Raw genomic sequence first — 57,671 nt, 5'->3', positions numbered from 1 at the left:
TTTCCTTTACCATCTATAAATAAATTTCCACATTTTTCACATTGATAAACACTCTTATTCGCTTTATAAAGCAAATCATACATTGTATTTATAGACTTATCTAATACCTTTGGGTTATTTACAACTTGGTTCATTAACTGTTCTATGCTTTCTAAAAGGTCATCAAAATCTTGATCAGCAATAAGGTGTGCTTTATACGGAATAAAATCTGTTGTATCTGAAATACGATTACCACATTTACAATAAAAATGCATGTTTGCCTCCTTTTTATTCTGTAATCCAAATATTTAATGCATATGACTTAATCATTAAATCCTTGTCTTTTCTAAAGTCCATGAGTAAGTCAATACATTCTTTCTTCCAGCTTACCTTTTGAACCATGGCTTCAAGCATTATTAGTGACACCCACCTTACACTTGTTTTCTCTACTTCTCTACCTCTTTTAAGTGTTGCTAGTAAATTTTCTTCCTTCCAATATCCCTCAGATACTCTTAGTTCTTGTACCACTTGATCTTTAAACTCGCTTAAATAGCAAGGTACTTCCTCCAAACATTGACCTATATAATGTATGGCCTCAAATACCTCTTCATGATTTTCCCAATTAATTGCTGCTAAACATACTTGTGCGCTACTATATCTTAAAGTCTTTTCACTTTCCAGTACATTAAGGCATGACTTAAATAATTGACTTAATCTTATTCTTATATTTTTTGGCAATCTAATCAGTTCCACAATTAGTGCCATAAGCCTTTGCCTATGTGGTAAATCTCTTTGCAATGTTGGTCGCATTGATTCCTCTAATGGCTTAATAAGCTGTTCTAAAATCTTAACAACCTCTTCATTTACCTTTCCTTCATCATTAATAGCGATAAGTGCCTGTATTGCTTCTTTCCAACCTAAAGTTTCTTCTACGTTTAAAATGGTTTCACTTAGTACACGTGCTACCTCTTTTTCATTCCCTATTGCCCAAGTACCTATACTAGCATAAGTCTCTTTAACAATTTGCGATGTTCCATTCTTAGCTACTGTCATTAATAGTTTTAAATAACGCTTTTTATATGCCATAGGCATTCTATATGTTGATTGACTAATAAGGCTTCTTTGTATGTCATCACTTTTTATGGTAGCTATTTGCTCTAATAAATGCCACGCCCTTTCTTCTTCTAGCCTCCCCCTAGCGGCATGCCCTATGGCCATAATCACATCTTTATGACAATTTTCTTTTGTAAATTCCTTTTCTAGCAAGTTGATATTTTCCTTGTTTTTATACACGCCTAATAAACGTACCACTTCTTTTCTTACTGTAATCTTTTGCTTGGTTTTTTGTAAAATCTCTTCAAGGACTTGTTGTGTGCGAGTAGGTGTCATCTTCTTTAAACATTTCGATAATGCAAACATAGCTACCTTGGCATAGTCATTATCTAAGTAGTGAAGCAAAATAGGTACAGCCTCTTCCGGATTTTCAATATTAGAAAGTGCCTGAAGTGCAGCTTCTACTATAATAGCATTTTGGTCATCTAATACATTTATAAAAGTTTGTGGTGACACATCTGGTAACTTCGCTATCTTTTTAATACTATTAGCACGTTCATATTGCCCATATGCTTTATTATAAATTATCTTTTCTAGAAGCTTACTAAAGCTTTGTTGTTGTTGTGGTAACCATCGTATAAACTCATTATGTGCTGGAATAAGATAGATGGTCTTACCTGATAAGAACTGCCCTTGTATAATCCTCCCTGCTAAAAATGGTGTTAACCATTCTTGGCGACGATGATGTACATGAGAAAATACCATTTCATTGTTAATAACTGATAAATCCCTATCAAGTAATTGCTTAACACGTGTATCTCGGGTTTTCATATCTTCTAACCAGTATCCGATTGCTCTATTGGCCACATGCTCTGATTTAGCCATTGTGGTTTCATAAAGTAACTCTTGTAATTCATTAATTGCATATCCCCTTTTACCACATACACCTGCTAAAAGTAGTACCATTCCATATTTTTCTTTCCTAATTTCTTGTTTAAGTGTAGGACAAAGTGCCTCAAAAACAATTTTCTCTATTCCCTTTGGCATGTCTTCCACCAAAGAAATCAAATGAAAATCTCTTGCTACTTCTGCTAAATGTGTGATAGCTTTTCTCCCAAACTCAAAACAAGCATTTCCCTTCTCCTGTATATTGCTCTTTAAAAGGTTGATTGCCAAAATGGCAACCCCTGCTTGCATGCCCCTTGTTGAGTCCCTTGCTTCTATTATATTATTAATAATACATTCAAGGTCCTTTAGATGATCTTCTTTGAAAAGACTTCCTTTACAAACTCCCAACGCTGTGATCATCTTATCCTTTACAGGCGCTTGGTCATTTTTAAACCGTGTTGCTAAAAAGTTTAATGTTTGGTCCATCCCTCTATTTGACCTAACTGTACATCTTATCAAAGCTACAATTGCATCTCCCCGTTCCTCTGCATTTGATGTAGTCGTAGCCTCTATCAATGCATCCCTTGCTTGTTCTATGGGCAAAAAAGAAGTCATACGTATTCTATCTTCTCTACTCTCTTTTATACTACTTAATTCTAGCATTCGCTTTGCCTCTTGATGACGAAGTGTATAAGGGAGTTCCTTTAGAATTACTTCTGGAATGACCTTATCTTTTCTATCTTCTATAGGATAAATCGCTTCAAAAACTTCTGCTCTCATAGAAGGTGCTAAGGCATGAAATATATCCTTTAATTGATACATATCAGTTGTAAAAAGCTTGGCTAATACTATCCATTGTTCCTTAGTAAAATATTCTTTTTTTAGAAATATCCTCTTTGGAATCCCATATTCAAGTAGACTTTGCCTACACTCCTTATGACATAGTATTTCAAAAACTTTTTGAGTATCAGCAACCACTAAAACGCCCATCCATCGTTTCAATACTTGGCATAATACTGAAAGTGGTCCATACTGAATGACATATTCTAAAATTTCATTTGGAAAGCGGGTACAAAGCCCTTCCATTGCTTCATAAAAGTCATGCCATATATTTATTCGTTCTCTTAAGGCAGCTGTTTGAAGCTTCTTACCAAAAGTACTTAAAACAATTTTAGGATAACGGTTTACATACTTTTTCCAATTGATAATTGAATCACTTAAAATATCTCCCCACTTTGTAAACATCTCTTCTTTACATCCAGGTAGAAGAATTTCTGCCTCTCGCATTCCATATATAGTGTATATCTCTTCTATAAGTGCTTCCACAATTTCTATTCGCTTCCATTGGACAAGTTTATAGAATAATCTCCTGCGCCCTTCAAAGGATAAGCGTAAAACTTCACTTCTAACTTCTTCATAGTTACCTATGCGCGCAAGGATGCTAATAGACTTGTACTGTACACTAATAGCCGGGAATGCTAATCCTAATTTAACAAGCTTCATATCTTGTAAGATAGACGCTCCAATTAATCCTAACATTGCCTCATACACCGTACTTGTAAAGAATTGTTCTAAAAAGTTACTATATTCCTTGTTATCCCTATGCTCTACACTTAGTAATGCCATTTTCTTATTACGTTCCGGATAACTCAAACTCTGTAATTCTTCTAAAAGTGCACCCTTATTAAATTTCTCTTTTTTAAACCACATCTATACTCCCCCATCTATCTGTTCAATATTTAAACAACTTCCATAATATTTAGACTCCATTACATTTCTTATATCTTTGTTTATGCTTATCTTTCCATTTACTTAATCTACCTAATACAACCTCATTACGCCACTTTACAGATAATATTCCTCCTACTAGAGCAGCTACTAATTCAAGCTTTGTCTTTGTTTCATTATAGAATCTACAATTTATAGGGATGTTAGCCCTATTCGTTCTATTAGTCCTTAACTAATGGTTGACATTGAGTACAATAATAAATAGACCCACCAAGATAAGTTTCTTTTAAAATTTCTCCCCCACATTTTGGGCAACCTAGCCCCATAGTATTCTTTGACATCCTTACCTTATAGCTACCTTTTTCTCCAAAAATGTTTTTCTCTGTATCACGCCCACCATTTTGAACCATTTCATTTAAAACAGTAATGATTTTTTCTAATAACCTGTCTTTATCCGCTTCACTAAAGGTACTAATCTTGCGTTTAGGATGAATACCTGCTTCAAATAGAATATCTTGCGATACACCATTACCAACTCCAGGAAAGCGCTGCTGGGTAGCAAGAAAAGCTTTTGCACTTAAATTAGGCTTACTTTCCATAAATGTTTTATGATAATGCTCTGTAAATACTTTGGAAAATGGTGATATAGCTTGTTTACTTTTTAAATAGTATTCATTGTCGTAGCTTCCATCATGAAGGAAAATTCCCCCATACATAGCCACTGTAAATACCAATACCAAATCATCCTCTAACTCAATAAGTAATTGAAAGTTTTTCGTTTTTTCGTTAGAGGGCACTAGCCTTACATTAACACCATCATTCAAGCATAGCTTATAGCCATTAGAAAAAGTTATTTCTACAAATATTCCAAAGCCCTCTACCGATATCACTTCGCTACCTTTAATGGCTGCATTATATTCTGTTGGTTCCCCATTATACCAACAAAACTTATGTACTTTAGATGGCGGCAAAACTTTACTGATTTTCTTTCCAACAATATGATTCTTAAGTTGCTTTGAAACAGTCAACACCTCTGGCAATTCTAACATGACGGTTCACTCCCTTTTATACCTATTTAAATACACTCACACTAATTGTTTGACTTTTTAAATAATTATATCATTTCTTAGATGTTTAGTTAAACTTTTTTAATAATTATTTAGTCACATAAATTGAAATTTGTCTTGGCGTTTATGAGAAGTACGTCTGAGAGAAAATGAGTGGGTATGGGTGCCTTACGTTGTTCCGGTTCACATTTTTTGAAGCACTAAGTTCACTTATTTAGATGAACGGCAGAACTCACTTCGTTCAAACAGCTGCCTAAAACCCATCTAAAATGTTCACTAAGTGCTTCTAAAAAATGCTCCCAAGTCACTACTCCAGGCACCCATACCCACTCATTTTCACAAACGTTGTTGACCTCATAAACATCCAAGACAGTGAAGCAGCGTGGAAAGAAGGCGTAACGACAGTTAAAAAATACTCAGAACCAGGGCAGACGCCCATAGTAATAATGTATCAAGCTTCCCATAAGTCTGTTTTGCCAAGAAGTAGCTCTGTAAGGAAGCTAGGGAGCCTTACAAGCATTATTGATCTCTTAAGCGTTCAACCCCCTAAGTGAAAAGTGCAGAAAAAAGATAATAACAAGTTTTGTTTTTTCTTGAAAACACTTAATGGAGGCCACTTTACGCGTTATTGCTAGTAGAACTGAGAGAGGGTGGCTGCCTGACGGGGTGACTTCGGAGTATTTTTAGTAGGCACTTAGCGAACGTTTTGGATGGTACTTAGCCCACGTGTTTGAGCGTAGCGAGTTTGTGGGCGTTCATCCAAAAAAGTGAGCTTAGTGCCTACTGAAAATACGGAGCGGAACCACGGCAGGTAGCCACCCTCTCTCAGTTCCGCCCAAATAGCCTAGTAAATTCCCCGACAAATTTCAATTTATCGTAGTTATAAATAGCCAAAAAAAACAGCTTACCAAGTACTATTTGTACTTGGTAAGCTGTTTTTTTGTTCCAGACTCTTGAAATGAACTTTCACAACTATATAAGTAGGCCTTAATCAAGGCGCAAGATGGCTCCTCAGCATGTATGCGTTATAGCTTAGTGCCTACTAAGATTCATTATGAAAGCCAAACCAATGAGTGAGGAGCTCCTTAAAGTCTTGGCCGGTGCACCCTATGCTAGGAAGCTAAGACCTTAAGACTCTGGTTTTTAAAACTTTGTTTGGTAATCCTAAGTATAAAAACATTTAAAACAACTTATAAGTGGCCCTTCCTTGCAGCGCACCAGTGAACATCTTCCTTAAGTCCAGAGGTACCTATAACAATAGATTGAGACTTGGCTGACCCGGTCAGTTCCTCAGGTTGAAGCTGTGGTAATTATGCCGTGGGAAGTTATTTATTTTGTTTTTACACTTATGTATATGTGGCCAAGAATCCGAATCCCTAATAAAAAGTTATAATGTTACTAATTTACTTTAATTTGTGTCCATACACTATCATACATTTGCCTTACATCAAGTGAAAAAGGCTCATATATTTCACTTAAGTCCATCATTTCTTTTGTCATATAAGCATTTGGATTGTTTTTTATATATTCTGCTTGTTCTAATCTGGCTTCTTTGTTTGGTGTGGTATAGCCAATTTCATCAGCTATTCTTAATGCGCTTTCTTTATCACTAACAAAATTAATGAATTTTTCAGCGCCTTCTACATTTGTTGCATTAGCTGGAATGCACAGACTATCAATCCAGAAATTTACCCCTTCTTTAGGTATGGTATAAACTAGATTTGGATATTCGTCTTGAAGATTGAGTCCTTCACCAGACCAAATCATATTGATAGCTGTTTCCCCGCTGGCTATCATTGTGGTTCCATTATCAACGCCGTATATTGGGTCTACTAATTCTCTTTGCTCTAATAAAAGCTCTTTAGCTGCTTCAAGTTCCTCTGGATTATCTGAGTTCATGGAATATCCTAGTTTCTTTAAGGCCACGCCTATAGTATCTCTATAGGTGTCAAACATGAAGACTTTATCTCTATACTTCTCATCCCATAGTATATCCCAGCTATCTACTTGCTCTGATACTTGATTCTTATCATAAATGATTCCTATGGTTCCAAACATATAAGGTACCGAATATTGATTACCTGGATCCATGCTTAAGTTTAAATATTCTTCATCCATCTGAGCTATATTAGTAATATTATCCTTGTTAAGCTTTTGAAGTAGCCCTTCTTCAATCATCCTTGGCATTAACGCGTCTGATACTAATATGACATCATATTTAACATCGCTACCAGCAATCTTTAGATACATTGTCTCCATATCATCAAAATTGTCCATTTTCACCTTTATGCCATATTCTCTCTCAAATTCCTTTAATGTTTCATTGTCTATATTAGCTCCGTAATTAAAAAAGTTAATTGTATCAGAACTCTTTCCACTGCATCCTGTCAATAACATCCCTGCTACAAGTATAGAGCCTGCCAAACTTAATAATTTCTTTAACTTCTTCATATTAACCATTAATCCTTTCATTATACCTACTAATTAAAATATATTGTCTCTATGGTACTTTATACTATAGTCTCACTATTATTATACACCATACTCAACTCTTGAATAATAATTATTATTCGATAAACTAACTTTTTACAAACAACGAGTTGCTTTGGTTGGTGATAGTGCTGGTGGTAATCTAGCTACTGTTTTGTGCCTAATGGCTAGCGACAAGGTGTACAGTTCCTTTGTGCTCAGGTACTTATCTATCCATGGGTTGATAGAAATATGGAATGTGGCAGTATGAAAAAATTTACCGTTCTCTATTCCTCCACTAAAGACTATGAGCATATGGAATACTTTTCTCCAGTGGGAGCTCTCTCCCTGGCAGGACTGTCCTCTGCTTATGTGGAGACAGCAGAATTTGACTGTTTACTGGACAGTGGACTCCTCTACGCCCAGCTTCTAAAGGAGTCCGGTATAGAAGTTGAACTCCACGAAACTATAGCCACCATGCACGGCTATGACATCGCCGTTAACAGCAATCTGGTAAAAAATCTGATGGATAAACGTGTGGCATTTTTGAAAAAGGTGTTATTTCCCCAAATAATTTTAAACACTATAAAACAAAGCCGTCAGGGTGAGAGTGGGCTCGCCTGACGGCTTTGCTATTTAGTTCGATTAGTCCAGCGCTTTTCTACAGTTTCACCTTGTCAACTTGAAGTTGCAACATGATACAGCCATGCCTTATTAAGCGACGGTTTTCTAATCTTTTAATCGTCTTATAAATTGAATAGTTTTTCCCACTATTAACTTTTTACTCTGTGATTGCCCACACTCTTGCTGGCAGGCCACTTGCTCCTTCAAATCTTGGATAAGAAACAATAATTACTGCACCAGCTGGTGCCACTTGATCTAGGTTCTTTAATAATTCTACCTGTAATTTCTCCTGTTGTAATACATAACGCTCACATATCAAATCTCCTGCCTTTTCAGCTACTGCTGAAGAATCTGTATCTAAGGTCTCATGCCCATTTGCTGCTGCTCTTCTGACTTCATAAATATATTCAATTGCTTCTATTGACCAGCCTGGGAAATTCTCGCTGCCATCCTCTTTAGTGCCAGAAAATGCATCCATATCTGGCCATTTTTTATACCAGTCTGTTCTTAATGCCACTAACGCTCCTTCAGGAATTTCTCCATACTCTGCTTCATACTTTTTGATATCTTCTACTGTAACAGCATATCTATCATCCTTTTCGACCTGCGGTGTGATATCAATAACACACAGTGGAAATATTAAATCATTCACCCCATACTTTTCTGACAAATCTTTTCCTTTAATAAAGTGTCCCGGAAAATCAATGTGTGTACCAAATTGGCCTGGAAATTTAAAAGTCTGAATGAGACACTCAAGCATTGGGTTCCCCCATTCAAAACAGGTTTTAGCTAATTCAACTGAACCGTTTGGGATACCACTCCAATATGGACTATCATTATTCATGGAGTGAGATAACTCTACCCATTTGTATTTTTTTGCTTGTTCTAATGCCTTCCATAATTTATACATTTATTTCATCTCCCCCATCTTTTTACTATTTAAAATGCTATGTATTTGTTCTTTCATCTAATAAGCTTATTGCTTATTGGCTATAGTATAGCAATGAATTAAAGTCTTGTATAATACATGTAAAAAATAGCTGATTATAGTCTCCAGCTATCTAAGCACTGTATTATAGCCAAAATATCTGCAACCGTAAGAAATTGCAATTGCAGATGTTTATGTTCTTAAAGATATTTATATTATTAAATTTAATCTTGAAGGTAATCTAAAAGGTTTTAAAGTTAGTTTTGAAACCAAAAAAGAGCACTCCATCCGACCAATAATAGGTATGCCTCTCTCTTCTATAATTACTTTAATGTACTTTTCCAATAGCCCTAAAATAAAATTAGCACCCACTACGTGCTAATCACGCACAAACGTCTCACTTTCGAAATGCTTAGTAGTTACCAGCTATTAAGCATTTCCTTTTATAAATATAATAAAAATATTCCCTTAAAAATAAACCCTAGATTTTAGAAAACTATAAATTAAGTATGATCAAACTCTCCATCGATATATAAATCTACAGTAATGGTTGTAAAAATTAACACACAGTATCTTTGCATACCACTTCTCTCTAATCGTTCCACATACTGACTAGGTAAAATTTTTCTCTTCGTTTCATCATCTTCTTGGATCTCTATATTTCCCTTTAAACAAACACTATCATCTTCAGTATGTAACTCTACACAACATTTATTATTTATATTCAATAAACGTACCTTGTTTGAATCCCGTTTAGTAATAAAAATAATTTTATTTAGATCTTCTGACACCACTTTCTCCATTGCATAGATTTTAGGATAACCATATTCATCTATAGCGGATAATGCTAGTGTATTACTACTGTTTATCAACTGTATTGCCTTTTCATAACTATTTCTTATTTCCATATTTCCCTTCCTAATTTTTGAAAATATATTATTTTTTCTTTATACTAAAATCCTGTTTTTCTATTATTCATTTATGGTACGGTTCACCTCACCTAGATAATGGGCGGTTTTTATTTCTTTATAGAACTACTTCAATATTCATCTGCCAACAGTTCTATATATTTTATACTACTAATTTTGATTTTGAAAAACAAAATATGCTCCTAATATTTCTTTTTCTTCTTTATCAAGTAATAGCATTATTTCATTAATTTTGAACTCCCTTACATAGATGAGCTTTCCTGCAACATTCTAGATTCCTCTACTTATTCCTACTGCAATAAGATATCACAATAACGAATTGATCAGTTTTGATACCACAAATATATTTTTCAATGTTGGTGCAGCCAAAATAAATATCATCATTTTATCCTCATACTTATGCTGGAATAAAAATGCTATTACAAAACCACTTGAATATTTATACTTCAAGTGGTTTTATTAGCTTATTTATATGCACTTAATGAATCCTAAATTCATCTAAGATTACTGCTGCTTTCTCATTATTTACTTCAATTAATGATTCCAAAATTCTTTCAAAAGCACTCGTTAATTCTTCATCTTTTTTTATTTTATCTCCATAGTATGTAAAAGCTTTTAATATTAACACATCTACTATCCACTTTGCTTCAGATATAATTTCCCCAAAATTCTTACCATCCTTTATTGCCTCATAAAAACTTACATCAACTGATAATAATATTTCTGGCAATAGTTCTTCCATATGAAGCTGATATATTGTGTATAGTAATTCTTTTATATGATATTTCCCATACTTACTAAACTGTCCATTCAAGAATTTTTTATCTCTGTAGGAATATTGTGTTTTTAGCTTACTCCAATCACTTTGATAAAATCTATCTATAGAAAATGTAAGAGACTTGTATAATTCCTTACGAACATATTCAACTTCAATTTTATCAACCTTCATACTGATGTATTTAATTTTCTTTTCGATATTAGTTCGCTTATTTTGATCAGAATATCCATCAAAGTAGGTACATAAAAATAACTGGAATATATCTTGATAAAACTCTATTGTATCATGTGTAAACTTTGAAAAATCCATATCATCAAATAATGAATCTACTACTTTTTCAGTATTACCATCAGCTAAAACTATTTCACGTTGATATAAACTGACAACTTCTCGTTCTTGAAAAATATTAATAATCTTATCTGCATTATAAGTTATCTTATGATAATTCCATATATCAATCATACATAGAACTATTTTTCTCATCACTAACGAAAATTGAGGATTATCGAAGCCAAGTCCACAATTTGAAATATAACAAAGTGTACCTATATCGTAATCATCAGTATTAAATATACCTATACTAAGCTCTTTGGCAGAAAATAAATATGTATCTATGATTTCATCCCTTTTGCTATCATAAATACTCCCACCTTCTTCTTTTATGTACTTTTCATTAAGCCAAATGTGCTTCAAATTAGGTTTAAATTCAAATTTTTCTACTTTGTTTGAGGTTTGTAAATATGCTGCATTATATTTTATATGATTCATCTCATCTTCTGCTAGCTTAATGATTGTATTAAAATAAGCTTTTGCTAACTCTTTATCTGCATTCAAATATTTCTTTACCATATCTGCAATTTGATTAATCAATCCATGGTGTCCACCATGAAGAAGGCACTCAAGCATTAATATTTTAAGTCTATTTCTAACTTCATCAGATATATTAGATTTAAGTTGCTCAATAAGTATAGGAGTTAGCTTTACATCCGCCAAAAATGATCCATTAGAAAAGTATCTTTCAATTCCTTCAATCCATACTATACATAAAGAATCTCTTCGTTCTTTTTTCAGTGATTTATCACTTAATACAATTGCAATAAGGTAAATCAAATTATTCTCTAATTGAATTCTATGTATTTCATCTTTAGCAATCATTCTAAGTATATCGTCTATTACTTTATTAATATAAGTATAATCTATAATTTTTCCTGATGAATCTTTTACACATTTAGCAAATAAATCATTTAATTCTTGAATAATAGAAGCTTCTTCTTTATTCTCTTTATTCTTTTGAACTATTCTTTCTGCTTCACCTGTAACTACTGGTTCAATAGCATATAAATTATCTTCTACATGCTTAATAGTAACATTTCTCATATCCATCTTCTGTACTTGGAGATAATCAAGGGCATTCTCACTATCATTATTCGTTAAAGAGTAAAGATAATCACAAACTTCATTGCACTTTACTTTAATATTTTCTCCAAAGTCTAAATGTGTTTTTGCCACATATTTCTGCAAACTAAAATTACATTTTTTGTCTAATAGATATCTTTTCTCTAATTCTGGTACTCCCATGATCTGAAGTATTTGCTTTTGTAATAATTCTTTTGTTGGGTTAGGTATATATAACTCATATCTTTCAATATCCACATATAAAATTTCAAAACTAGTGGCCAAATCTAATGCATAACCTGGTAATTCTTTTTGAAAATGTAATCCAATACCTTCAATTATTGAAAGCAATGCAATATTATTTGACTTTGTGTATAATTCATTTTTTACATAATCAGTATACCTCTGAATTAATTCCTGCTCATTTTTATATACCTCAATACTATTTATAATGGCATCTTTCAATAGATAAATAATATCACCCACTAGTAATGGCACATTATTCTCTTCAATACCAGCTAACCACATATTAGGGTTACCCAAATATTTTTTACTTTGCTTTTTACCTATAAAATATACTTCTACTTCTTCTACACATTGAGGTTCATTTTTAGCATATGTACTCATAACTTCATTAACAAACCCAATTGCCCACTTAAGTCCAACAATAAAATTACATCTGAACAAATTATATAAGAAGATATTTGATGATATATCTCTTTGTAAGGATTTATATTCATCAGCACTTTCACTTAAGCCATATAACTCATACTCCTTCAAATCATTATCTATATAGAATGGATTATTTCTTCGTTGTACTTCTCCCTTGAGCCATAAGGTATTAGCCAATATACATAATTCATTAGCCAAATTATTTACTAAAACCGGATAGGCATTTTGTACTGTCCATTCAATTATATCATTTGACCATCTATATCCTTCATGATTTCCTTCTTCGTGATATTCCACCACTTTATTGAAAAATTCTTTTAGCCACTCAACTGAGGCCTCCGCCATAGGATAGATAATCTCAAGAAATGGTGCAATTTCTTCTTTGGCTGAATAATACCATCCACTTTCTTTTTTATTCATTACTTCTTCTAGATAACACTCCATCATTCTACATGCTGCCACTGTTACATTCTTATCTCTATGAGACACTTTAGAATAATCACTACATAGCTTAATTATATCTCCTCTATTTACTGAATTTGATATATATGAATTATTTTTCTCCAGCAAAATAATTAAGCTTTCTCTAGCCCTTCCTATCGGCTTTAGCACCATATTAATTGCTCCTATACTATTCAGTAGTAATTTTGCTTCAAATGCATAAAGATTCGTTATTTGAATAAACATTTCTAACTGATTATTGCTAATCAATTCCTCACTATATCCTTCGAAAAACACATCACAATACTTCGATTTAACAATTCCAATTTCAGTTTGCTTTTTCCATTCAATCGGTAATTCCCTTTCAAAAATAAGTGCATAAATAAACTTATCTCTTGTCTTTTGAAGAAATAATTTATTAGAAATCCATATCTGATAACGTCTGTATACACACCTTCCAAGACTATTTATTTTTTCATAAAATTTCTGATAATTACCTCTACAATCCTCAAATTGCTTATCAAAATAATGTTCAAAAGAAATATCCTCAAAAATATCATACTTTAACCTAATGTACTCACCGTTTGGAACAACAACTCCCTCTGAAATCAAAGCAGAAAGAATATCTTGATCTATTTCGTCCTTATGTATACCTACTAAAAAATCTTTCGCTCTTTTAAATACTATTAGATTTACAGCTTCCATTATTGCATCACTTGTAACTCCATATTGTCTGGCCTTATTTTTTAAACAAATAATATTATTCCAAATTATTTGTCGTAATGTATTTTCATCACTAATATCTTCAGTATTAATATGATTACTCAAAACTAAATTAATATAAAAGGGTGATTTTAGTAAATCAGCATAAGACTTTTGATTAATCATTTCTTGAATTATAGGATACTTCTTAGCAATATCTTTAAGCTCCTCAACTGAAATATCATCTATATCATATGTTTTAATCTCGTATCGTGTTTGTAATTTTATAAATGCATTTTTATCAGTTGTTCTACAAGAAGTTATTATATATACATTTTTATACTTTCCAGCCACATTATATAGCCCTTGAAGTAATTCAATTTTTTCAGCAGTACAATCAGCAATAAATTCAAGTGCATCAATAAAAATTACTATTTTCTCACCAGATAACCAATTTAATGCCTCCTCAAGATTACAGTTCCATATATCATTGATATTATTCTCTTTGATAAATCTTTCTGCACGTGCAAATAAAACATATGTTTCATTCTTTACAATGTTTTTGCATAAAACTGATTTACCACAACCAGCATTGCCTTGTATAGAAATAAAACGGCAATCATCTTTTTTTATTTCTTCAATAAAGCTTGAACGGTCAATTATATATTCTCCATTAATACTATCTTCAATATTATCTAGACCTATATTTTTACTCATTTCTATTGCAGTTTTAAATTTATTTATATTGTCATTTTCTTCCTTACTAGTTAATTGATCCAACTTTGTTGCGATCTTTTGACACTTATTTTGCATGTCATTATGAATTATTTTTTCGCCAGGTGACATTAATGAACGGTTATATTCATTATACTTACACAGTATGTCACGAATATATTCTTTAATCTTATCCTTTTCAAGTTTTCCTAAGCATAATATCTTATTTTCTTTAAAATAAAGATCTACTATTTCCTCAATCTCTTCTGGAGAAAATAGATGTTCCTCATATTTTTCTTTAACCTTACATTTAAACTCATCCAAAGCTCTTTGCACAATCGGATCATTTGAGTTCCACTCTGTTAATTGTATTTTTCTTTTTGCCCTTTTCACTTTTATAAATGGTAACCAACCACGACCTGCTTCCTCAAAAGTTACTAAAGTACCAAGCAAACCAACTATCGTTATCAAATCCATATCTATCTCCTATCATGCTATCAAATAATGCAACAATTTATCATTTAATATCTAATATTCAAAAAATATAAAATATACATTTTAATATCATTATATACCATATTTATCTTTTAAATATATTTACCTCATTAAAAAATAAACTTTTTATCTTCCTATAAATATAAATTCGTAGTCATACAACTTATTAGTAAAATTTTTAACTAAAAAAAGAGGCGATTAATACTCCTCTTTCCAAAATCTAGCTATATATTCTATAAACCGTATCGCAACGCAATTTGCTACATCTCATGTTATTCAAGGCCTACGCCTATTTATCTGATTTATTTATGGTATGGTTCACTATTATTAATTCTAAACTCTGACTATCAAATAAACATTCACACCTACTTCTCAGACATATTATTCATTTTCACCACTATCTGCTATTCGTATTAAACGGTAGCCCACACCGATATGTGTCTGTATATACTTAGGCTCCGATGGGTCTTTCTCTATTTTCTTTCTTAGAGTAGCCATAAAGACTCTTAAAGACTGTGTATCCCTATCAACTAGAACATTCACCCATATTTTATCCAGTATATAATTATGAGTAAGTACTTTCCCCACATTTTTAGCCAGTAAACAAAGTAAGCGGTACTCCATAGGCGTCAAGTGAACTTCTTCCTCGTCAACATATACTGTATTGGCACTATAATCTATTTTTAGTCCTCCATTAACGAAAACAGGCTCTTCTTTAGCGCTACTATTATCATAATTCATCTTTCTAAAGGCTACTCTTATTCTTGCTAGAAGCTCATCTATACTAAAAGGTTTAGTGAGGTAATCATCTGCGCCAGCATCTAATGCTTTAATTTTGTCTTTGTCTTCACTTCTTGCACTTACTACTATGATGGGATTATTACTCCAACTTCTTACCTTCGTAATGATTTCAACCCCATCCATATCTGGAAGACCTAAATCTAAGATAATAATGTCTGGTTGATATGAAACTGCTTCTAAAATAGCTTTTTGCCCTGTGTCTGCTACATGAAATCCATATCCTTGTGTTTCTAAGGTAGTTGTTATTAAATTACGAATAGCTTTATCGTCCTCCACTACCAAAATGCTCTTCTTCACTTTGATTCACTTCCTTACATTGTAATCTAAATCCAAAAATCGTTCCTTTAGGCGTATTATCTTTAATATAAATACTTCCTCCATGAGCTGCAACTATAGATTTGCATAAGGCTAGGCCTAAACCTAAGCCTCTTCTGCCATCACCTTCTTTATTGCCTGCTGTATAAAACATATCAAATATTCTTTTCTTATCTTCATCTGTAACGCCAATACCTGTATCGGCTACTTCTATAGCCACCTCATTTTTCTCACGTTTTGCAGAGACTATAATCGTAGAACCTTCTTCTGCATATTTAATAGCATTATCTAAGAAATTGACAATCACTTGAATAATAAGCCTTGCATCTACTTCCACCATTAAAATTTCCTCATCACATTGCATCTTAATAGAATGTGTACGCTTAATTCTCTTAGCATGTTGAATAGCTTCTGCTAGAAGCTCCTCTACTAACTCTAGTTGAAGTCTCAGCTGCATGGTGCCATTTTCTACTCGTGTAATAGATAATAAATTTTCTACTAGATTAATAAGCCAAATAGAATCCTCGTAAATGCTTTCACAGGCTTGGCGCTTGAAAGCCTCACTTAACTTTTCTTCTTGGCTTAGTAAAATGCTTGCATTGCCCGAAATACTCGTTAAAGGCGTTCTTAAATCATGCGATATAGAACGTAGTAGGTTAGCTCTTAGCTTTTCTTGCTCTGCTTCAAACTCTACCTCTTTATTAAGTCTATCTAAACGATATTTTTCTATTGCAAAAGCCACTTCATTGAGCATAGCAACAAGTATATTATACTCAAAGGTTTCTATCTCTTCTCCATCACCTAATACAATTCCAACTACCGCGAAGACTTCTTTACCATTACCAATGGGTAAATATAATGCTTCCGCTCCTGGCAAAGTATTTGTAGATGTTCCTGCTGGCATACCATTTTTATAAGTCCACTCCGCTACAGCCCTTTCATCCTCATCTATATATTTTTGATAATCTATATTTATTTTTGCATCACAGGGAAACCACTTAGGTTCTCCTAACTGCTTATGATCCTCTACGTATAGGGTAAGAGGTTTATTGACCAGTTTAATAATTTGCTCTGCTGTTTTTTCTACGATGCTAGAAATATCTTTGGCTCTTTGTAATCGCCTACTTGTATCTAACAAAATTTGTGTACGATAAGCTTGGCTAGCTGCCTCCTTAGCTTGTCTTTTAACTCTAATAGCCATTGAACTACTCATAATGGCTGCTATGAGCATGATGAGAAAAGTCACAGGATATCCTGGATCATAAGACTCTAAACTAAACCTTGGATTGGTGAAAAAGAAGTTAAACGTAATGACTGAAACCACAGAGGCTACTACACTATAAGTACGCCCTTTGGTTACCATAGCACTTACTAATACTCCTAAAATAAATACCATAATAATATTGGATTCTCTCATCCCTATCTTTTCGAAAAGTATTCCTAACAAAATACAAGCCACTAAAACAAGTAATGTTTTTATCATATCCACATAGTTTAACTTTTCTTTTCCCATCATAAAGCTTTTCTTATACTTATTTTTATAAAAGCTAGGGGCATCTGGAATAATATAAACATCTATATAGGGAGCTAGATGAATAAGCTTATCTACTAAGCTATTTTTTCTTGTAAAAATAGACTTCTTAGTATTGGTTCTTCCTACCACGATTTTTGAAATACCACTTGCCTTAGCGTATTCTATAATATGCTTTGCAATATCTTCACCAAAGGTGGTTACAATATGCGCTCCGAATTCCTTTGCTAAAGTAATATTTTCTTTTAAACAGCGCTTAGCTTTATCATCCATTTCTTTTAAACTAGGTGTTTGTACAAGTAATGCTGTTAAAGGCGCTCTAAAGGCATTGGCCATTCTAGCCGCAGTTCTAATAACCTTGGCATTAGAAGGAGAAGCTGATAAACATACTAAAATATGTTCGCCAGTTATATATTGTATGCCGCTTTTTGCTTCTTTTATCAGTTCTACATCACGATTAACCCTATCAGCTGTACGTCTTAACGCAATCTCCCTTAAAGCAATCAAGTTCTCTTTTACAAAGAAGTGCTCCATGGCATGGCTCACTTTATTTTGCTGATAAATCTTTCCATCTTTTAAACGCTTAATGAGTTCCTCAGGCTCAATATCTACTAACTCTACTTGATCAGCTTTATTAAATACCTGATCAGGAATACGCTCCTTCACAATAACCCCTGTAATAGAAGCCACGATATCATTTAAACTTTCTATATGCTGAACATTAACAGTGGTATAAACATCTATGCCTGCTTTTAAAAGCTCTTCAATATCTGAATAACGTTTCTTATGACGACAACCTTCGGCATTGGTATGGGCTAGTTCATCCACCAAAACAAGTTTAGGATGCCTTATAAGTACAGCATCCAAATCTAATTCTTTAAGGGTTATTCCCCTATATTCAATTTCTAAAGGCTTAATCACTTCAAGTCCTTCTATAAGCGCTAGAGTCTCCGGCCTTGCATGTGGTTCTATATAACCTATGACTACTTCTTCCCCTGCCTTATTCATGGCATGAGCTGCATCCAACATAGCATAGGTCTTCCCCACTCCTGCTGCATACCCAAAGAAAATCTTTAACTTGCCTCTACCTGTTTCTTCCTGATGTAGATTAATCTGCTTTAATAACTTCTCTGGATTCGGTCTTTCTTCCATGACTTTATCTCCCTCTAATTCCTTTTTCTATTAATAAAAACGATGTCATACTTGGAAAAATACGGAGCGGAACTCCGTAAGTTAACCACTCCGTTCATCTTTAAGTTATGTTTATAAAATACCATCTAATGCTAGATTAACCTGTAATACATTAACGACATCTTCCCCTAGTACTCCTAAAAACTTATGAGTTGTGTATTTATTAATGATTTCTTCTACCTTTTCTTCTGATACGCCTCTCGCTTTGGCTACCCTATTTATCTGATACTGAGCTGCTGCTATAGAAATATGAGGGTCTAATCCACTACCTGATATCGTTACTAAATCTACTGGAACTGGTGTATCTCCTTGGTCTGGATGTGCTACTTTTATCTTTTGTACTCTCTCACTTATAAGCGCCTCATAGGCTTTGCTTGCTGGGCTAAGATTAGAAGGTACTGCATACATTAGTGCTTTTCCATCCTTGCTAGTAAAAGTTCCTGTATCAACGCTCATTACTCTTCCCCACAAGTACTCATTCCCTGTAAACTGCTGGGCTAATAACACACTGCCATATTTTGTTCCATTTACTTCGATTATACTCCCGTTAGCTTGTTTATTAAAGCACACTTGTGCCATTCCTGTCATTCCTAAGGAGTAAATACCTCCACACATCACTGTTAAGACTATAAAAAATGCTATTGCTTTTGGCAAAACACCTTTAAATATTTTCATATAAGTCCTCTCCTTTAATCTATTAAAAATGTAAGACACTCGGCTATACCATATCCACTATAAACAACAATGCAAACAATTATAAATAAAGTGATTACACTGGCCTTACCTTATACAATCCCAATGGCCACAATAATGATATCAATGAGTTTTACCGCTATGAATGGTGTAATAATACCCCCTAGTCCATAAATGAGTAAATTCCTAGATAGCAATTTCTTCGCTGGTACTTCTCTGTATTTAACACCTTTAAGTGCCAAAGGAATAAGCGCTACAATAATAAGAGCATTGTAGATGATTGCTGAGAATATAGCACTTTCTGCGCTATGCAGTCCCATAATATTTAAGGCAGCAAGCCCTGGATAAAGTCCCATAAATAAAGCTGGTATAATAGCAAAATATTTCGCTATGTCGTTAGCGATGCTAAATGTGGTTAAGCTTCCACGAGTCATTAAAAGCTGTTTACCAATGCGAACAATATCAATAAGCTTTGTAGGGGAAGAATCTAAATCTACCATGTTCCCCGCTTCTTTAGCCGCTTGTGTTCCTGTATTCATAGCCACTGCTACATCAGCTTGTGCCAGGGCTGGTGCATCATTAGTTCCATCACCTGTCATAGCCACTAAGTGTCCTTCGCTTTGGAACTTTCTAATCATTGCAAGCTTAGCTTCTGGTGTAGCTTCAGCTAGGAAATCATCTACGCCAGCTTCAGCTGCAATGGCTGCTGCTGTTAATGGATTATCACCAGTAATCATAATGGTTTTAATCCCCATCTTACGAAGGTCTGCAAATCTTTCTTTAACACCCTTTTTAACAATGTCCTTTAAGTTAATAACGCCTAATACTTTCCCATTTTTTGCGACCACAAGAGGCGTTCCTCCAGCTTTTGCAATACGCTTAACCACTTCATCACAGGTGTTTGTATAAGTACCGCCTAAGTGAAGCACATATGCTTTAATAGCATCTGCTGCGCCTTTACGAACTTCATTACATTCATAGTCAATACCGCTCATCCTTGTTTTGGCAGTAAAAGGGACAAAAATGCCCTTTAATTCATTCATATTACGTCCACGTATGCCAAACTTTTCTTTGGCAAGTACCACAATACTTCTTCCTTCTGGTGTTTCATCAGCTAATGAAGCAAGCTGAGCTGCATCTGCTAATTCTTCTACAGGCACACCATCTACTGGAATAAACTCACAAGCTTCTCTATTTCCAAGTGTAATAGTCCCTGTTTTATCTAGCATTAAGATATCTACATCACCTGCTGCTTCAATAGCTCTACCACTCATAGCTAAGACATTCGCCTCATTTAATCTGCTCATACCTGCAATGCCAATAGCTGAAAGTAAGGCGCCAATAGTTGTAGGTGCAAGACATACAAGAAGAGCTACTAAAGCTGTTACTGAGGTAGGATTACTAATACCCACTTGGTTAGCAGAAAACAAAGAATAAGAATATAAGGCAATCGTTACAAGTAAGAAAATAACCGTTAAAGCTACTAATAAAATCTGAAGTGCAATTTCATTGGGTGTTTTCTTTCTAGAAGCACCTTCTACCATGGCAATCATTTTATCTAGGAAGCTTTCACCCGCCTCACTTGTGACTTCAATTACTAACCAGTCTGATGTAACTGTAGTCCCACCTGTTACAGCGCTGCGATCGCCACCACTTTCTCTAATAACTGGAGCAGATTCGCCTGTTATAGCACTTTCATCTACAGAAGCCACCCCTTCTACTACCTCACCATCTGCGGGAATTTGCTCTCCTGCTTTAACAATGACTAAGTCTCCTTTTTTAAGATTGGCAGATGAGATTTCTACCACTTGTGTTTTTTGTGAGATAGAAGGGATTTTATAAGCTTTGACTTCCTTCTTAGCTGCCCTAAGGGCATCTGCTTGTGCTTTCCCTCTACCTTCTGCAATGGCCTCTGCAAAGTTAGCAAATAATACAGTAAACCAAAGTACAGCTGTAATACCTAATATAAAACCTGGCTGTGCATCTCTTAAACCAAATAGCGCAACTACGAATAATGCTGTTGTTAATAGAGATGAAACATAAACCAGAAACATAACAGGATTTTCTAGCTGCTTTTTAGGATTCATCTTAATGAAGGAGTCTTTAATGGCCCTTCCTAGCATTTCTTTATCTGTTAAAGAACTTTTTGTCTTTTCTTTCATTTTATTCATCCTCCCTTAAACAATCATTTCGAAGAACTCTGCTATTGGTCCAAGTGCTAAGGCTGGGAAGAAGCTTAATGCGCCAATAAGAAGTACAACGAAAATCAAAATACCAATGAACATGGCATCATGTGTAGGAAGTGTTCCTGCACTAGCTGCTACTTTTTTCTTAGTTACCATACTACCTGCAATAGCTAAGGTAGCAAGCATTGGTACAAATCTTGCAAATAACATAACAAGCCCAATAGTTACATTTAAGAAAGGGGTATTTGCCCCAAAGCCTGCAAAAGCTGAGCCATTATTACCGCCAGCAGATGAGTAAGCATAAAGTACTTCTGAAAAACCATGAGCACCGTTATTATTTAAGCTGTCAGAGACAGATGGTACTAAGGTTGCAATACCACTTCCCACTAATATAGCAATAGGTGTTGCAAGGCACACAAGAACTGCCATTCTCATTTCATAAGGTTCTATCTTCTTACCTAAATACTCCGGTGTTCTACCCACCATTAAACCTGCTATAAATACAGCTAAAATAATGAAACCAATCATCCCATATAAACCACAACCGACTCCTCCAAAAATAACCTCTCCAAGCTGCATTTGAAGCATCGTAATCATACCACCTATTGGTGTATAGCTATCATGCATAGAGTTAACAGAACCATTAGAAGCGGCTGTTGTAAAGGAAGCCCAAGTCGCTGAACTTGCTATACCAAAACGACTTTCCTTACCTTCCATATTCCCCCCAGCTTGATTAGTGCTAGATAAATCTACCGCACCACTTTGTGCCAGCTGAGGTGTTGCTTGTTGTTCACTAAAACCTATAATGCCAAGGCCTATAACTAACAGGATAAACATAGCTATAAAGATGGCCTTGCCCTGCTTTTTATCTTTGATATTCCTTCCAAACGTAAAGCAAAGTGCTACTGGAATCAATAAGAGAGAAATCATTTCTATAAGATTAGATAATGCTGTTGGATTTTCTAATGGATGTGCGGAGTTAACACCGAAGAAGCCACCACCATTTGTTCCAAGTTGTTTAATCGCTATTTGACTTGCTGCTGGTCCCATGGGTATTACTTGCTCTGTAACAACTGTTCCATCCTGTAAGGTAATGGGTTCTACTAAGCTTACTGTTTCATAAGGTTCAAAGCTTTGAACAACCCCTTGTGATACAAGTGCAATAGTTACTACCATTCCTAATGGCATTAAGATATAAAGAATCGTTCTTGTCATATCTACCCAAAAGCTACCAATGCCTTTCTTTTCTACTCTTCTAAGACCTCTAATAAGTGCAAATAGAACAGCAATACCAGTTGCTGCTGAAACGAAATTTTGAACGGTTAGTCCCATCATTTGTGAAAAATAACTTAAAGCACTTTCTCCCGAATAAGCTTGCCAATTAGTATTAGTAACGAAACTTGCTGCGGTGTTAAAAGCTAAGTGCCATGAATGACCTGGGATTCCCTCTGGATTTAAGGGAAGCATTTTTTGAAGTAACAAGCAAAAGAATAATACGATTAAGCCTACTAGATTAAAAGCTATAGCACTTAAGGCATATTTTTTTGAGTGCATTTCTTCCTTTTCATCGATTTTTAATAGTTTATAAATACCTCTTTCACAAGGTAACAGTATTTTTGAAAGCCATACCTTCTCTCCATCCATTACCTTGCCTATATATTTGCCTAAAGGTATCCCTAGGGCCACTATAATTGCTAAGTAAATGATATATTGCAATGCTGTAGACATTATCGTTCATCCCCTTTAAAAAATATCGTTGTTAAATAAATAAGGAACATTACCCCTACTAAACCAATTAAACTTGTAACAACTTGCATCACTGTCACTCCCTTCTTAATTCCCTTTTAATCTAACACACAGAAAATGAGTATAGTATTAGGGTTATATAGATAAACATAAAGATTGCATAAAGATGAATCGTTTTTTCCAAAACTAGATTCAAACTTTATGCAATCTTTATACGGTCTTTATTCATTTATTTTTTCCTTAATACTAAACTTATTATTATGGAACAAGGCTTTTCATTATATTCTTTTAAGGAAATGTAATCAGTAGCTTAATCACTTATGATTTGATATAACTTGCTTGACGAGTTCAGGATTTACTAGTAATTTAAGTCCTGTATAAGCAAGAAGCTGTGTGCCTTCCTCTATTTTACCAATACCTTCTTCACTGCCACATACCTGCAAGAAGACTTCTGAATGAAGTGGTGCTTCCTCATCAGTAATTTTAAAAATAGGATGTAGAAGCGGGATAACCTGTGACACATTCCCTGCATCAGTTGAAGGAAAGGTTCGGTCATCTGTCCACTCTATTCCTAACTCCTCTAAAGTTTCCTTATAAACTAAGTCTAGCTTTTCATTAGGAATAATGTTATCTACCTTATTTTGAAAGAGCCCCATTTTATAGGTGCACCCTGTTGCCAGTGCCGCTCCTTCTGCTATTTTCTCTACTTTTTTATAAACTTCATTTACTTTTTGTCTTGTTGCTCCTCTTAAATAAAATCTCCCTCTCGTATAATCAGGAACCGTATTAGGTGCTGTCCCTCCATCTAAAATAATGCCATGTATCTTCACATCAGAGGTTAAATGCTGCCTTAGGGCATTAATGCCATTATAGGTGAGAATCAGTGCATCAAGGGCATTAATTCCTTGTTCAGGTGCGGCCCCTGCATGAGCAGCTTTTCCAAAGAATTCAATATCAACTGGATCAAGTGCCAGTGATTTTGGTGTTAGTGTATTAACTCTTCCTGGATGTAATTCTAAAGCAATATCCACATCTTTAAAATAACCCTTTACCACAAAGCTTTCTTTAGCACTACCGTTTTCTCCTCCTTCTTCTCCAGGTGTACCGTAAACCCTTATCTCTCCGCCTAATTCCTCTAACTGCTTACTAAGGGCAATGGCGCTAAATGTACTTATTGTACCAATGAGATTGTGCCCGCAGCCATGTCCAAGACCTGCTAAAGCATCATATTCAGCTAAAAATGCTAACGTTGGTCCCGCTTTCTCAGATTTTTTAACAGCCGTAAAACCTGTAGGATGTCCAGCTACATCTCTAGTTACTACAAAACCATGTTCTTCTAATTTCTCAGACAAAATGCCACTGGCAAAATACTCATGGTTAGATGTTTCTGGGCGAGCAAATATTTCTTTTGCAATGGTCTTATACGCTTCTTGATGCTCATTAATATATTGAAACAAACTATTCTTTTTGCTATTCATAAGCTTCTCCTCCTATTAAAATACAGGGCTGTTACAAAACGAATGCTTTCTTTCATTCTATTTTGTAGCAGCCCTATTTCTCTAAATTGCCACTCATCTATTAATTAAACTAATCACTATTTAGATTCTACCATACTGGGATATAAGCACCACTATAAATTTCTTCAATTGCCTTTTTGGTTTCATCTGTATGGTAGACTTCCATTATCTTCTTAAATACCTCTTTGTCTTTATCCTCTGTTCTTACTGCAATGACATTAAAATATTGCTGTGCATTTTCTTGCTCTGGATCTTCTCTATAAATGTAATCATAGATGCCTGCATCTGTTGCTGCACCACCATTAATAGCTGCAAAGTCTACATCTGCCAAAGAACGTGGGATTTGTACAGATTCCATTGAAACAAATTCAAGCTTCTTTGGATTCTCTGCAATATTCTTTGTAGTTGGTGTCACTTTGTCTGTCCCATCTAAAGTAATAAGCCCTGCTGACTCTAAAAGAAGTAATGCTCTTCCGCCATTAGTAGCATCATTTGGAATAGCCACAGTTGCCCCATCTTTAACTTCATCTAAGCTTTTGATTTTGTTTGAATATAAGCCAAGAGGTGCAATAAATGTATAGCCGATTGAAGATAAGTCTAAGCTATGTTCTTTGATGAAATTTTCAAAATAAAGTTCATGTTGGAAAGCATTAAGGTCAATTTCACCGTCTGCTAAAGCAAGATTAGGTTTAATATAATCAGAAAAGCTCACTGGTTCAAGTTCAATATTATACTCTGCCAGCCTTTCATTGATATTATCCCACAAGCGAAAATCTGTACCATTTACCCCAATCTTAAGAACTGTTTTTTCCCCACTATCTGTTTTTTCTGTCTGAGTAGTATTACTTGCCTCATTGCTTGCTGGTTTTCCTGCCCCACATGCTGAAACTCCTAATGCTAATACACCTGTTAATATAATAGATAATAATTTCTTTTTATTCATTGTCATCTCTCCCTATCCTTTTTATAATTTATTATTAATGAGCCAATTTTTTATAGATGAAATCTCCCACTCCCTGAATCAAATAAACTAGGAGTAAAATAATAATAATGGTAACGATCATAATGTCTGTCTTAAAGTACTGATAACCATATCTAATAGCAAAATCGCCAAGTCCGCCTCCACCAACAGTTCCAGTGATAGCTGAATAACCAATTAAGCTAATAAGTGAAACAGTAATGGCTAAGATAATATCTTTTCTACCTTCTACTAAAATTACTTTCGTAATAATCTTCCATGTTGAAAATCCCATAGCCTCATAAGCTTCAATAATACCTCTATCTACCTTAAGAAGTGCCATTTCTACTTGTCTTGCTATAAAAGGAAAGCTGGCAACTACCAGTGGCACAATAGCACCTTTAACACCAATGGTTGTTCCTACAATCATTCTAGTAAGTCCTGGGATAGCTGCTATAAGTACAACAAACGGTATAGACCTTAATGTATTTACAATCTTAGAAACAATGGAATAAACTAATTTGTTGTCACAAATATGGTCCTTTGAAAAAACAAGTAGCATGACCCCTACTGGAATGCCTATGAGTGAAGCAAATAGACCTGATACAGAAATCATGATCATTGTTTCATTAAAAGCCTTTCCTAGCTCTGCTGAGTATTCAATTACATTAGGTATTAATTGCTGTAGCATGTTTAATCACCTCCACTTTTGTATTCAATGTTCTATAGTAATCAAGCGCTTTTTGTATCTGCCAATCATCACCTCTAAGCTCAACTATAAGGCTCCCTACAATGCCTGTATAAAGATGCTCAATATTCCCAAATAAGATATTAACTTGAATATCAAAGTCTCGTTCTAACTTTGAAAGTATAGGTTCATGAGCTACTTCACCATAAAAGTTAAATTTGCATACCATACCTGTAAACTGTGTTAAATCTTCTTCGTTAATGATGGTTCCTGAAGAATGGGCAACAAAGTCTTTGGCTACCTGACTTTGAGGACTAGTAAAAACTTCTACAATATCTCCACTTTCAATCACTTCGCCCTTCTCCATAATGGCAATGCGGTTACAAATGCTTTTTACTACTTCCATCTGATGCGTAATGATTACAATGGTAATATTCAGCTTATATCTAATTTCCTTTAGAAGCTGAAGAATAGATTTGGTTGTGGTAGGGTCTAGAGCGGAAGTAGCTTCGTCACATAGCAGAATCTTTGGATCACTGCTTAGTGCCCTTGCAATAGCTACTCTTTGCTTTTGCCCACCACTCAGCTGATTAGGATAAGCATATTTTTTATCTGTTAGATCTACTAACTCTAGTAAGTTGTTGACCTTTTCTTCAATTTCTTTTTTATTCCACTTTAAATTTTTAAGAGGCGCTGCAATATTGTCATAAACATTAATACTGTTCATTAAATTAAAGCCTTGAAAAATCATCCCGATATTACTACGCACTCTAGACAATTCTTTTTTATTCATTTGAGTAAGTATGGCGCCGTCTACCTCTACTTCTCCTTCATCAGGCCTCTCTAGTAAATTAATGATGCGAATGAGCGTACTTTTCCCTGCCCCACTATAGCCAATTACTCCGAAAATATCGCCTTGTTCTATCTCTAAATTAATATCCTTTAGTGCTTCAACCTTTGTACCCTTTGTATGAAAGGTCTTATGTATATGACTTAATTTAATCATATTTTTTCCTCCCCTCTTCCTAGTTTTTTTCTAGAATACCTGCATTGTCTTCTGGCATTAACCTCAAAAATAGTCTTTTTAAATGAGCAATTTCTTTGAGCTGTTTCTTTGTAAACACATAAGGAAGTTGTCCTTTTTCTATGTTGTTTATCAGTTTAATGAAATCTAATAATTTAATTTCCTTATATTTTCCCTTTTCATATTGCTTAAAGATATAATAAGGAAATACCTTTAAATCGCTTATCACCGTTACTTCTTTTTCCTTATGGATTCCTTTAGTCAATTCAATCTTTATTAGAATCCCAAGTAAAGCATTCAACGTATTAAAATCTCCTACCAGGTTGCCTAACGAATAAGCAATCAGTCCTGTTTTCCTAACTCCTTGTATTGGATCTATGAAGCTATACTTTTCAATAGGCTGCACGACATGAGCATGATTGCCTATAATAATATCTACGCCGCATTCCTCTAATACCCGATGTCCCATATCGATGATGTTTTGAATAGGGTAGGATTCAAATTCTAAGCTCCAATGGAGACAGGCAACTACAATGTCAGCATTCTTTTCCCTAGCAATTTGTACATGTTCCTTCACTAAATCTAGCTTTTCTCCCGGGTTATTCAGCTTGACATGGTTTACTAAATATGGCTTTCCCTCTGGCACTTGATCACCGTTCAGAGTAAAGGTATAAGCTAAGTATGCTACCCTTACCCCATGCTTTTCTATGATGGGAATGTCTCTTTGTTCCTCTATACTTCTAGCTGTCCCAACCTGTTTACAGCCTTTTTTATCAATCAATTCTAAGGTTTCAATAAGCCCTGATTCTCCTTGATTTAAACAGTGATTATTAGCTGTAGAGAAAAAATTAATCCCTCTTCCACCATGTAAATATCTTTCAAACATACCTAGTGTTCCATTAAGCTCTGGCGTACTATTAACACTTCTTGGTGCATTCTGAACTGGTTTAGAAGAAGCTATAGGCGTTTCCAAATTAGCGTAAATGCTGTCTACTCCATCAAAGTAAAAGTCTTCTACCTCATCCCAGAAATGCTCGGTTGTCTCTGGTGTTAACTGGTCTCCTGAAAGTAAGTCTCCACCCGCTGTTAAAGTAAATTTCCCTGTTATCTCAAATGCCTCTGGTAATGAAAATGTAAGGTCTTGCTTTTTAAAATAATCCTCAATTTGACTACCTTTCTCTGCTCTTTCAATCTGCTTTATGTAATACTTATATTTCCACCAATCAAACTCCCCTGGCTGCAAATTACTAAAGTCCCCCTGCACATTTTGGGAATATCTATAAGTATCGCCTTTGATTACTCCTAATAAGCGATATTTTAATTTTTCAGCTGCTAGCGACATTTACTCCACCTCCCTGTTGTTTTAGAAACTCCTTCATCTGTAGAAGATCGTTCTAACCTATATATGTTTTACTATATAAAATACAAAAGCTACTTTCTTATTGATAAGAAAGTAGCTCAAATAAAGCAGAACTCACCTTCTTATCTTCTCAAACTCAAAGTTTTAATTACTCTACGTTTGTAGGAATTAGCACCGTGTACACTTATGGAATGTCCGGTTGCTGGGCATCATAGGGCCTATCCCTCAGCCTCTCTCGATAAGAAACAGTTTTTTATTTCTGTGTTTTTATTTCTTAGTGTTTTAATATGTTTTGTAGTATATATTCTTCGTCGAATATTGTCAATAAAATTGCTTATATTTAAAATATAGTTTTTTCCTATAGCTAGATATTGATTTTTCAAGCTTTTGAACCTCATGTATTGATTTTACTTGGTTTTTACAACTATGAATTTCCACATTTTTAATTCCTAGTATTTTAGTAATAGATTGTTTCTGACACTATAAGTTACTTTTTGAATGAAGGTTTGAAAGCATATTTTATAAATACAAAATTTTTATGAAAATATTAAAAAAATACTTGACAATGACATTTAAGAAGCCTATATTATAAGTGTAATTAGCACTCGACCAATGAGAGTGCTAACAAAACTATAAAAAGGTTTCTTAAAGGAGGAGTTTATATGTTTGGATTAACACCATTCAATCGTCAAGCAGTTCAAAGGAGCAACAACGGATTTGTAGACTTTTATCATGTAATGGATGACTTTTTTAACAATGATCTTCTCAACTTAAGGGATTTTAAGTATGACACCTTTAAGGTAGATATTAAAGAAGATGCTAATGGCTATGCTATTGAAGCAGAGATGCCAGGCGTAAAAAAAGAAGACATTGCCATCGACTATCAGAACGATCAACTGATTATAGCCGTACAACGAAAAGAAGAAATGAATGATGAAAAAGATCAATATATCCATCGAGAACGTCGCATTGCTTCTATGCAGCGTGCGATTAGCTTAAAAGATGTTAAAGTAGAAGGCATTACAGCTAAACTAGAAGAGGGTATATTAAAGATAAATATTCCAAAAGAAGAAGTACCCAAAGCAAAACGATTAATTGAAATCCAATAAAAGTTAAGACTTAGAGGACTACTGCACCAAATTGCAGCAGTCTATTTTTATTGTATAGGAAAGCAGGACTTTCCTATACAATAAAAATAGAGAGCTAGATAGCTCTCTATCACAATATTTCTTAATTTACTCACTCAAAAAAGGTGAAAAATCTATTTCTTTTTTATAGGAAGCCAAAACTTAAATTCTACTGGTACCTTCGAGGGATTGTCAGCTAAAAACCATTCCTTCGAAAAAAGATGTTCTTCTAAATAATTTCGACCGTCAAAATCCACATCATAGCCGCCCATATCCAACATACACTCATATATAGTCTGTGATGATTTTTTCATGGATAAACCTATATCTAAAGTTCCATCTTCATTAAATTCATTCAACACCACATCACCCACAAGAAATAGGCCTTTAGGTGCATCACTCACCTTTGCGCCTAGCAAAGTTGTATTGAGTCCTTCTTCCCCATGCAAAACCATTTGAGCCTTATATTCATGAAAATCATTTTCTTCCCCTGTTGGGTGATGTCCATTAGGTACAAAACCTATATATCTCCTAGCTTCATAGTCATTCAGATTTTTTACAGCCCCCTCTCGTAATTGATTCCATGCCAAAGTTTCAGGTCTGTCACAATTTACTTGAAAGGAAACTACTTTCATATGATTTAATTCTTCAATACGAACTAATGATTTTGAACCAGTCATGATACTACCTCCGTCAAACTTGATTTGGAAAGTGATTGGCTGATATTTTTTGGCTATTCCCAGCTTTCGGACAATCGTTGGCGGCATACCATGAAAAGCTTGAAAAGCTCTCGTAAATGCCTCTGGAGATTCATATCCGTACTTATTAGCTAAATCCACTACCTTTATATCAGTATTTTTAATATCCTCACCTGCAAGAGACATTTTTCTAAACCGCACATAATCTCCTATTGTTAAATCTGTCATGAATGTAAACATTCTTTGAAATCGCGTCAAAGAGCAACAGGCAACACGGGCAACTTCGCAATAATCAATTTTACCTGTTATATTTGACTCTATGTAATCCAAAGCATCATTCATCTTACTTAACCATTCCATCACCAATTTCACCTCTAACAGCAGTATAACTCAAGTTTTCAAAAAGTACCTTGCAAAAAAAATCAGTTGATGCAAGACTTCTGCTTTCTATAATAAGACTATTCTCATTATAGCATATAAGGATTTTGTTCTTCGCATATTTAACTCCATTTTTATAGGACTTTTAATGTCTTATTATAATAAAAAAGCTGTAGATTTACTCTACAGCTTCTTTTTAAATATAACAAAAAGACTTTCTTTTGCTTTGTGTAATGCTGATTTCTATTCACTACTTATTATTTTTTAACCACATGATGGCACTATAGGCATGAATCGCAGCTCCCGTAGGTAATATTTCTTCATTAAAGACAACCTTTGCACTATGCATAGGCTCACCATATAAATCATTTTCGGCTTTTGAACCAGCACCTAACATCATATAAACACTTGGTACTTCATATGAATAAGAAGCAAAATCTTCTGATCCCATACCACCTGACTCAAATAATACTACTGACTTTTCACCTACTAAGTCCTTTACATAGTCTGTTATTTCATGTGCTAAGTTATTATTATTAGTTAGTGGTGGTACAGAAGATAGTTCTATTAATTCTGCTTCGCCTCTAAACATCTTAGCTGTAGAAGTTACTATTTCATTCATTCTGTTAAATATAAATTCGCCTATTTCTTTATCTAAACTTCTAATAGTACCCTCCATAATAACCTGGCCAGGTATGATGTTTGCTGCGTCTCCTCCAACAAACTTTCCTATAGTAACAACCGCTGATTGAGTAGCTGATACTTCTCTAGCTATAATTTCTTGTAAAGATAGATAGATATGAGCAGCTATATTGATAGGATCCACGCCTAGCTCAGGCATTGCCCCATGACAGCCCGCTCCTTTTACAACAATTCTAAATCTATTACATCCTGCTATACTTGTTCCTAAGCCACATAATATGACATTTGAAGGTGTGCCCGAGTGAACGTGCATCGCCATGGCTGCATCTACCTTTGGATTTTCAAGGACGCCTGCCGCTATCATTTTCTTAGCTCCAGTAAAGCCTTCTTCATCTGGTTGAAATACTAATTTTACAGTTCCTTCTATTTGCTCTTGATTCTCTCTAAGTAATTTGGCAGCACCTAAAAGCATAGCCGTATGCATATCATGCCCACAAGCATGCATATAACCATTAGTTGACTTAAAGTCACATTCTGTCTCTTCAGTTACTGGTAGTGCATCCATATCTGCCCTTAACAAAAAAGTCTTTCCTGGTTTATTCCCCTTAATTGTGGCCACTATACCACTTTCACATATCTCTTCCGGTTCATATCCCATAGCTCTTAATTGCTCTATTACAAATGCTTTTGTCTTTGGCAACTTTGCACCCACTTCAGGATCACTATGAATGGTTCTTCTATAACTTACTATGTCATCTTTTAATAATTTAGCTTGTTCAATAAACTTATTCATCATTCTTTCTCTTCCTTTTATTTGTATGAGATTTCCTTATTATTCTTTTGCTTTTAACAGTCTCTTTTAGTATGATATTTTCAGTATATATGATTTTAGCGCTCTTTAATAGCTTCTATCCTTATTTCTATGGTAAAAATGATTTCATTTTACTCCACTAAATCTTGTCAGAAGTATTCTCTGGAGCTTTGGAAATACCTGTAATCTTTTTATGCTTTGTTTTAACCCAAACTGTACTTTTATAAGTAAGCGTACCATATACAATGGCAAAGTACATACATATCGCATAATGAAATTGATTAAGGATATACGATATGTCATACTTATTACAATAGATGGTATAGAAAATAGTATAGATAAAAATCAGTATACTTATACTAATAAACAAAAGGGATATATATGTTTTAGTAATCAATATATATATCCCAATTATTGTAAATAAAAGTACTCTTATAGGGGTATTAATAAACAAAAAGGTATCTACTAGTTGCAAGCTAGGTTTTTTAATGCATTCTCTAATGAGTTTTCCTGTCAGCTTAACACTTACTTGCATATGGCCTCTACACCATCTTACTCTTTGAACAATAGATGGAACCCATCCATCAAGATGTTGATTAAGTACATACTGCTCTTCGACAAACTTGATTTTATATCCTTTTAAGATAGACAGTACACTAAATTCTAAGTCCTCTGTTAGTGTTGTACAATGCTGAAAGTCAACCTCGTCAAAAACCTTTTGATCAATACTAAATCCTGTGCCACTGAGGGATGCTGATAAACCTATGTTATTTCTAGCAATTTGTCTATCATAGGTTGTTCGATTAAAGGCAGTCGTAAAACTTCTTGCAACAAAACTTTCATCATTGGCTGAACATATCCTACATTGAAGTATATCAAACTCTTGGTGATAATAATTAAAGGCTGTAAGCATCTGAGGACTCACCTTATTATCTGCATCTAGTATAACAATATACTGATTATTCCAGAGGTTATGTTGCTTTAAATAGTCAATGCCAGCATTTAAAGCCTTGGGCTTACTTCCCCCTTTCACAGGTACAACTGTCATATTAAAATCGGGATTTTTTTCTTTAAACTGATGGCATAGTATTTCTGTTTTGTCTGTACAGTTATCTGCAATGACAACCACATGGAACAACTGCCTATCATAATCACTATTATATAAAGCCAATAAATTATCGACTATGACTTGTTCCTCATTATGACAAGCAATCAATACAGTAAAAGTGGCAGTCCGATTAAGTACATATTCAATTGGTATATTTCTCTTTTTAAAAGAAAAAAAAGAAATAATAATATCGTATAAAATGGTTAACTCTAATATCCAAAACAGTATAATCATTTGTTATCTCCATTTCGCTTAAGCATACCTATTTAACTTTAAATAGTCGTCTATAGTGTGCCCTTTATTGGCTAAATTTAATAATACTTACCATTTTTATATATAATTTTCCAGTAAATTTGCTTATTTTTAATCACATTATTATGCTTTAAGTATTTTATGTCGAAATAAGTATTATAGTAGAGACAAATAATACAGTATAAATAAGTAATATAGGAAAAATAAATATTATTGGGAAATAAGTATTATGACCCTAATTAAAAATAAATATTTAAAGGATTAAAACGTATGCATAAAAAACTAATTTTATTTTCTATTGCTATGATGTTAGTTGTGACCTCATCTTGTTCTAATACCCAAGCTTCTGAGCTAAAGTCTACTCAACTATTTGTAGAGAAAAAAATGTTTCGTAGCGACTACGGTATCAAAACCACTTATCATCTCCCATCCCCATCCTATGATCATGCTTCTGGTGAGGAGGTTTTAAGTGAATCTATGGGTCTTATGATGCTACATTATGTGTATACCAAAAATGAGTCAGCTTTTGAGAATCTAAGATTATTTTGTGAAGAAAAGTTAAAAAACAAGCCTCTCTATGTGTATCGTGAAGGCTTCTCAATCAATGCTTTGATAGATGATTTTCGGCTAATAGAAGCCTTACTTCTAGCAGGTGAAACCTTTAATAATTTAGACTATACAAATCAAGCATTAGCTTATGCTAATGTTTTATATGAAACCAATACTGCTAATGGTCACTTAGTTGACTTTTATGATGTGCAGTACAAAAATAGAAATAACTTTCTTACATTGTGTTATGCTAACTTTAAACTTCTACATAAATTAAGTACCTATGATTCTCGTTGGCAACCTATCTTAGATGATACAAAAGCTACTGTTCATTCAGGGTTTATATCTGATAGTTTTCCTCTTTATCGCAATCATTATGACTACACCAGTAATGATGCCTATAACGAAGAGCCTATTCATATCATTCATGGACTTAAGACACTACTGCACTTAGCTGAAATAGAAGAACTTCCTGCTAGTAGTTTACAGTGGTTAAAGCAACGTATAGATGAAGGTACTTTATATGGTAGCTATAGCCTTACTGGGGAAGCCTTAACAGATGTTCAATCAACAGCCGCTTATGCACTAGCTGCTAGAATAGCTGCTGTTGTTGGTGATAGGCTTCTTTATGATCAATGTATACAACGCATGGAACAATATAAAATCAAAGATACAGCTCATGAAATGTTCGGCTCTTTCGGAAATGCCGAAACAAAAGAGGCCTATTCATTTGATCAACTCACAGCTCTTCTGGCATATGATGCAGAGGCCCTTTTAAAATGACTAAACATATAGCATTTCATAATTACCATAAGCTTTGATTATCATAGGTCTTGATTATAAATAGCTATCATATAGCACTCATCTATCTAGACCAAATGAGCTATTATCTTTTATCACGTTAAAGCACCAATAAAAGGGGCAATAATCAATAAGAAGATTCTTGCCCCTTTTATTTATCAAACACATTTGCTTCGGTGTAGCCCTTATACTTGTTCCTACTTACTACCCTTTACTTAAAAATAATATTCTCTTAGCAGTATCATCTTTGAATATCCTTGCTCTTTAGTTATTAGATTTCAAAGCTTTTCATCACTTCATAATAATCCATTACAAAATGATCTGCTATCTCCTTCATTTCTAATTGCATTTCTTCTGTTTGATTATCAAATATTCCCCAAGCTGTCATACCTGCTGATTTGCCAGCTCTCAGTCCATTTGGAATATCTTCAAAAATTAAGCACTTATGAGGCTCCACTTTTAAATCTTCTGCTACTTTTAAATAGATATCAGGAAAAGGCTTACCCCTACCCACTTCACAAGAGGTGCGAATCTGACTAAAGTAATCTCTAATATTTAATGCTTCAAGTACAGCTTCTACTAGTTCAATACTATTGCTAGTAGCAATGCCCATTTTAATATTCTTTTCTTTAAGCCATACTAAAAAGTCTTTAGCTCCTGCTTTTAATGGTACTTTTTTAGTATAGAATTCCCATGCCATCTCATTCCAACGTTCTTTGATAGCTTCTATACTCATTTCTAATTTAAAACGTTCTTTAAAATAAATAGCTGTTTCTGTGAAACTTTTGCCCTCTAATATTTTATCCATATCTTTAGGTACTGCAAGCCCTAATTCACTTAAAAAAGTCTCATCAATTTTTTCCCATACCCACATGGAATCGATTAAGGTACCATCTAAATCAAAAATAACTGCATCATATTGTTTATTCATTGTGCTTCCCCTCGAGTTTGTCATTATTAATACTTTTTGGTTTCTATAAAAAATATTATAACACCAAACTAAAGCCTAACCTATTAGTACGATCTCCCTAATATAGAATATCTAATAAGTAAGCAAGCTATTATTCATCTTTCATTCCATTCGGGAAATCTAATCTTCTAAATAAATCTACAATTACTTTCTTCTAATGCGCCTTTAACCTCTTCCCATTTAGAGCCTTTAATTAAAATATAATCCGTATCATACGTGGCCACCACCAAAATTCCTGTCTTCTGCTTAGCAATAATATCTGCTAAGAAAGCTATCATTCCATACTTTCCAAAAGAAGCATCTTCCGCTATTCTAAAACAACGCCAGTCATGTTCAACTTCTATACATGCTTTAGGTACTAGCTTTGTTGGGCAAATAACGGAATACTCCTCATCCGTATGACTTGTGAATACATACAGTTCATTTAAATTTACCTCACTAAAATCCTTTACCTTACATATAGAAAATGCCTCATTAATCATTTGCAAATCCACTTCATCATCTCCCCAATACTCTTTTTTTCATAATATACTGACCTAACTTTATGACTATTCCTAGTATAAATAATCCTCCCCATATGCCTATCATGCATAGCTTCATGGATGTAGCCATACCTGCTATAGTAACAGCTATGGGATGCTGCACAGGATATAATAATAATACACTAAATAGCAATATATTTTCTATGATATCGAATAATCCTCTAGCAACTGGTACACCAATAGTAATAGTACGTATCCATTTAGCTTTTGTCCATTTATAGGCATATAGAGAAAGTAAAATCTGTACACCACCAAAACCTATCACAAATAAAAAGTCCCCTATGAAATACTTCTGGTAGATGCTAAACCCTTTTGGCTCCATCTGGTCTAAAACCGTATAAACACTATTTGCATCATAACTTTTCATATCAAAAGTTCCATAGCCATTATTATAACTTTGCAAGGCTGTACTGCTCCAAGGACTAAATTCTACCCAATAAAATGTAATAATAAATAATAAAACAATTCCCCAAACCACATACTTTTTCCTCATAATCGCTCTCCCCTCAACCCTTTAATTCTTCAACCAAAGCCATTGTGTTTTTCCCTGCCTTGCAGTGGTAGGTACATGCACCACATTGAATGCAGTTTTCTGGATGAAGCTCTTTTATAACCGAGAGATTATTTTTTTCTATAGCTGCAATTATTTTATCTACCCGTATTTGCATTGGGCATTTTCTACTACAAGCACCACATCTTCTGCATCTTGCTTCTTGATCATAACTAATAGCTTCTCCATAGCCTATAAAATTCGTAGTAAGAGTGATTTCATCCTCCTGAGTAGTTTCACGTCCCATCATTATTCCTTCTCCAAAGTAAGGGGTTAACCTTGGTCTTTTTCCTAGGGTTTGACCTAGAATATCTATGACCTTATCGCCCACATTAACCCTTGCTACTAAAGCCTCACCTGTTGATAAATCTGCTACTGTTATAAGTCTAGTATTAGCTACTACCCCCTCATAAATGGCCTCGTAAATAGCATAGATGGTTTGAACATTGAGCATTAAAATCCCCTTCATAGTAGGTATTTCATTAGCTGCAAAGTTCTTTCCTAATACATGGTTAATCAGTATTTTTTCTGCACCCATAGGGTACCTATTAGGCACTAAACATACCTCATAATCTTTGCTATCTATCTTCTCTTTTGTAGCCAGTATGATTCTATTAAACCCAATATACTTATTCAGTAATGCTATCCCCTTCTCAATCTTTCCTAGCTCATGTTTAATGAGCCAATCATCATGAATAAGTCCTGGATCACAGGCCACTGCATTAATAATGAGAACTTTCTCCTTTACTTTTGCATCCACTACTGCCTTTACTTTCTTGTCTGTTTGAAACCCACTGCCACTTAAGCCACAAATCCCTTTTTCCCTAAGTTCTTCTAGTAACAAATGAATGTTCAAATCTTCTGGTGCCTTTTTTATTATTTGCTTATTTGACAAATCATAAAAACTATTTTGGCTGCGTAATGCTACGACCTTACTAATCCTTGCTTTTGGAAAACCTCCTTTAATATGTCTGTATTGTTTTTGATAAGCTTTTTGAATATGCTTAATGCTAGCATTTCTTCTAGCTTGGCTTTTTGTTATTAATGGATATCCTTTCATTTCTATCCCTCCATATACATCTCCATAAAATTTTCTACATGTTTTCTAAGTAAAGGATTCATTCGTTCTTTAGGTTCTTCAATCGTATGGTATAAGAAAAATGGTGCATAGAGCTCCATGGCCATTACTTCCGCATTCTTATCCTTCATCATCTTCTGATTAATTAAGTTTTGAAAAATTTCTTTTTGACAATTAACTGGCATCTCCACAAACAAGGCTTTATAAATAGCAGCCATCTGAGGATTATTAAATTGTTCTATTAGTAGAAGTCTTCTAAACATGATAATCCATTCATCTTGTGTTTGAAAATTAAACATCTGCATACAAGTCTCTACTACATTATCAAAATTCATTTTTTCTAATTCTAGCTCTTTATACTTTTTTAAAAAACGTAATTTAGATTCCTCTACTATGCCATCTAAAATCTCTTGTTTACTTTTAAAATGTTTATATAAGGCACTGTCTCTTACCCCCACTGCTGCTGCTATAGTTCTTACTGAAACAGCCGCAAAACCTTGCACTGAAAATAGCTTCATCGATTCTAATAATATTTTTTCTTTCGTTGTCATTTACACATTTCTCCTTTTACAAGTCAATCGACTCGTATTAAGATTTCTTACCTAATCAATTTAGTGAGCAACTGCTCACTTTTGAGTATAGTTAGCGTTCGCTCACCTGTCAAGATTTTTTATTTGTTTTCTTAGTAAACTTATTTACCTATTTGTAAACCACTTTCATATAAATAGTTGACAATATTATTTTATTAATTTATACTACAATAAATTTTTCTAACTACGCTTCTTAAAAATCAAACGATAGGAAGGTGTGTCAATGAATAGATTATTGGAACTCAAAAATAAAGTATTAAGTGGTGATTTACTAGAAAAAAGTGAGGCTTTAGAACTCGTAGAAATGCCTTTAGAAGAACTGTGTGAGTCAGCTAACGCCTTACGCCTTCACTTTTGTGGTAATGCTTTTGATATCTGTACCATTATTAACGGAAAAAGTGGTAAATGCTCAGAAAACTGTAAGTATTGTGCCCAATCGGCATTTTATGAGACACCTGTAGAAGAATATCCTCTACTTGATACTGACACTATTGTTAAGCAAGCTCAATATAATGAGAAGCGAGGTGTACTCCGCTTTTCTATTGTTACATCTGGTAAGAAATTAAGCGATGAGGAAATCGAGCCAATCTGTGCTAGTAGTAAAGCTATTCAAGAAACCTCTCCTATCAAAGTTTGTGCTTCTCTAGGGCTCTTAGATGAAGGTGCTTTTGCAAGGCTCAAAGCTGCAGGTATTAATAGAGTACATAATAATTTAGAAACCTCTAAGCGTAACTTCCCAAATGTTTGTACTACTCACACCTTTGAAGATAAGATCGCTGCTATTAAAGCTGCACAAAAAGCTGGGCTGAACGTATGTAGTGGCGGTATTATGGGACTTGGTGAAACCATGGAAGATCGCATTGATATGGTACTTACCATTAGAGACTTAGGCATTCGTTCTATTCCTGTTAATATGCTAAATCCTATTCCTGGTACTCCTTATGAAAATAACCCTCTTTTAACCAATGATGAAATGCGCCGCATCGTAGCCATTTTTCGTTTTCTCGTACCTAATGCTTCCATTCGTTTAGCAGGTGGTAGAGGTCTGTTATCAGACAAAGGAAGACTTTGTTTTCAATCCGGTGCTAATGCTGCTATTTCTGGAGATATGCTTACAACTACTGGGATTACTATTGAGCAAGATATGAAAATGCTAGATGAACTTGGCTTCATCCCTTCCCTCTGGAATGAATAATTGAATAGAACATCACATCATACAGCAAATTCCTAATCCATGCAAAAAACATGCATAACTAGAACATTCTTTCTAGTCATGCATGTTTTTTTACGCTATTACCATCTATTCATCACTTTACAAGTAATTAAATTTCACATTTTACTATGCAATCCTTTTTGTCAAGGCAAGTACTTAGCATACACATCTACAATAAGATCACTCTCTGCTGCTTCATCAGTGGTAAATTCAGGAACTGCTTCTACTTCACACGCTCCACCACTTATATCTATTTTCCCACTATACAGCACACCACTCTTCTTATAAATAGTTCCTTCTACAAAAAATGTATATACTCCTGATGGCACTTGTTCGCCCTTTTCATTTTTGCAATCCCATAAATACATCACTTTTCCTGTATTCGGCGTTGCAGTTGTAATTGCATCTACTTGCTCTTGGTCATATGTACTAATACCAGATTTTTCTACCCACATTGGAATTGATTCAGCCCTCTTCTCATATCCACCTTGCGCCGTAAACTGTGTTGCACAAACTGTTTTCACCAAATCCCCCTTTTCATCCTCTATCCATATGGCATATTGATTAGATGAGTAACCTTCCCGCTTTGTATAATCAAACCCTATAGCAACTGTCCCAGCCGTTTGTACTTCAACTGGTTGCACTTTCACCTCTCCTTTCTTACCACATCCCGTTAGGCTACATACTATAGCCCCAATTACCCCTATAACCAAAATATTCCTTTTCATTATCTTCTACCTTTCCCTTAATATTCAACTTTTATACTGTATAAAAAAATCCTACCACACAAAGAATTTATGTTTTAGGATTAGTTAATTTATTTTCACAATTTTCACTTTATTATATCATGATTTTGTTAAATGTCTATACATATTTTAGGCCATAGCTTTGTTAGGCAAATAGCGGAATATGAATAAAATCATGACGTTACCTATTGCTTAGCTCCCTTGGTAACATCCTATATTTAAATAGTAGCTCCACTCTCTTTTAACTTTCTTAAATTCATTTGGGCTGCTACTGAAACTAATAAGCTTAGAACAGCTCCTATTAAAATAACAAGCCATACTTGATTCTTTAATACATCAAATAATACCCCATACATAGCCTGCCCTAATGGATAAGCACAGGTCGCTATTGCCATAACAAAGGCCATAATTTTACCCATTAATTCATTAGGTGTTCGCGTTTGAACAAAGGTTTGACCAAATACGTTAAATAGCGTTGCAAACATAATACACACTAACTCTCCTATGATAATAAAAACGTAAGCTACTATAGGTATTTCAGTTAAATGGCTTCCAATTGCAATAGGTAAAATACCCATACACGCGACAAATAAAAATACATAGGATTTATTCATACTTACCTTTTTACTAACTATCCCAGCAAGAATAGCACCTGCTATAGAACCTATGGCTAACGCTGCCTGTGCAAAACCATAATACTGACTTCCTAATTGAAGTGTCTCGTTAAGAATATAAGGTAGGCCCACAGCTAATAAGGCTGATAAAAACAAATTCAAAGCTGCAATAATAAATAGCATCTTAAATAAAATCGGTTGTTCATCTTTTAAAAAGTGAATAGCTTCTTTTGTATCTCCTATAACCATTTGTAATATGCCTTGAGTACGGTCTTTTTTTACAAATGGTATTTTAATAAAGCACTCCATTACAGCTGATATAAAAAAACATACAGTACTAATCACTAAAATCCATGTCATGTCTACGAATGCATATAAAAATCCACCTACAATAGGTCCAAATAAACTGGCTAAAGCTGAGACTTGTGCTACCATACCATTGGCAGCCATTAAATGTTCTTCATCTACTAATGAGGGTATACTTGCCTGAACCGATGGCTGATAAAAGGCTTGAATACAACCCAGTATTATCATAACCGTTCCTATTAGTAAAATAGGATGGCTTACTTTGAGTAAAACTGCAAAACCTAATATCAAAGCTGAAGTAATAAAGTCTAGGCCTACCATAATATTTCTTCTATTAATTCTATCCGACAAAATCCCGCCAATAGGTGATAATACCACACTTGGTATCATAGAAATAGCTAATATCCCTCCAAATATAGTTGCTGAATGTGTTGTATCTAGTACATATAAGGATAAAACAAATCTTAAAATAGAATTTCCAAATAAGGAAATAATCTGCCCTATTACCATTAGTATAAAATCTTTACCCCATCCTTTATTCCCTTGCATATCTATCCCTCCTGAAATTAATTTTATACCGAACGTCGGTATGTATCTATTCAAAATAAAAACCCTTTCGGGCTTTTATTATTTTTCACTTACTACATCATAATAGTCTGTCACTACTTCTAAAAATCCTTTATTTACTAGTGGTATACCTAGGTTATCTACTACTTCCTTTAGGCAGTTAATCTTTGCTATAAAAGCATCTCGATCTACTTTAAACAAACTTGGGTTCACCCATGCATTAATCAAAATGGCTATTATTTGTGCTGCTTCCTTTGGTTGATTTACCTTCATAGATCCATCCTTGTTACCATTTTCAATAAACCACTCAAACATTGGTGCTAACTCGTTCACTGTTACATTTAGTTGCCTTACTACAATTTGAGGATTCTTTAATAAAGGTGTACTCATCTTATCTAGCATACGTTTATTACTACTGCCTAGTTCAGTGAGCATAGCTGTTCGCATCTTCTCTAAAGCATTGTTACCTGGAATCTGGTCTAAAGATCTACTCCAAATGCCTTCATAATAATTAGTTTCACAAATCTTGTTGAGTATGTCTTCTTTACTTTTAAAGTGATGATAAATAGCACCTTTAGACATACCTAATTCCTCTATAATATCTTGAATAGAAGTTTCATCATAACCCTTTTCATAAAAAAGCTTATATGAAACCTCTAAAATCTTTTTCACTGTTTCTTCTGGATACTTATTTCTTGCCATTTGTCACCTCGTATACATACCGTCGTTATGTATGTATATTATAACAATTTTATCTTTAAGTCAATCTGTTTCTTCTGATTATTCTATACAGCTAATTAGCTAGCTTTTCTATTTACCAAACTGCCCTTACGTTAGTTTTCCCAGCTTGCTTTTACATTAACACCTACATCTTTTGCTAGTCTTTCTAAGCCTTTTACCTCTTTTGCTGTTAATTCAATTTCAAAGGTCTTTGATAAATCCTCTACTTGTTCTTTTTTAGTAACACCTATAATAGGGACAGTCCCTTTAGCTAATGCCCAAGCTATAGTAATTTGTGCGGGTGTAGCCTTATATTGTTCTCCTAGGTCTCTTAGTCCTTTTAGTAAGCCTTGGATTTGATTAAGGACTTCAACTGGAAAAGCTTTTGCTCTTCTTGTGCCTCTCTTAAAAGGGTGCTCACCATCATATTTTCCCGTTAAGGCACCTTGTTCTAGTACCATATAGGAAAAGAAAACTACCTGGTTTTCCTCACACCATTTTAAAATACCTGTTTCTTCAGATACTCGATATAACAAGCTATAATGATTTTGTACAGCCGAAAGCTTGAAGCCTACTTGTTTTAAAATATGATCTGCTTCTTTGACCTGCTCAAGATTGTGATTAGATACGCCTACATGCTTTGCTTTTCCCCGTTTTAAAAGAGGAATGAGCTCTTTAGTCCACTTCTGGACATTCGCCGGACTATGAACCCAATATAAATCTACTTGTTCTACACCAAGCCTACAGCAACTTTTCTTTAAAAATCTACCTACTGCTTTTCTAGTTTGTAAGCCTAAAGGTGTAAATTTAGTAGATAAAATCACATTAGGATTGTCTTTTATGTAGCTTCCTAAAATCTTTTCTGCTGCTCCCATACCATAAACAGCTGCTGTGTCCCATAGATTAAATCCTTGCTTCATAGCTAGCTCAAAAACCGGCTTAAGATCTTCTTCTCCATAGCTGTTTCCAAAAATCTGATTTCCACCATTAATACCCGTACCCCATGACCAAGTACCTAATGCTATGGCTGGAATTTCTGTATCTCCTAATTTGGCATACTTCATCTCTTATCCCCCTTAATTTTCTTCTCTTATCGTTTTTCTTATTCTACTTAATGACACCGGTGTAATGCCTAGGTAAGAAGCTATATAACTTTGATTAACTTGCTCTTCTAACTTAGGATAATGCCTTTTAAAATCTAGATATCTTTCAGTCGCACTTTTAAGTAAAAAGCTACTTTCTCTTTCAATCTTATAGTGAATACTCCCTTCTAATAGGTTGATATAAAATTTTGTAAAGTAAGAGGAAGTAAGGATTAATTTTTTTATCTGCTGCCCTGGTATAACGAGTACCTTGCTACTTTCCAATGCTTCAATACAACACGGTGAAGCTTTTTCATTAAAAAGTGTTTCAACTCCAAAGCCGCTTCCTTCTAGGGTAAAAATCCTTGTTACATCATTCCCCTCTCGATCAATATAGTAACTTCGAAATATACCGTTAACCACAAAGTAGAGTTCTGCCGGCTTATCTCCTACATGGACAATCACTTCTCCCTTAGGAATGCTTTTTAGAAAGACATTTTTTAGGCCTATTTCTTGAATTCCTATAGGCATTTTTTCTTGACTTATTCCTTCAATCACTTGCTGTAATTGTACTAAAGCCTCCTGCATCTCTCTTCTCCTTTATAGATAAGCTTCTTTAGTTCATTTCTCTCCATTATAGAACACTATAATTTTTATGTAATTATCATATGATAAGTATTTAAAAAATTAAGTTTTTATATTATTATCTTATCATATAGCTAATAATGAAAGTGAGGAAGCCCATGCCCATTTTTCCTTCTACTAATACTACTCTCTCTAATGAATTCACCATTTACTCAACTTTCCCCTTTGACGAAGTATGCACTATACTCAAAGAAGAAACCTCCAAAAATATTTGGTCAAGTAAAAAAACTACTTATTGGGGCGCTTCAAAATTTATAGGTAAGATCCATCCTACTAACTTCCGTATACTTTGCAAACAATATAGTAATTCTGTTACTTGCCTTACTATTGGTAAAAAGGATCAAAATGATAATCATATTATTCATCTCACTCAGTCACTTACTTATGGTATCAAATTATTTATGTATATCTCCTTCTTTTTTTGCTTTACTATATCCTTATTAACAATAATAGCTAGCATTGCTTTAATTCACCAGGGGGGCTCCTCTATTTAATCTCTTTATTTTTTCCTTGTATCGTATACTTAATATCAAAGAAAGTACTGGAATATATGTTCTCATCTGAAGCTAGGCTTATAAAAGACTTTCTAGTTGAAAATTTACATGCTACTATTATTTCTTCACCTACTAATCAAATATAATTTCACTCAAAAGCTAAATAGGCGTAAGCACTCAATGAGCTTACACCTATTTAACGTGAAAAAATTTATTATCTGTAATCATGTCACTATATTATTACTTATACATATAGTTTAAAATAAGGTAACACAAATAAATATTTCTTGAGCTAGATCACTAAAGGAATTGGAGGGCTGCATGATAACGTATAAGTAAAGATTATTTATAAAATAGGAGGTAATGATGTTTTCTATTGGTATAGTTTTTACAATTCTTTTCATTTCACTTGGAAGTATCTTACTACGAGGAAAAGGCATCAGAATGTTATCTGTATATAATATGTTACCTAAATCTCGAAAAGCAACGATTTGTAAAGAAGCATTATGTCAATTTATGGGCAAAATATTTTTTGGCTTTGCATTTGGCAGTATGCTTTGGATTATCGGTGGTGCTATTAACTCTCCAACAGTAATTGTACTTGGACTTATTATTATTGCATTTTTAGCTATAGCTTCAACGATTTATGTTCTAACAACAAATCGTTTTAATAGCAATAAATAATTAATAGATATTTTAATAGCCAAAGAATCTCTGCATAAAGAGTTTCTTTGGCTATTTATTTTATAAGTTATTTAGTTTAATACAGCTTATTTGATAAAAACAGCCTCTCTAGCATACTTTTGCATAGTACTGATTTCTTCATCAGTAAAGCCTAACTGTGTTTTTAAAATTTCAATTTCCTTGTGAATGTTCGTATTAGATACTGTCATATTATCTGAGTTAAAGGTTACCCTAACCCCTGCATCAAATAACTGCTTAATAGGATGCTCTTTAAGGCTAGGCACTAATTTTGTATGGTAATTACTTGTTACACAAACTTCTAAAGTAATATCCTTTTCGATAAGCTCTTGAATAAGCGTCTCATCTTCTATAGCCATTACGCCATGACCAATACGCTTAGTACCATATTCTAAAGCCTTTCTCATGCTTTCTGGGCCTGATACTTCACCTATTGCTTCTCCTGCATGGATTGTTACTGGAAGCCCATATTCTTTGACCTTAGCAAAAACAGGTTCGAACATTTTAGTAGGGAATAAAGACTCTGCCCCAGCTAAGTCTACAGCACATACCACATCACTCATATACTTCTTAGCTACTTCTACTGTTTCTAAGTTTTTCTCTTCAATATCCGCTCCTCGCATACAACATAAAATAAGGCCGCAGCGAATAGCTGGATATTTTTCCATTCCTCTTTTAACCCCTTTCATAGCCGCTGCTACTACTTGGTCTTGTGTTAAGCCCTCCGCTGTAGAAAACTGTGGTGCAAAGCGAATCTCTGCATACGTTACACCTAGTTTGTGTAAGTCCTCTACTAACTCAAAACTTACTCTTTCTATTGCCATTTCTGTTTGAAGAAGCATAATTGGTAAATCAAAACGCTTTAAACATTCATGTAAGGTTGGACAATCTTCTGGTACTTCCATCAGATTTCTAAGCTCCTTTAGATCCTCTGTAGGTAAAGTAATATTTTGGATTTTCGCTAAATCAAGTGCTGTTTCCACTCTTAGTGACCCATCTAGATGTAAATGTAATTCAATCATAACTATTCCCCTTGCATTAGTCTTTGTTTCTTAAGTTTTTGTTTATGCTTATGACTGCAGTACCATGTATAGGCAATGGTAATCATAAGGTATGGCATAAGCTGTACGAATTGAAGTGGAATAGATGCCCCTTGTAAGTAATTTGAAAGACTTTCACAGAATCCGAAAAGGAGTGAAGTAAAGAATCCTACAATGGCGTTTCCTGCTGCGATAGCTTGTGTCGCTAAGGCAATGTAACCACGTCCTGCTGTCATACCTGATGAGAATAGTCCTACATAACCCATGGATAAGAAGGCACCACCCATACCAGCTAAAATACCACTTAAGCTTAAAGCAATATATTTAATCTTTTTAACAGAAACTCCTACAGATTCCATAGCTTCTGGTGATTCACCAACGGCGCGAATGTGCATACCAAGTCTTGTGTACTTAAACATAGCCCATACAACGAATACTAAAATAAGTGCTATATAAGTGAGTACATGATGACCTGATAAAATTTGTCCTATTACTGGAATATCTTCAATAATAGGAATATTAATGCTTGGTAGTTTTAAAGAAGGAAGTGAAGTTGAGGCTCCTTTTTCTCCTGTAATAAGGTAAAGGAAAAAGATCGTTCCTCCTGAAGCAAAAGTATTAAGCGCAATCCCTGAAATAATAATATTGGATTTTAACTTAAGCGCAAAGTAAGCTAAAATATTACTCATTAAAAAGCCAGCAAGTATAGCTCCTAAAAGCCCTATCCACGCATTTTGCGTAAAAGCACTTACCACTACCCCTGTAAAAGCTGACATAAGCATTGTACCTTCTAAAGCAATATTACTTGAACCTGATCTAGAAGCAATGATTGCTCCTAATGTTGTCAGTAGTACTGGTGTCGCACTACGGAACATGGCAAAATAAAATTCAGGAAGTGTTAACGTATTTAAAATGTCTAATAATAATTCCATGGTCTATTCTCCCTCCTATTCGCCATAACTGCTTAACGCTTTTTTAGATTCTTGTCTTTGTTTAAGTACTGCAAGGAAACGTTCTGCTGTGATAAATAAGATTAATACAGCTTGTACAATAGCGACAAGTTCATTTTGTACATCTGATCTTCTAGACATTAAGTCTGCCCCTACACGAATATATCCTAGGAAGAAGGCTGCAAGTGGTACATATTTAGAATTATTTCCTGCTAAAATTGTAATAATAACCCCATCCCAAGCATAACTTGGTGAGTCTTGCCAGTTAAAGCGATTATACATACCTGCTTGTTCTACTGCACCACCCATACCTGCTATGGCACCTGCTAACATTTGAGTTAAGATAATCACTTTTCCAATGTTAATTCCTGAATGCTTAGCAAACTCTGGATTACTTCCTACAAGGCGAATTTCATAACCAAATTTTGTTTTATATACTAAGATATAAAGTAAGACTGCTACTGCTATAGCAATTAAGAAGCCATAGTGGAGCTTTGTTCCACTTACCATGTTTCCAAGGCTACTTGTTGATTCGTATTTTAAAGAAGCAAAAGTCCCTGCACTTCTATCAATAAGGTGTTTATTAACAAGGTAAATACCTGTGAAGAAAAAGACATTATTAAGCATTAACGATGTTACAAGCTCATTCGCATGACATTTTACCTTTAAAATAGCAGGGATACTACCAATCACAGCACCTACTGCTGCTGCTGCTAAAATCATCACTATTGGATGAATACCTGCTGGAAGAGCCATTTTAATAGCAATAGCTGCTGCTACTGCTCCCCCCATGTAAAGAGCACCATCTGCAATCATGGAGAAGTTTCCTGATTTGAATACAATGCTTAGTGCCAAACCAGTAAACATTAAAGGAATACTACTTTCTAATACATTAAAGAAGTGTCTTTTAGACTGTAATGGTCCTAAGAATAGGTTATAAATAGCTGTACCTGGTTCTTTACTAATGCTAAAGATAATAGCTACTGTGATCCCAACTGCAATTAGTATGGCTACCATTAAACGAAGTAAGGCAAAGCTATTAATATGATTTTTTAATCCTTTTCTACTCATGGTAGGCTCCTCCTAGTTTTTCTTTTGAATCTTGTTTAACCCCTAGCATGTAGAGCCCTAGTTCATTTTCTGTTGCTGTTTTAGCATCTTCAATATACCCGACAATTTTTCCTTCATGCATGACTAAAATACTATCACTTAAAGATAAAATTTCAGATAGGTCTGCTGATACTAATAAAATTGCTTTCCTTCTTTCTCTCATATCGAGGATTTTTTTCCTAATGAATTCAATAGCACCTACGTCTACCCCTCTAGTTGGTTGGTTAATAATAAGAAGCTCTGGGTTATATTCATATTCACGTCCTACAATCAGCTTTTGAATATTCCCACCTGATAGTTCTCCAATAGATTGTTTATTATGATCGTATTTAACTTTGAAATCCTTTAAGATTTTTTCTGTAAAAGCAGCTATTTTTCTGCTACTTAATAAACCATAGCTTTTTAGCTCATTCGTATAATAAATTTTTGAAATAGCATTGTCTTCTAAAGAAAGCTTTGGTGCACTACCGTATCTCATTCTGTCTTCTGATACGTGTGAAATACCGGCTTCTTGACGTTTTAAAATTGGTAATTTAGAAATGTCTTTACCCTTTAAATGAATCTGACCTGATGACTGCTTAAGTGCTCCTACAATCAGCTCCACTAATTCAGATTGACCATTACCATCAATACCTGCTATTCCTAAGATTTGACCTTCACGAATAGAGAAAGATACATGGTCTACCTTTTGCTTACCAAATTGATTCACATACACTAAATCCTTAACAGAAACAACTGTTTTTCCAAAGTGAGGTGCTGACTTTTCCATGTTTAAGTTAACATCTCTACCTACCATGAGTCTTGAGATTTCTTGCTCACTTAAGTCACTAATCTCATAAGTTCCCATAGTTTTCCCATCACGTAAAATAGTCATACGATTACAAAGTTCTTTTACTTCATTGAGCTTATGTGAAATAAAGATAATCGTATGTCCTTTTTCTCTTAACAGTTTAAGCTGCTCAAATAGCTCTTCTGTTTCCTGAGGTGTTAGTACAGCAGTAGGCTCATCTAAAATAAGAATCTTTGCTCCTCTATAAAGTGCTTTTAATATCTCTAATTTTTGTCTCATTGCCAGGGAAATATTCTCCACCTGCGCTTTAGCATCTACTGTTAAGTTATAGGCCTTTGATAATTCCTCTGTAATCTTAACAGCTTGTTTTCTATCTACTAAACCGTTCTTCCTTGGCTCTGCACCTAAAATAAGGTTCTCTGCTACTGTCATAGATGGCACTTGCATAAAGTGTTGGTGTACCATCCCTATCCCTTTTGCAATAGCACATTTAGATGATGCGAACGCCACTGGCTCTCCTTTAATAAGGATTTCTCCGCTAGTTGGAGATGTCATCCCAAATAGCATTTTCATAAGAGTAGATTTACCCGCTCCATTTTCACCTACCAAAGCATGGATTTCTCCTTCGTAAATATCTAACTGAACCTCATGATTGGCTACAACACCACCAGGGTATACCTTCGTAATCTTTCTGGCCTCTAATATTTTCTGCTCCATAAGGATTTCCTTTCCGTGTGTTTTTACTAAAGAGAGGGCATTACGCTACTCTCCGTAATACCCCCTCTTATTTTTTTGTCCTCTCATTAACCTTGCCCCACTCATTTAAGATAGGCTCGGCAATGGTTATATACCTTAGGCAAAATCTCTCAAGCTAAGGATCCTCATACGTCTTTATCCTTAACTCTTAATGAATACTATCAAGCTCTAGGTGACTCATCATTCGCTCTTCATTTTTCATTATTAATTGCCCTTCTACTGAGCACTAGAAATAATGCCTTTTAATGTTGCTTCATCCATACCATAAGCTGTATCAACACTTACTTCACCAGCTAGCAAACTAGCTTTAGCATCTTCTACTGTTGTGCGAATCTCTTCTGAAACAACACTTTGATAAATACTGTTGTCTGCAAGACCTACTGCATTTTCTGCAAGACCAAGTAATTCGTAAGTACCATATGGAAGGTTACCTTCTAAATCTCTCTCGATAGATGAGAAGATTGTTGTACCTACACCTTTAATAGCAGAAGAAATGATAAACTCTGCTTCTTCACTACCTTCATAAGCAAGCGCTTGGTCTGAATCTACCCCGATTACGTATTTTTTGCTTTCTGCTGCAGCTTCAATAACACCTACTGAAGCTGGACCTGCTGCTACGAATACACAGTCAGCACCTGAAGCGTATTGTGTTAAAGCAAGTTCTTTTGCTTTAGCAGAGTCTACGTAAGAACCTACGTAAGAAACAAGTACTTTAATATCTGGATTAATGAATTGTGCCCCTTGGATAAATCCAACTGCTGAGTCATTGATAACCGCTGCTGTATCTTTTGCACCTACGAAACCAATTGTAGCTTCTTCATTTGCATAAGTCATATCAGAAGTTGTTGTGCTAGCTGCAAGTACACCTGCAAGGAACGCTGCTTCGTTTTGTTTGTAGCTCATAGAATATACATTACTTAAATCGCTTGCTGCATAGTCTACATCTGTATCAAAGATGATGTATTTTTTATCTGGGAATAAAGGAGCTGTTTGCTCAAGAATTTCTTTCATATCCCATGTTCCTACAATGATAATGTCTGAGTCAGATTCAGAAGCATCTAATAAAGAACCTTCAAATTTTGTTTTGTCATTACCCATTTCAATCATTTCAACTTCAACTTTATTACTAAGCTGTTCTGCTACTTGTTTCATACCTGTTTGAGCTGAATCATTGAAAGCTTTATCTCCGAAAGAACCTGTTACGAGTAGGCTTACTTTTACTTTTTCACCATTAGTTTCATTTGTTCCTGCTTCTGTTTGTGTTCCTTCCTCTGGTTTACTTTCTGCTGGTGCACTAGAACATCCTGTAAATAAGGCTGCTGTAAGTAATGATGTGAGTAATACTCTAGCCCATTTCTTTGTCATCTTCTTATTCTCCTTTTTTATAAATAGTTGTTTTATTGAATCCATCTAGCATTGCTAAATAGGCTTCTTTGCTCATAATAGGGTTAAATTTTTCTTTAATGTCATAAGCTTTTTTACCACCATCTGATAGAAGGTCAATAATGGTATCTATAAAATAAGCGGCTGGTATATGGTAAGCTTGCTCATAGTCAGCTGTTCTAAAATCACAGCCGTGCATTGTTCCTGTAAAGCCACCTACACCAATCTCAACAATTGGATATAAGCTTGATAAATCTCCCATATCTCCAGAGGCAAATCCATGTGTTCCTTGGGCAATTCTTTCTGGTGACACATAATTTAAAATATGTATTTTAACAAGTTCTGTTAAGTTCTTATCTTGATGAAGAGGCAAGTACCCTGGTGTATCTATAATCTCTAAATCACAGCCAATAGCAAGTGCTCCTGCTCTTAAAGCCCTTGTTACTTTTTGATCTGTTTCTAAGATGGCATCCACTGTCTTTGCACGTACATACATTTCCATTGTTACTCGCTCTGGAACTGTATTAACAGTTTGACCACCTTCTTTGACTACAAAGTGTACACGAATAGCATCTTCCTCACGGAAGGTCTCCCTTAAGAAATTAATACCTGTCATGGCTAAATTAGCTGCATTTAAGGCATTAATACCACCAGCTGGATTACTTCCTGCATGAGCACCCTTACCATGGAAAATAGCTTTCTTACATAAGAAGCCATTTAGTCCTGCACCAATCTCCGCGTCATAAACATTCATATCAAGTCCCATGGTATGACAAGATAAGATGAGGGCCATATCATCAAATACCCCTAGTTCAATCATTTCTTGTTTTCCTGAAGCGTGCTTGATCTTACCTTCTGCAATAAGTCCTTTGCGATACTCTAAATCACAAAATTCTTCAGCAGGTGTGACTACTAAAGTGACCTTCCCGCAAAGCTGGTCCATTACCTTAGCTTTATTAAGTGATAGGAACACACCCATCATTGCTCCGATTTGCGCATAATGTCCACAAGTATGGGCTGCGTTGTCTTCTTTATTAGCATAAGGGTGATTGAGTGTTGGCACACCATCTAGTTCACAAATCAGTCCAATATGTGGTCCTGGCTTACCAGAATCAAGCGTAGCCAAAATTCCCGTATATGCTACATGATCTTGATAAGGGATCCCTTCTGCTTCTAATATTTCTTTTACTTTACCAGCTGTTCGAACTTCTTTATAACCTAATTCAGGATGTTTATAAATATCTTCTGCTAGTTCTATTGTTTGCTTGATAGTTTCATCAAATATGTGTTTCATTTTAGCGTCCATGTTGTCATCCTTTCCTTCAAGTCAATTCTTTTGTCTGTTTATTGCTTATCATTACTTAACTTCTACTGCTAAAAGAAGTAAAATTATGTATTAAATACTGTCTGTCATACCTATTCAACATTTATAAAATTAAATCCATACGTTATTATCAATTGTGCAATTAGTATTTTTTAACATATTCATAGGTTTTTCCGAACATTATTTGTGTTTACCCTTACTTATGTTCGAAATTACGATTGTCTCGAATATATCATGATTGTCGAATTTTGTCAATCAATTACAACTATGTTTAAATTTTTGTTTTAGTTGCAAATCTTCCCCTTATCCTCTAAACTATTAGCTATGCATAAATAACTTATTTAGGAGGTATACCTTGAAACTAAAAGTGCTTGTAGATAATAACACCTATATAGATCAATATTATTTCGGCGAGCCTGCTGTATCTTACTATATTGAAGATGGAGATACCAAAATACTATTTGATGCGGGTTATTCGGACTTATATATACAAAACGCAAAGAAATTAAATGTGCCATTAAAGGAAATATCCACCATTGCTATTTCTCATGGACATAATGATCACACAGGAGGCTTAGCTTATTTACAAAACTCAGAGGCCTTTGACCTATCTAACCTTAAAATTCTAGCTCACCCAGATACTTTTTCTAAAAAGGTCATAGGTGATTTAGAAATTGGATGTCCTATATCCAAGGAAGAGTTAGAGAACTTCGTTACTCTAGATTTAGTTAAAACACCTATTAAAATCAGCCCTAACCTTACCTACTTAGGTGAGATTCCCAGAGTTCATGATTTTGAAAATACAGGACCCATTGGACAATGCCAATGTGGTTGTCATCCTCTAGAAGATGATTACTTAATGGATGATACAGCTTTGGTCTATCAAACTTCTGAAGGTTTATATGTGATCACAGGCTGCTCACATAGTGGTATTTGCAATATCATCGAGCATGCAAAGAAAGTTTGTCAGTGTGATACAATCTTAGGCGTTATAGGCGGTTTTCACCTCTTTGACCTCTCTTCTAGACTGGACTATACCATTGATTATTTTAAGAAACACAACATTAAAGAACTTTATCCTTGCCACTGTGTTTCTTTCCAGGTCAAAGCAGCTATGCATCAAGAACTCCCTATTCATGAAGTAGGTGTAGGTCTAGAAATTAACTGGTAATACTTTACTATCAAAAAACGAGGAACTTATATTATAAGCTCCTCGTTTTTTGATACTCTATATTTTAAATTGTCCTACAATAGCATCTAGTTCTGTAACAATTCCACTTATCTGAATATGTATTTAAGGCATCCACTGCTTATTATCACTATAAATTTGTTTCTTTCATAAATACACTTAGATATAGTTCAAATCTTTATTTAACAAAAAAGGAAGGCTCTTCACCCTCCTCCTGCATTATTTATCCAATGTTGCTAGTGCTGCATCTATTTTTTGTTTATCAAATCCAATAATAACTTGGTCGTTAATTGTTGTTACAGGTACTGATCTTTGACCTGAAATCTGCTCAACAATATCTCTATCCTCTTTAGCATCAGCTACTATTACTGCTTCGTATGGTATATTCTTACTTTCTAAATACTTTTTCACTTTATTACATGGTCCACACCATTCTACTGAATATACTTTTATCATATTTTATTCCTCCTTATTGCCTTGCAATATATTGTTCTGCTTTTAGCGCAGCTATTGTTCCATCAGCTACTGCTGTTGTGATTTGTCTAAATTCCTTTTCTCTTACATCACCTGCTACATATACACCTTTAATGTTAGTTTCCATACTTTCATTAGCTTTAATGTAACCATTCTCAGTAAGATGCACGTATTCTTTAAATAAATCTGTTTTAGGTTCAGTTCCTATATAACCAAATACCGCTTTAATAGGTATTTCTTTCATTTCATCAGTTTGTGTATTTTTAACCATTGCTACTTCAACAAAGTTGTCTCCTGCTACATCTACTAAATCCCAGTTATACATAATCTCTATATTAGGCGTATGCTCTACTTCTTCTAACGTCTTAGCCTCAGCTTTAAAATAATCATATCTTCTAATAATAATTACTTTCTTAGCAAGTTTAGCTAAAAATAAGGCTTCTTCCAGTGCCGCATTACCACCACCTACAACAGCAATCTCTTCATCTTTGTAGCTTGCACCATCACATACAGCGCAGTAATGAATACCTTTACCTAAATACTTCTGTTCACCCGGAATAGGAAGTGACTTAGGCTTTGCTCCTGTAGCAATAATAACTGCTTTAGGTTTGTAGATGTAATCACCTGTTTCTACTATTTTCTCCTCATCACTTAACGAAACCTGTTCTATTGCATCAAACTCATCAATAATAGCACCTGTCTCTGTAGCTTGTCCTTCTATTTTGTCAGCTAATTCATTACCTTTAATGCTATTAAAGCCTGGATAATTTTCTATTGTATAGCTTAACCTAACTTGTCCACCTATTACATCTTTCTCAAGTACAAGTGTTTCAAGACCAGCTCTAGCAGCATAAATAGCAGCTGTAAGTCCTGCTGGGCCTGCACCGATGATTATTAAGTCTATCTCTTTGATTGGTTTAGTCATTTTAGGACTCCTTTCTTCTATCTAGCTTGCTCCCTTATTAGTTTATTTAAACCTAGTACTCTGTATAATTTTGAAATCTCTTCTCATTTAAGATACCAAATTTCTTATTAAAATACAATAAGGCACTTTTAAGTAACCCATTCTCAGTTAGTAGCTAGTAAGCCCGCATGCTTATGTAACTAGCCTCTGAAGCTACCATCTATTTGGTTTGGTTAATTTAATAATTTCTTCGCCTAATTCCCCTAGTTCATCCTTGTACCTTGCATATTGCATCTTAGTTTCCGATTTTTCACCTAGAGCTTCTATACAAATTTTCAAACAATCTATAGTTTCTTGCAGGTATTGTAAAATCCTATCGGACTCAATTATTTCATCTGGTTTAGCATTTCTAAGTAACATCAAGTGTTTCTCTGCCCTTAATTTAGCATCCTTATATATTGTAACTAACTTTGATTCTTCATTTTGATACATTTCTTTCCCCTCCTTCGATTTATACTAAGTATTGACTTATCTATCCTACAATAATTAATTACTTTTATTATTTTTTATTGATTTGATAGGCGAAAATCTTCTTATAAGTTCTTGTAAATATAAAAACGTACTTTTAGACAAGGGTATTATACTCCCGTCCGGCGAGATCAGCAAGGACTATAAATATATTATGGCGTAACGCATCCTGTTTGTTTACCTTTTAGGTAAATGAATGTATAATAGAAGTCAATTTTACTAATATAGGTAAAGAATGTGTTAATAGGAGGGATGAAATGATAGAAACACGCGAGCCAATAATTGTAGCGTTTCCTTTGAGAGGAGAATGGCTTTCTCCTAATACTCCAGGGACAAAAATTCCGAGTCATGGCACAAACCAATTAGGAACAAGATATGCTTATGACTTTATACAAGTGGATTGGGATAGAAAGGGCTTGCCCGCCTACCGCGTTAGTTTGCCGCATTATCTTCTTTTTGGGGTTCCCTTAAATGAATATTATTGTTGGGGGCAAGAAGTATATGCACCTTGCAACGGGATTGTCATCCAAGCGAAGGACGGTTATGAAGAACAAGCAAGAACGAATTTGCTTTCAGATATGTCTAACGCATATAAAAATGCTCATTATTTCAATCCGGAAAAAGACGACGTACAATCAGTTGCTGGCAACTACATCATTATAGAATGTGGCGACAATGTATATGCTGCACTTGTCCATCTTCAAGCAGGATCTATTCAAGTTTCAGTTGGTCAGAGTGTAAAAAAAGGTGAAGTTATTGGCAGAGTGGGTCATTCAGGCAATTCCTTTGCTCCACATTTGCATTTTCAGCTTATGGATAGTAGCGACATAGCTACTGCAAATGGATTGCCCTGTGCTTTTGAACAATATGAAGTATTTCAAGATGGAGCGTGGAAAATAGTAGTAAATGGTATTCCTACAGATAAAGATAGGATAAAATTTCAAAAATCTGATATGAAAATGAAATGAGAACTCTGAAGCTGTCTCTTTATTTCATTCTATATACACAAAAATGCCTTCCAACTCACTTCGCCTTGGCTTAATGTTTTGAAAGGTTTATTTTCATGTATCTTATTTTCATTGTATCAAAACACCTCATCACCGTTTCACTTCGGTTCGGTGCTTTGATAGTTACATCTAGCGATGAACTCTCAAAACAAAACAGTA

General features: G+C 34.5%; 46 protein-coding genes, 1 pseudogene and 1 riboswitch (1 of these 48 running past the window's edge). Of the genes and pseudogenes, 8 read left to right on the top strand and 39 right to left on the bottom strand.

Going from position 1 to position 57,671, the window contains the following annotated elements; all coding sequences use genetic code 11:
• The 4 genes from EKH84_RS05235 to EKH84_RS05220 form a co-directional block, all read right to left on the bottom strand.
• A protein-coding gene (locus tag EKH84_RS05235; RefSeq protein WP_127065455.1) for a hypothetical protein crosses the window boundary here: on the bottom strand, window positions 1–254 show its 5' end (the start). Its footprint begins 319 nt before the window's first position; only the first 254 of its 573 coding nucleotides appear in the window; it begins with the start codon at window positions 252–254; its stop codon lies beyond the left edge, outside the window.
• Between the two features lie 13 nt (window positions 255–267).
• Window positions 268–3,630 (bottom strand): HEAT repeat domain-containing protein, encoded by a 3,363-nt coding sequence (locus tag EKH84_RS05230; protein WP_127065454.1) that lies wholly within the window; start codon window positions 3,628–3,630, stop codon window positions 268–270.
• A gap of 239 nt (window positions 3,631–3,869) precedes the next feature.
• Window positions 3,870–4,697, bottom strand: a complete 828-nt coding sequence (locus EKH84_RS05225; protein WP_127065453.1) for a DNA-formamidopyrimidine glycosylase family protein — start codon at window positions 4,695–4,697, stop codon at window positions 3,870–3,872.
• A 1,416-nt stretch (window positions 4,698–6,113) separates the two neighbouring features.
• Complete coding sequence (locus tag EKH84_RS05220; RefSeq protein WP_330547588.1) at window positions 6,114–7,187, bottom strand: ABC transporter substrate-binding protein; 1,074 nt, start codon at window positions 7,185–7,187, stop codon at window positions 6,114–6,116.
• A gap of 124 nt (window positions 7,188–7,311) precedes the next feature.
• On the opposite strand from EKH84_RS05220, the pseudogene EKH84_RS22920 reads away from it, so the two are divergent.
• Window positions 7,312–7,455, top strand: a pseudogene (locus EKH84_RS22920) (alpha/beta hydrolase fold domain-containing protein); the annotation flags it as partial.
• Entirely contained in the window at window positions 7,413–7,808 is a 396-nt protein-coding gene (locus tag EKH84_RS05210; protein ID WP_330547614.1) for an alpha/beta hydrolase fold domain-containing protein, read from the top strand. The pseudogene EKH84_RS22920 and the gene EKH84_RS05210, both read left to right, overlap by 43 nt.
• Before the next feature lie 157 nt (window positions 7,809–7,965).
• Here EKH84_RS05210 and EKH84_RS05205 read toward each other — a convergent pair whose 3' ends face one another.
• The 13 genes from EKH84_RS05205 to EKH84_RS05145 form a co-directional block, all read right to left on the bottom strand.
• The gene (locus EKH84_RS05205) at window positions 7,966–8,718 is read right to left on the bottom strand and encodes a cyclase family protein (RefSeq protein ID WP_127065450.1); all 753 of its coding nucleotides are present in this window, start codon (window positions 8,716–8,718) and stop codon (window positions 7,966–7,968) included.
• 521 nt (window positions 8,719–9,239) lie between these two features.
• Entirely contained in the window at window positions 9,240–9,644 is a 405-nt protein-coding gene (locus tag EKH84_RS05200) for a pyridoxamine 5'-phosphate oxidase family protein (protein WP_127065449.1), read from the bottom strand.
• 499 nt (window positions 9,645–10,143) lie between these two features.
• Window positions 10,144–14,844, bottom strand: coding sequence for a hypothetical protein (locus tag EKH84_RS05195; protein ID WP_127065448.1), 4,701 nt, complete (start codon window positions 14,842–14,844; stop codon window positions 10,144–10,146).
• Between the two features lie 399 nt (window positions 14,845–15,243).
• Window positions 15,244–15,960, bottom strand: a complete 717-nt coding sequence (locus tag EKH84_RS05190) for a response regulator (RefSeq protein WP_127065447.1) — start codon at window positions 15,958–15,960, stop codon at window positions 15,244–15,246.
• Window positions 15,926–18,661 carry a sensor histidine kinase gene (locus tag EKH84_RS05185; protein ID WP_127065446.1) on the bottom strand — a complete coding sequence of 912 codons (2,736 nt, stop codon included), beginning with the start codon at window positions 18,659–18,661 and terminating at the stop codon, window positions 15,926–15,928. Before EKH84_RS05185 ends, EKH84_RS05190 begins: the two co-directional genes overlap by 35 nt.
• Before the next feature lie 111 nt (window positions 18,662–18,772).
• Window positions 18,773–19,375 carry a potassium-transporting ATPase subunit KdpC gene (gene kdpC, locus EKH84_RS05180; RefSeq protein ID WP_127065445.1) on the bottom strand — a complete coding sequence of 201 codons (603 nt, stop codon included), beginning with the start codon at window positions 19,373–19,375 and terminating at the stop codon, window positions 18,773–18,775.
• Between the two features lie 110 nt (window positions 19,376–19,485).
• Window positions 19,486–21,555, bottom strand: coding sequence for a potassium-transporting ATPase subunit KdpB (gene kdpB, locus EKH84_RS05175; RefSeq protein ID WP_127065444.1), 2,070 nt, complete (start codon window positions 21,553–21,555; stop codon window positions 19,486–19,488).
• Window positions 21,556–21,570: 15 nt separating this feature from the next.
• Window positions 21,571–23,310, bottom strand: coding sequence for a potassium-transporting ATPase subunit KdpA (kdpA, locus tag EKH84_RS05170; RefSeq protein WP_127065443.1), 1,740 nt, complete (start codon window positions 23,308–23,310; stop codon window positions 21,571–21,573).
• A 329-nt stretch (window positions 23,311–23,639) separates the two neighbouring features.
• Window positions 23,640–24,803: a M20 family metallopeptidase gene (locus EKH84_RS05165; RefSeq protein ID WP_127065442.1), complete on the bottom strand. Its 1,164-nt coding sequence runs from the start codon at window positions 24,801–24,803 to the stop codon at window positions 23,640–23,642.
• A gap of 127 nt (window positions 24,804–24,930) precedes the next feature.
• Entirely contained in the window at window positions 24,931–25,785 is an 855-nt protein-coding gene (locus tag EKH84_RS05160) for a MetQ/NlpA family ABC transporter substrate-binding protein (RefSeq protein WP_243118640.1), read from the bottom strand.
• A 34-nt stretch (window positions 25,786–25,819) separates the two neighbouring features.
• Window positions 25,820–26,491 (bottom strand): methionine ABC transporter permease, encoded by a 672-nt coding sequence (locus tag EKH84_RS05155; protein ID WP_013655426.1) that lies wholly within the window; start codon window positions 26,489–26,491, stop codon window positions 25,820–25,822.
• Entirely contained in the window at window positions 26,469–27,494 is a 1,026-nt protein-coding gene (locus EKH84_RS05150) for a methionine ABC transporter ATP-binding protein (RefSeq protein ID WP_127065440.1), read from the bottom strand. Before EKH84_RS05150 ends, EKH84_RS05155 begins: the two co-directional genes overlap by 23 nt.
• A 19-nt stretch (window positions 27,495–27,513) precedes the next feature.
• Complete coding sequence (locus EKH84_RS05145; protein WP_127065439.1) at window positions 27,514–28,854, bottom strand: CapA family protein; 1,341 nt, start codon at window positions 28,852–28,854, stop codon at window positions 27,514–27,516.
• Between the two features lie 137 nt (window positions 28,855–28,991).
• A riboswitch (SAM riboswitch) is annotated at window positions 28,992–29,117 on the bottom strand.
• A gap of 417 nt (window positions 29,118–29,534) precedes the next feature.
• Between EKH84_RS05145 and EKH84_RS05140 the strand changes: the two genes are divergently transcribed.
• Window positions 29,535–29,981: an Hsp20/alpha crystallin family protein gene (locus tag EKH84_RS05140; RefSeq protein WP_127065438.1), complete on the top strand. Its 447-nt coding sequence runs from the start codon at window positions 29,535–29,537 to the stop codon at window positions 29,979–29,981.
• A gap of 152 nt (window positions 29,982–30,133) precedes the next feature.
• Here the strand turns inward: EKH84_RS05140 and EKH84_RS05135 are convergent, their stop codons facing one another.
• From EKH84_RS05135 to EKH84_RS05125, 3 genes are all read right to left on the bottom strand, one after another.
• Window positions 30,134–31,057: a helix-turn-helix domain-containing protein gene (locus EKH84_RS05135; RefSeq protein WP_127065437.1), complete on the bottom strand. Its 924-nt coding sequence runs from the start codon at window positions 31,055–31,057 to the stop codon at window positions 30,134–30,136.
• A 268-nt stretch (window positions 31,058–31,325) separates the two neighbouring features.
• Complete coding sequence (locus EKH84_RS05130) at window positions 31,326–32,510, bottom strand: M20 metallopeptidase family protein (RefSeq protein ID WP_127065436.1); 1,185 nt, start codon at window positions 32,508–32,510, stop codon at window positions 31,326–31,328.
• A 157-nt stretch (window positions 32,511–32,667) separates the two neighbouring features.
• A complete protein-coding gene (locus EKH84_RS05125; protein WP_127065435.1) occupies window positions 32,668–33,870 on the bottom strand; it encodes a glycosyltransferase in 1,203 nt (400 codons plus the stop codon).
• Window positions 33,871–34,158: 288 nt separating this feature from the next.
• Here EKH84_RS05125 and EKH84_RS05120 point away from each other — a divergent pair, with 288 nt between their 5' ends.
• Window positions 34,159–35,220 (top strand): hypothetical protein, encoded by a 1,062-nt coding sequence (locus EKH84_RS05120; RefSeq protein ID WP_127065434.1) that lies wholly within the window; start codon window positions 34,159–34,161, stop codon window positions 35,218–35,220.
• 289 nt (window positions 35,221–35,509) lie between these two features.
• Here the strand turns inward: EKH84_RS05120 and EKH84_RS05115 are convergent, their stop codons facing one another.
• From EKH84_RS05115 to EKH84_RS05095, 5 genes are all read right to left on the bottom strand, one after another.
• Window positions 35,510–36,169, bottom strand: a complete 660-nt coding sequence (locus EKH84_RS05115) for an HAD family hydrolase (RefSeq protein WP_127065433.1) — start codon at window positions 36,167–36,169, stop codon at window positions 35,510–35,512.
• Window positions 36,170–36,336: 167 nt separating this feature from the next.
• Window positions 36,337–36,702, bottom strand: a complete 366-nt coding sequence (locus EKH84_RS05110; protein ID WP_013655402.1) for an ACT domain-containing protein — start codon at window positions 36,700–36,702, stop codon at window positions 36,337–36,339.
• A 4-nt stretch (window positions 36,703–36,706) separates the two neighbouring features.
• A complete protein-coding gene (locus tag EKH84_RS05105) occupies window positions 36,707–37,243 on the bottom strand; it encodes a hypothetical protein (RefSeq protein WP_127065432.1) in 537 nt (178 codons plus the stop codon).
• Between the two features lie 13 nt (window positions 37,244–37,256).
• Window positions 37,257–38,360 carry a 4Fe-4S dicluster domain-containing protein gene (locus tag EKH84_RS05100; protein ID WP_127065431.1) on the bottom strand — a complete coding sequence of 368 codons (1,104 nt, stop codon included), beginning with the start codon at window positions 38,358–38,360 and terminating at the stop codon, window positions 37,257–37,259.
• 2 nt (window positions 38,361–38,362) lie between these two features.
• Window positions 38,363–38,929: a TetR/AcrR family transcriptional regulator gene (locus tag EKH84_RS05095; protein WP_127065430.1), complete on the bottom strand. Its 567-nt coding sequence runs from the start codon at window positions 38,927–38,929 to the stop codon at window positions 38,363–38,365.
• A 262-nt stretch (window positions 38,930–39,191) separates the two neighbouring features.
• On the opposite strand from EKH84_RS05095, the gene bioB reads away from it, so the two are divergent.
• Entirely contained in the window at window positions 39,192–40,163 is a 972-nt protein-coding gene (gene bioB, locus EKH84_RS05090; RefSeq protein ID WP_127065429.1) for a biotin synthase BioB, read from the top strand.
• Window positions 40,164–40,324: 161 nt separating this feature from the next.
• Here the strand turns inward: bioB and EKH84_RS05085 are convergent, their stop codons facing one another.
• The 5 genes from EKH84_RS05085 to EKH84_RS05065 form a co-directional block, all read right to left on the bottom strand.
• A complete protein-coding gene (locus EKH84_RS05085) occupies window positions 40,325–40,909 on the bottom strand; it encodes a DUF2271 domain-containing protein (protein WP_127065428.1) in 585 nt (194 codons plus the stop codon).
• Window positions 40,910–41,145: 236 nt separating this feature from the next.
• Entirely contained in the window at window positions 41,146–42,396 is a 1,251-nt protein-coding gene (locus tag EKH84_RS05080; RefSeq protein ID WP_127065427.1) for an MFS transporter, read from the bottom strand.
• A 78-nt stretch (window positions 42,397–42,474) separates the two neighbouring features.
• Window positions 42,475–43,116, bottom strand: a complete 642-nt coding sequence (locus tag EKH84_RS05075) for a TetR/AcrR family transcriptional regulator (protein ID WP_127065426.1) — start codon at window positions 43,114–43,116, stop codon at window positions 42,475–42,477.
• Window positions 43,117–43,247: 131 nt separating this feature from the next.
• Complete coding sequence (locus tag EKH84_RS05070; protein ID WP_127065425.1) at window positions 43,248–44,198, bottom strand: aldo/keto reductase; 951 nt, start codon at window positions 44,196–44,198, stop codon at window positions 43,248–43,250.
• Window positions 44,199–44,210: 12 nt separating this feature from the next.
• Complete coding sequence (locus tag EKH84_RS05065; protein WP_127065424.1) at window positions 44,211–44,804, bottom strand: Crp/Fnr family transcriptional regulator; 594 nt, start codon at window positions 44,802–44,804, stop codon at window positions 44,211–44,213.
• A 917-nt stretch (window positions 44,805–45,721) separates the two neighbouring features.
• Between EKH84_RS05065 and EKH84_RS05060 the strand changes: the two genes are divergently transcribed.
• Window positions 45,722–46,039 (top strand): DUF3784 domain-containing protein, encoded by a 318-nt coding sequence (locus EKH84_RS05060; RefSeq protein WP_190283491.1) that lies wholly within the window; start codon window positions 45,722–45,724, stop codon window positions 46,037–46,039.
• A gap of 86 nt (window positions 46,040–46,125) precedes the next feature.
• Here the strand turns inward: EKH84_RS05060 and add are convergent, their stop codons facing one another.
• The 6 genes from add to EKH84_RS05030 all read right to left on the bottom strand — a co-directional run bounded on the left by add (window position 46,126) and on the right by EKH84_RS05030 (window position 53,392).
• The gene (add, locus tag EKH84_RS05055; RefSeq protein WP_127065422.1) at window positions 46,126–47,079 is read right to left on the bottom strand and encodes an adenosine deaminase; all 954 of its coding nucleotides are present in this window, start codon (window positions 47,077–47,079) and stop codon (window positions 46,126–46,128) included.
• 2 nt (window positions 47,080–47,081) lie between these two features.
• The gene (locus EKH84_RS05050; RefSeq protein WP_013655389.1) at window positions 47,082–48,029 is read right to left on the bottom strand and encodes an ABC transporter permease; all 948 of its coding nucleotides are present in this window, start codon (window positions 48,027–48,029) and stop codon (window positions 47,082–47,084) included.
• Window positions 48,030–48,044: 15 nt separating this feature from the next.
• Window positions 48,045–49,118, bottom strand: coding sequence for an ABC transporter permease (locus EKH84_RS05045; protein WP_127065421.1), 1,074 nt, complete (start codon window positions 49,116–49,118; stop codon window positions 48,045–48,047).
• Window positions 49,111–50,664 (bottom strand): ABC transporter ATP-binding protein, encoded by a 1,554-nt coding sequence (locus EKH84_RS05040; RefSeq protein WP_127065420.1) that lies wholly within the window; start codon window positions 50,662–50,664, stop codon window positions 49,111–49,113. The genes EKH84_RS05045 and EKH84_RS05040 overlap by 8 nt, the downstream gene beginning before the upstream one ends.
• 255 nt (window positions 50,665–50,919) lie before the next feature.
• Window positions 50,920–52,068 carry a BMP family ABC transporter substrate-binding protein gene (locus EKH84_RS05035; protein WP_127065419.1) on the bottom strand — a complete coding sequence of 383 codons (1,149 nt, stop codon included), beginning with the start codon at window positions 52,066–52,068 and terminating at the stop codon, window positions 50,920–50,922.
• A gap of 4 nt (window positions 52,069–52,072) precedes the next feature.
• Window positions 52,073–53,392 carry an amidohydrolase gene (locus EKH84_RS05030; RefSeq protein WP_127065418.1) on the bottom strand — a complete coding sequence of 440 codons (1,320 nt, stop codon included), beginning with the start codon at window positions 53,390–53,392 and terminating at the stop codon, window positions 52,073–52,075.
• A 373-nt stretch (window positions 53,393–53,765) separates the two neighbouring features.
• On the opposite strand from EKH84_RS05030, the gene EKH84_RS05025 reads away from it, so the two are divergent.
• Window positions 53,766–54,581 (top strand): MBL fold metallo-hydrolase, encoded by an 816-nt coding sequence (locus EKH84_RS05025; protein WP_127065417.1) that lies wholly within the window; start codon window positions 53,766–53,768, stop codon window positions 54,579–54,581.
• A 237-nt stretch (window positions 54,582–54,818) separates the two neighbouring features.
• Here the strand turns inward: EKH84_RS05025 and EKH84_RS05020 are convergent, their stop codons facing one another.
• The 3 genes from EKH84_RS05020 to EKH84_RS05010 form a co-directional block, all read right to left on the bottom strand.
• A complete protein-coding gene (locus tag EKH84_RS05020; RefSeq protein WP_127065416.1) occupies window positions 54,819–55,055 on the bottom strand; it encodes a glutaredoxin domain-containing protein in 237 nt (78 codons plus the stop codon).
• A gap of 13 nt (window positions 55,056–55,068) precedes the next feature.
• Window positions 55,069–55,998 carry a thioredoxin-disulfide reductase gene (trxB, locus tag EKH84_RS05015; RefSeq protein WP_127065415.1) on the bottom strand — a complete coding sequence of 310 codons (930 nt, stop codon included), beginning with the start codon at window positions 55,996–55,998 and terminating at the stop codon, window positions 55,069–55,071.
• Window positions 55,999–56,190: 192 nt separating this feature from the next.
• The gene (locus tag EKH84_RS05010) at window positions 56,191–56,469 is read right to left on the bottom strand and encodes a hypothetical protein (protein ID WP_127065414.1); all 279 of its coding nucleotides are present in this window, start codon (window positions 56,467–56,469) and stop codon (window positions 56,191–56,193) included.
• Window positions 56,470–56,762: 293 nt separating this feature from the next.
• Here EKH84_RS05010 and EKH84_RS05005 point away from each other — a divergent pair, with 293 nt between their 5' ends.
• Window positions 56,763–57,473 (top strand): M23 family metallopeptidase, encoded by a 711-nt coding sequence (locus EKH84_RS05005; protein ID WP_127065413.1) that lies wholly within the window; start codon window positions 56,763–56,765, stop codon window positions 57,471–57,473.
• Window positions 57,474–57,671: the final 198 nt, after the last annotated feature.

The sequence above is a fragment of the Cellulosilyticum sp. WCF-2 genome (assembly GCF_003990395.1).
In the GTDB taxonomy this organism is placed as follows: domain Bacteria; phylum Bacillota; class Clostridia; order Lachnospirales; family Cellulosilyticaceae; genus Cellulosilyticum; species Cellulosilyticum lentocellum.
Note: the sequence above shows the minus strand (reverse complement) of the source record. Positions and strands in the feature narration are given on the sequence as shown.

Excerpts from the sequence above, each read along its gene's own strand:
- EKH84_RS05230 (WP_127065454.1), bottom strand. The coding sequence starts at position 3,630 with ATGTGGTTTAAAAAAGAGAAATTTAATAAGGGTGCACTTTTAGAAGAA.
- EKH84_RS05225 (WP_127065453.1), bottom strand. The coding sequence starts at position 4,697 with ATGTTAGAATTGCCAGAGGTGTTGACTGTTTCAAAGCAACTTAAGAAT.
- EKH84_RS05220 (WP_330547588.1), bottom strand. The coding sequence starts at position 7,187 with ATGAAAGGATTAATGGTTAATATGAAGAAGTTAAAGAAATTATTAAGT.
- EKH84_RS05205 (WP_127065450.1), bottom strand. The coding sequence starts at position 8,718 with ATGTATAAATTATGGAAGGCATTAGAACAAGCAAAAAAATACAAATGG.
- EKH84_RS05200 (WP_127065449.1), bottom strand. The coding sequence starts at position 9,644 with ATGGAAATAAGAAATAGTTATGAAAAGGCAATACAGTTGATAAACAGT.
- EKH84_RS05195 (WP_127065448.1), bottom strand. The coding sequence starts at position 14,844 with ATGGATTTGATAACGATAGTTGGTTTGCTTGGTACTTTAGTAACTTTT.
- EKH84_RS05185 (WP_127065446.1), bottom strand. The coding sequence starts at position 18,661 with ATGGAAGAAAGACCGAATCCAGAGAAGTTATTAAAGCAGATTAATCTA.
- kdpC (WP_127065445.1), bottom strand. The coding sequence starts at position 19,375 with ATGAAAATATTTAAAGGTGTTTTGCCAAAAGCAATAGCATTTTTTATA.
- kdpB (WP_127065444.1), bottom strand. The coding sequence starts at position 21,555 with ATGAAAGAAAAGACAAAAAGTTCTTTAACAGATAAAGAAATGCTAGGA.
- EKH84_RS05165 (WP_127065442.1), bottom strand. The coding sequence starts at position 24,803 with ATGAATAGCAAAAAGAATAGTTTGTTTCAATATATTAATGAGCATCAA.
- EKH84_RS05160 (WP_243118640.1), bottom strand. The coding sequence starts at position 25,785 with ATGAATAAAAAGAAATTATTATCTATTATATTAACAGGTGTATTAGCA.
- EKH84_RS05155 (WP_013655426.1), bottom strand. The coding sequence starts at position 26,491 with ATGCTACAGCAATTAATACCTAATGTAATTGAATACTCAGCAGAGCTA.
- EKH84_RS05150 (WP_127065440.1), bottom strand. The coding sequence starts at position 27,494 with ATGATTAAATTAAGTCATATACATAAGACCTTTCATACAAAGGGTACA.
- EKH84_RS05145 (WP_127065439.1), bottom strand. The coding sequence starts at position 28,854 with ATGTCGCTAGCAGCTGAAAAATTAAAATATCGCTTATTAGGAGTAATC.
- EKH84_RS05140 (WP_127065438.1), top strand. The coding sequence starts at position 29,535 with ATGTTTGGATTAACACCATTCAATCGTCAAGCAGTTCAAAGGAGCAAC.
- EKH84_RS05135 (WP_127065437.1), bottom strand. The coding sequence starts at position 31,057 with ATGGAATGGTTAAGTAAGATGAATGATGCTTTGGATTACATAGAGTCA.
- EKH84_RS05130 (WP_127065436.1), bottom strand. The coding sequence starts at position 32,510 with ATGAATAAGTTTATTGAACAAGCTAAATTATTAAAAGATGACATAGTA.
- EKH84_RS05125 (WP_127065435.1), bottom strand. The coding sequence starts at position 33,870 with ATGATTATACTGTTTTGGATATTAGAGTTAACCATTTTATACGATATT.
- EKH84_RS05120 (WP_127065434.1), top strand. The coding sequence starts at position 34,159 with ATGCATAAAAAACTAATTTTATTTTCTATTGCTATGATGTTAGTTGTG.
- EKH84_RS05115 (WP_127065433.1), bottom strand. The coding sequence starts at position 36,169 with ATGAATAAACAATATGATGCAGTTATTTTTGATTTAGATGGTACCTTA.
- EKH84_RS05105 (WP_127065432.1), bottom strand. The coding sequence starts at position 37,243 with ATGAGGAAAAAGTATGTGGTTTGGGGAATTGTTTTATTATTTATTATT.
- EKH84_RS05100 (WP_127065431.1), bottom strand. The coding sequence starts at position 38,360 with ATGAAAGGATATCCATTAATAACAAAAAGCCAAGCTAGAAGAAATGCT.
- EKH84_RS05095 (WP_127065430.1), bottom strand. The coding sequence starts at position 38,929 with ATGACAACGAAAGAAAAAATATTATTAGAATCGATGAAGCTATTTTCA.
- bioB (WP_127065429.1), top strand. The coding sequence starts at position 39,192 with ATGAATAGATTATTGGAACTCAAAAATAAAGTATTAAGTGGTGATTTA.
- EKH84_RS05085 (WP_127065428.1), bottom strand. The coding sequence starts at position 40,909 with ATGAAAAGGAATATTTTGGTTATAGGGGTAATTGGGGCTATAGTATGT.
- EKH84_RS05080 (WP_127065427.1), bottom strand. The coding sequence starts at position 42,396 with ATGCAAGGGAATAAAGGATGGGGTAAAGATTTTATACTAATGGTAATA.
- EKH84_RS05075 (WP_127065426.1), bottom strand. The coding sequence starts at position 43,116 with ATGGCAAGAAATAAGTATCCAGAAGAAACAGTGAAAAAGATTTTAGAG.
- EKH84_RS05070 (WP_127065425.1), bottom strand. The coding sequence starts at position 44,198 with ATGAAGTATGCCAAATTAGGAGATACAGAAATTCCAGCCATAGCATTA.
- EKH84_RS05065 (WP_127065424.1), bottom strand. The coding sequence starts at position 44,804 with ATGCAGGAGGCTTTAGTACAATTACAGCAAGTGATTGAAGGAATAAGT.
- EKH84_RS05060 (WP_190283491.1), top strand. The coding sequence starts at position 45,722 with ATGTTTTCTATTGGTATAGTTTTTACAATTCTTTTCATTTCACTTGGA.
- add (WP_127065422.1), bottom strand. The coding sequence starts at position 47,079 with ATGATTGAATTACATTTACATCTAGATGGGTCACTAAGAGTGGAAACA.
- EKH84_RS05050 (WP_013655389.1), bottom strand. The coding sequence starts at position 48,029 with ATGGAATTATTATTAGACATTTTAAATACGTTAACACTTCCTGAATTT.
- EKH84_RS05045 (WP_127065421.1), bottom strand. The coding sequence starts at position 49,118 with ATGAGTAGAAAAGGATTAAAAAATCATATTAATAGCTTTGCCTTACTT.
- EKH84_RS05040 (WP_127065420.1), bottom strand. The coding sequence starts at position 50,664 with ATGGAGCAGAAAATATTAGAGGCCAGAAAGATTACGAAGGTATACCCT.
- EKH84_RS05035 (WP_127065419.1), bottom strand. The coding sequence starts at position 52,068 with ATGACAAAGAAATGGGCTAGAGTATTACTCACATCATTACTTACAGCA.
- EKH84_RS05030 (WP_127065418.1), bottom strand. The coding sequence starts at position 53,392 with ATGGACGCTAAAATGAAACACATATTTGATGAAACTATCAAGCAAACA.
- EKH84_RS05020 (WP_127065416.1), bottom strand. The coding sequence starts at position 55,055 with ATGATAAAAGTATATTCAGTAGAATGGTGTGGACCATGTAATAAAGTG.
- trxB (WP_127065415.1), bottom strand. The coding sequence starts at position 55,998 with ATGACTAAACCAATCAAAGAGATAGACTTAATAATCATCGGTGCAGGC.
- EKH84_RS05010 (WP_127065414.1), bottom strand. The coding sequence starts at position 56,469 with ATGTATCAAAATGAAGAATCAAAGTTAGTTACAATATATAAGGATGCT.
- EKH84_RS05005 (WP_127065413.1), top strand. The coding sequence starts at position 56,763 with ATGATAGAAACACGCGAGCCAATAATTGTAGCGTTTCCTTTGAGAGGA.